Here is a 45,299-nt window from a genome sequence, read left to right as displayed (position 1 = left end):
TGCGGTGGTAACCAACGGCGTAGCCGCAGGCTTCCCGCAATCGGTGACCACACCGCTGGGCAGTACGCTGACCATCACTGGTTTCAACGCAACGACCGGTGTTGTGAGTTACAGCTACACGCTGGATCACAACGATGCGCACCCAACCGCCAGCGGCGCAAACAACCTGCCCGAGCAATTCGCCGTAACGGTAGTGGATGACAACGGCACCACCGCCAACGCCACCCTCGATGTGAACATCATCGACGACCTGCCAAAAGCCGCGAACGACAGCAACGCCAATACCGCGTCAGAGACCAATCTGACCCTCACCGGCAATGTCCTGACCAACGACGTACAAGGCGCCGACCGCGTACCCACCGGCCCAGTCACCGCCGGTACCTTCACCGGGACTTACGGCACTCTGGAACTGCACACCGACGGCACTTACACCTACACGCTCAACACCAACGACGCCGACTTCAAAAACCTCCACGGCAATGGCAACGGCACGGAAACCTTCACCTACACCATCACCGACTCGGACGGCGACGCCAGCACCGCCAACCTGGTGCTGAACATCCACAACAACGATGATCCGGTGATCCTCAACGGTCTCGACGTCAACGGGGGCGAGCTGACGGTCTACGAAAAAAATCTCAGCGACGGCAGCAGCCCCAACCCATCCGCGCTGACGCAGAGCGGCACGTTCACCGTGACCGCGCTCGACGGTCTGCAAACGCTCACTGTCGGCGGCATCGCCGTGGTCACCAATGGCGTGGCCGCAGGCTTCCCGCAGTCGGCGGTCACGCCGTTGGGCAGCACGCTGACCATCACCGGTTACAACCCGGCCACGGGCGTGGTGAGTTACAGCTACACCCTGGTCGACAACGAGGCGCACCCGACCGGTAACGGTGCCAACAGCCTTACCGAGAACTTCAACGTGGTCGCCACCGATGGCGATGGCAGCACCGCCTCCGGGCAGATCAACGTCAACATCATCGACGATTTGCCGACCGCCAAAGCCGATAGCGGCTCGGTGACGGAAGGCGGCACGGTCAATATCAGCGTGCTCGGAAACGATGTGACCGGTGCCGATGGCGCAGCCGCAGGCGGGGCGGTGGTCGGCGTGCGTGCCGGGGGCGATACCTCAAGCTCGGCGATCGGCGGCCTCAACAGCAACATCAATGGCACCTACGGCTACCTGACCCTGGATGCGGCGGGCAACGCCATCTATCACAGCAACCCGAACTCGGTGAGCCCGCCGGGCGCCACCGACACCTTCACCTACACCATCCGCGATGGCGACGGTGACGAAAGCACCACCACCATCACCGTCAACGTCGCCGACAGCAAACTGGTGGCCTCGGTCGATCAGGACGTGACGGTCTACGAAAAAGCCCTCGACCTGACCAAGGATGGCCAGGACCTGGCCCCCGGCACGGTCACCGGCAGCGATCCGACCAACCCCGGCGAAACCGCCACCGGTACGCTGGTCGGCGCGGTCTCCGGCGGCAGCGGGGCGCTCACTTACACCCTGGTTGGCAGCGCCACCGGCACTTACGGGCAGATCCAGCTCAACGCCGACGGCACCTACACCTACACCCTGACCTCGGCGCCAAAAACCACGCCGAACGCCAACGATGGCGCCAACACCCTGAGCGAAAGCTTCACCTATAAAGCCACCGATGCGCTGGGCAACAGCACCACCAGCACGATTGTGGTCAACATCGTCGACGACGTGCCCAAAGCCGTGGCTTCGGATCGCTCGGTGGCGGCGGTGGAAATCGACTCCAATCTGCTGATCGTCCTCGACATCTCCGGCAGCATGGTCGATCCGTCCGGTGTGCCGGGCCTGTCGCGGCTGGATCTGGCGAAACAGGCGATCAGTGCCTTGCTCGACAAATACGACGACCTCGGTGATGTGAAGGTGCAACTCGTCACCTTCAGCAGCAGCGCCACCGACAGGACCTCGGTGTGGGTTGACGTGGCGACCGCCAAATCGATTCTCGCCGGCCTCACGGCGGGCGGCGGCACCAACTACGATGCGGCTGTGGCGATGATGCAGAACGCGTTCAATACCTCGGGCAAACTTACCGGGGCGCAGAACGTCGGCTACTTCTTCTCCGACGGCAAACCGACCACCGGCCAGGAGATCGGTACCGCCGACGAAGCCGCGCTGAAAAACTTCCTCGATGCCAACAACATCAAGAACTACGCGATCGGTCTGGGCAGCGGCGTGAGCAACGCCAACCTCGATCCGCTGGCCTATGACGGCATCAGCCACACCAACACCAACGCGGTGGTGGTCACCGACCTCAATCAGCTCAATTCGGTGCTGTCGGGCACCGTCGAAGGCGCGCCGGTCACCGGTTCGCTGCTCGGTGAGGGCGGTACCTTCGGCGCCGATGGCGGCTTCATCAAATCCATCGTGGTCGACGGCACCACCTACACCTATGACCCGCGCGCCAACAGCGGTCAGGGTTCGTTGACCGCATCCGGCGGCACCAACCACGGTACGTTCAACACCGTGAACAACACGATCAGCATTGCCACCAACAACAGCGGCACGCTGGTGATCAACCTCGACACCGGTGACTACAGCTACACCTCGCAGAAAACCACGACCACGGTGATCACCGAGAACATCGGCTTCACCCTCAGCGACAACGATGGCGACCTCGCCAACTCGACGCTGACCGTGAAAGTCATCCCCAACTCGCCGCCGGTGGCGACGGACGACCACGTCATCACCAACGTGCTGTCGAGCAGTGTCACGGTGCCGGGCGAACTGTTGCTGGCCAACGACAGCGACCCGGACGGCGACCCGCTCAACGCCTCGCCGACCACCTTCAACACCGGCTGGGCGGCCAAGGGCGCGGACTTCACCGGTACCGGTGCGATCAACTTTGCCGGCACCGCCAACACCGCGGCCAACCAGAGCCTGGCCGACGTACGCGCTGCGTTCGCTGCCAACACCGCGGCGATGACTGCCGTGCTGGTGGTCAGCGGTTACCTCGGCGCAGTGACCACCGCCAATGCCAACGATGAAGACCTGATCACCGTCAAACTGAAACAGGGCGAAACGCTGAATCTGGATCACAACCTCGCGGCCGGCCACGTCACCCTGGAGTACTCGGTCAACGGTGGCGCATTCACCAGCATCGCCGACGGCGGCACCATCACCGCCAGCTCCGATGGAACCTACCAGATCCACGTGACCAACATCAGCAACACCAGCGGCAGCAATCCGACCGCAGCGGAAAACTACCAACTGACGATGACGGTCAACTACGCCGGCGCCCACGACGTGACGCCGGACTTCCACGGCACCTACACCGCCAACGACAACCATGGCGGCAGCGACACCGCCAACGTCAGCATCACCTATCAGGATGGCCACACCCTCACCGGCACGGCCGGGGATGACATTCTGGTGGCGGGCACTGGCAACAACATCCTCAATGGCGGCGACGGCAACGACGTACTGACCGCCGGCTCCGGCAACAACGAGATGCACGGCGGCGCGGGCAACGACTTGCTCTACAGCGGCCCGGGCAACGACATTCTTGACGGCGGCACCGGCATCGACACGGTCAGCTATGCCCACGCCACCGCCGGGGTCACGGTCAATCTGGGCCTGCTCGGTGCGCAGAACACCATCGGCGCCGGAACCGACACGCTCAGCAATATCGAAAATCTGGTCGGCTCGAACTTCAACGACACCCTGACCGGCGACAACAATAACAACGTGATCACCGGCGGCCTGGGCAACGACATCCTCAACGGGGGCGGGGGCGATGACTTGTTGATCGGTGGCATGGGCAACAATACCCTCACCGGCGGGCCGGGCGCGGACACCTTCCAGTACCTCAAGGGCAACAGTGGCCACGACACCATCACCGACTTCACCCCCGGCACCGACAAGCTCGACCTGTCGCAACTGCTGCAAGGTGAAAACGGCACCACGGCGTCGCTCGACGACTACCTGCACTTCACCGTCACCGGCAGCGGCGCCTCGGTCCTCACCAGCATCGACGTCAGCGCCCTGGCCGGCGCCACGCCGAACCAGACCATCGACCTGGCCGGCGTCAACCTCGCCAGCCACTACGGCGTAACCCCGGGGGCGGGCGGGGTGGTAGCTGGCGGGCACGACACGGCGACGATCATCAGCGGCATGCTCAATGATCATTCACTGAAGGTGGACACGGTGTGACCAAGGCCTGAAACAAAAAAACCGCCGCTCCGGTTGATCGGGGCGGCGGGTTTTGTCTATTTGGAGAACTGTGTTGCCAGTGCGTCAGCCTTCGCGAGCAGGCTCGCTCCCACATTGGATTTATGATGCTCAGCATTTTGTGAACAACAAAGCTCCCCTGTGGGAGCGAGCCTGCTCGCGAAAGCGGCCTACCAGCCGACCAACATCCCAACTGAATGCACACAGTCAAATTGTGGGAGCTGGCTTGCCAGCGATGGCGGCCTACCAGTCGACCAATCCCCAATTGAATGCACGCAATCCGACTGTGGGAGCGAGCCCGCTCGCGAAAGCGGCCTACCAGACAAAATCAAAACAACAGAGCAAACCCCGCACATCAACATAACCCCGCAACCACGTTTAAAGGACACGAACCGTTACGCCAAACCGGCTACAACGCCTTGCGCCGTTACCTACGCGTACGCCAGAATCCGCCGGCTTACACGGCTATGGGCCGGGCTATATCGTTTCCCTGTCACTGAAATCAGTGGTCGGGTTTGGTAGCCCGTTTCATTACAGTCGTGCGCCACATTACAGATCCGTTTCTGGGACTCTGCTTTATGGTGGCCATGCGTGGGGCTCCTTCGGGAGCGCCGGGTTTACTGTTTTGACCGGTCTACCAACCCACAAATGGCCGCCACCCATCGTTTGGTAGCGAGAGTGATGGCTCCTCATTTATTTAAAACAGTGAGTCACCTATGTTCAAAGCCACACCCAACCCCCCAGACGTCGACCCGATCCCATACGACCCGGCCCTCGACCCACAGAAGATAAAAGCGGCAACCGACCGCGCCATCAACTTCTACCTCAATTCCGGCGCACTGAATATCTCGATCCCTTCAACACCCTCACGCAAATCCAACAGAATCTTCCTCATCGACCCACCGTGGACGAAGAAACCTTGCTCGTCGAAGCGTGCGAGTCGTTAGCCGCCGCCAGCGACATGGCCCGCGATATCGGCGACGTCGTCGACCAGCCACAGCGCCGGGCCATGCTGATGCTGCATCAGGTGATCATGCTCAGTGAACTGATGGTCAACCGAGTACTGGACGGCCGCCGCATCCCGAACTAATTGCCCGGTCCCCTGTAGGAGCTGCCGAAGGCTGCGATCTTTTGATCTTGTTTTTCAAGATCAGGATCAAGATCAAAAGATCGCAGCCTGCGGCAGCTCCTACAGGTCGTCATTCTTTCAAAGTACCTCGATCGGAGTTCCAGCTGATGCCCGAAACCCCACACAATCCGCCGAACGCGCCCTCGACCATTACCTCGCGCCCGCGCACATCATGGCCACGCCTTACACGCTTGGCTGTGAATCAGGCGCTGGATAATGTTGTGCCCAAGGGATAGGCGCCGGCAGTGCTGGCCTCTTCGCGAGCAAGCCCGCTCCCACAGGGGATCGTCGTTCGGGTTCCATTGTGGGAGCGGGCTTGCTCGCGAAAGCGGTCTGCCAGGCACCCTCCATTTCAGGCAGGCAACAAAAAGCCCGGTAGCTTTCGCTTGCCGGGCCTTCAAAATCAAAAGCTCGCAGTCTGCGGCAGCTCCTACAAAGGTCAGTCTTCTAGCAATTCCACCAGCAGATCGTCCACCTGGTAATCGTTGCCGACTCCCGACTCGACGTGGCTGACGATGGCCAGAACCATATCGCTGGCGCTGGCGACGAAGCTGCCGGATAAACGGGTCCAGGCCTGGTCATTGAGAATCACCGGCCCGGTGATGGAAGCGCCCCCGGCACTCAGCGACAGCGACGGTGCGGCATAGTCGGCGCGGAAGCGGATGCAATTGATCGTGAACGCATACCGTCCGTTGGGCTTCAGATTGGCGAATTGTTTCTGCAGTACTACCCCTGCCGAGTTGTTGCTGTAGGTGTAGTTCTGCGCCTTGTAATTGCCTTGATCGAAAACGATGGTCCAGTCATTGGGCTGTGTCGCCGGGCCCCGGCGCCAGCCGTTCCAGTCAAATTGGTCGAAGTTCGTCAGGTCACGTTCCAGAGGAGGGGGTGCGGTCTCACCGATTTGCAGTTCAAGCAGCGCCGACTGCACCGACGCGCGATCGGTGTTGGTCACGTCGTAATGCACGATCAGCGGGTTGCCGGCAAAAGGCGCGATGTATTGGCTGGCCACATCGAAGGTCAGCGGCACGCTCGGATCAGTGATGGTGCGTCCGAAAATAAAGCGCACCACAACCCCGAGTTGATCGACGACCTGCCAGTACAGTTGCACTGACGCGCCGCGTTTCAAGGCCCAGTAATCGGGAATGAACACTTTGGCCACGCCGGTGTTGGCCGGCAGTTCATCTTCCACGACTTGTTCGACGATGGGCGGGCGCAACGTGAAGGCGCCGCCCTGGATGGTGATGTCGGCCGGTTTGGAGCGTTGCGGTGCCCCCGTGCCGGATTTGCTCAAGGTATAGGTCAGGCGCAGAGAACCACGGATCAAGGCTTGCACGCGCTCGTTTTCGACCGCAAAGAATACCGTTCTGCCTGTCGCGGTCAGTGTCTGGAGATAGCTCTGGCTAACCGTCTCGCCGGTTTGTGTCAGCCCTTGCAGCGTCAGCTCGATCTGATCGCCCCTGGCAAAAATGCCAACAACCAACACTGACATCGGATCTCCCGCCAGTTCTGCGTGGTCGACAATGTTGAACTGATCCGCTTGCTCGACGATCGGCGCCGCCAGCAAGGTGATCCCCGGTTTGCTTTGCAGGGTCAGGGCGTCTGACCAGCCGCTCTGGTTTTGCACTCTGTCCGTCAACTGGTAGCGCACCACCAGCGAATCGCTCGGTGGCAGGGTGGCGAGCTGTGACGGTGTCAGTTCAAAAATAATATCGGCTGTCGCACTGGTGACTTTGAATGTCAGCGTCAGTGTCCCGAAGGCGAGGGTGACCACATCCTCCAGAGCCTGATGCAGGTAGCTTTTGATCGTCACGGTCATGCCACTGTCGATCACGCTCTGGTCAATGATCGTTTCGGAGACGATGGGCAGCGGCAGGCCCTGATTGAATGGCTTGCCGCCGTCGGTGTCCGGATTGCCCGGCGCAAAACTCTTGTAGAACATCGGATAGGGCGTGGAGGGTTCGGTGTTGCCGCTGACACGGGTAACGGTGAAAGACAACGGCTGGTTTCCCGGCTGCGGATAGGCGGACTCCATGGCAGTGGCCGGGATATGGAAAGGCACGTTTCGGGGCTGGCCATCAGCGTCGAAATCCTTGTCCGTGAGGGCAAACGCAACCACGGGGACGACGTCATCGGCGAGGTAGACGTCGATATGGTCATCAACGCTCATGTTCAGATAACTGAGGATGTACACCAGCAAGCCCCGGAGATCGCTGTGCACCATGTTGTAATTGACCCCCAGCGCACCGTCTTTCAATTCTTTGTAACCGATGACATACGGCGGCGTGAGGGCCAGTGCGCCAATACCGCTAGACGATGGCGGAAAGACCACGGTTTGTTGCTGTGATGCGTTGACGTCGTTGACTGGCTGGCTGGTCATGAGCAGATACCTATCGTCGGAGGTGTCCGGATGCCCGCGGGGGCGGCACCTGGCACTGTCGATTAGAGCTGCATTGACCGGCGTCGCCTACTGTCAGAGTTGACAGGTCGGCGAAGGTTTAAGACGAGTGGTCGGTGACGGTGAGCGGTGGGGCAGCTCGGCAGGGGGGCGTGAATCACGGCTTGTGCAGGGTCTTCTGCCGCAGGATGTAGACCGTCACCAGCACCGCACTGGTCAACATGAACCCCCGCGCCCACGGCAGTGGCACCAGGTAGCACGAGAACAGAATGCTCGCCCACATCAGCCCGATCGCGTAGACCTTGCCCTTGAGCGGAATGCCGTTGCCGTCGAGGTAATCGCGGATCCATGGCCCGAGCTTTGGGTGCTCGACCAGCCATTGATAGAAACGCGGAGAGCTGCGCGCGAAGCAGGCGGCCGCCAGCAGAAGGAAAGGGGTGGTGGGCAGAACCGGCAGGAAAATCCCGATCACCCCCAATGCCACGCTGAGCCAGCCGATGGCCAGCAGGATGTAGCGCAACATCAGGGAGCGGGTGCCTATGGGGTTGTCCATAGGCCGGAACTTAGTGGTGACGTGGCTTGAGGATCGCCGGTTTTTCGTCCGGGGCCTGGCACAGCAGGTACAGGGCGGTCAGGGCTTCCGGGATCTGCACGATCATGTCGTCCATCAGGTTGGCGTCTTTGGCGATGTCTTCGAACTCTGGCTGTTCGTCGAACAGGCCCGAACCGACCATGATCGGCAGGAGCATTTCGCTGACTTCTTCTTCAGCGGTCTCAAACCAGGCCGCTTCACGGAGGAACACGCCTTCCATGAAACCGATGCACCAGCCGCGCAGTTCGGAGTCGTCCGGCTCGTCGCCGAGGTCCAGATCGCACGGCAGCTCGAATTCTTCGTCGGACGCCAGTTGACGGGCGATGTGTGCCTTGAGGCCGATCAGCGTGGCTTCGATCTCTTCCCGCTGGGCCTCGCTGCTGTAATGCGGCTCTTCGGCGAACAGGGCGTCGATCCACTCACGCTCCGGCACGTCTTCGGCGCAGATGGACAGGGCGGTCAGGTAACCGTGGGCGGCCACGTAATCCAGCGCCTCTTCGTGCAGCTCGTCGGCGTCGAGGAAGACTTGCAGGCGGGTCAGTTGCTCAGCGAAGGACATTACGGGGCTACCTTGGGGGAATAAACAATGCGGGAATTCTAGGCCTTCTTGCGCGCTCAAGCCAGCCGCAAGGCAGATTTGCCGCAATTACAGGCAACACGAATATCCCTGTGGGAGCGGGCTTGCTCGCGAATACGGCGTATCAGACACTTTTGCATCGACTGGCACGCCGCCTTCGCGAGCAAGCCCGCTCCCACAGGGTTTTCGTGTTGGCGGCTAGCGGAGTCTTCTCAGTGGCACCCCCTGCCGGGGAGGGCTCGGGTATACTGCCGCGTTTTGCGCTCCCTGCTCGTATTGCGGTGATCTGGCAATGCGCTCTTACGTTTTGTTTAAGCGGCGCTGGCTGTCCTGAACCAGCCTGTGCAGGGATGTTTCGGTAGATTTTTGGAGTTTTTATGCTCGAACAGGCTCAACGCGTCCTCAAGGACATCTTCGGCTACGACAGTTTCCGTGGCCGTCAGGGTGCAATCATTGAGCGCGTGGCCAGCGGCGGTGATGCGCTGGTGCTGATGCCTACCGGTGGCGGCAAGTCCCTGTGCTTCCAGGTGCCGGCGCTGTTGCGCGAAGGCCTGGCGGTGGTGGTCTCGCCGTTGATCGCCTTGATGGACGATCAGGTCGCCACCCTCGAAGAGCTGGGCGTGGCTGCCGCTGCGCTGAACTCCACGCTGAGCGCCGAGCAGCAGCGTGATCTGGCGGCGCGGATCAAGCGCGGCGAAGTAAAGATGCTCTATCTGGCCCCCGAGCGTCTGGTGCAGCCGCGCATGCTGGCCTTCCTGCAAAGCCTCGAGATCGCCTTGTTCGCCATCGACGAAGCGCACTGCGTGTCGCAATGGGGTCATGACTTCCGTCGCGAATACCTGCAACTGGGGCAGTTGGCGGAGTTATTCCCGAATGTCCCGCGCATCGCCCTGACGGCCACGGCTGACAAGCGCACCCGCGAAGAAATCGTCGAGCGCCTGCACCTGCAGAACGCCGAGCGCTTCCTGTCGAGCTTCGACCGGCCGAACATCTTCTACCGCATCGTGCCCAAGGAACAGCCGCGCAAGCAGTTGCTGGCGTTCCTCGCCGAGCGGCGCAGCGATGCCGGCATCGTCTATTGCCTGTCGCGCAAGAAGGTCGAAGAAGTTGCCGCATTCCTCAGCGAGCAGGGCTTCCCGGCGCTGCCGTATCACGCCGGGCTGCCCAACGATCTGCGCGCCTATCACCAGAAGCGCTTCCTCAACGAGGAAGGCCTGATCATGGTCGCCACCGTGGCGTTCGGCATGGGCATCGACAAACCCAACGTGCGTTTCGTCGCGCACCTCGATCTGCCGAAATCCCTTGAGGCCTACTATCAGGAAACCGGGCGTGGCGGGCGTGACGGCCTGCCGGCGGACGCGTGGATGGCCTACGGTCTGCAAGACGTGGTGATGCTCAAGCAGATGCTGCAGAACTCCGAGGGCGACGAGCGCCACAAGCGTCTGGAGCAGCACAAGCTCGACGCCATGCTCTCGCTCTGCGAGGAAACGCGCTGCCGCCGCCAGACCCTGCTGGCGTACTTCGACGAAGACATGCCCGAGCCGTGCGGTCACTGCGACAACTGCGTCGACGGCGTGCAAACCTGGGACGCCACCGAGCCGGCACGCCAGGCGCTGTCGGCGATCTATCGCACCGGCCAGCGCTATGGCGTCGGCCATCTGGTGGACGTGTTGCTGGGCAAGGACAACGAGAAGGTCCGCAGCTTCGGGCATCAGCACCTGTCGGTGTACGGCGTCGGCAAGGCGCTGAGCGAGAGCGAATGGCGCTCGCTGTTCCGGCAACTGGTGGCCCGTGGTCTGGCCGATGTCGATCACGAAGGCTACGGTGGCCTGCGCCTGAGCGACACCTGCCGGCCATTGCTCAAGGGCGAAGTGAGCCTGGAGCTGCGCCGCGACCTCAAGCCGCAGGTCACCGCCAAGACCGCGAGCAAGAGCCCGGCCAGCCAATTGGTGCGTGGCGAAGAGCGCGAACAGTGGGAAGCCCTGCGTGCGCTGCGGCGCAAACTAGCCGAAGAACACGGTGTGCCGCCGTACGTCATCTTCCCCGATTCGACCCTGCTGGAAATGCTCCGCAGCCAGCCGACCTCGCTGGCCGACATGGCACGGGTCAGCGGTGTCGGTGCACGCAAACTGGAACGCTACGGCGAAGCCTTCCTCGAAGTGCTCGGCGGCGAGGCAGAAGCGCCGAAAGTGGTGGCCGATGTGCGTCACGAACTGATCACCCTGGCCCGCGCCGGCATGACCCCGATGCAGATCGCCGGGCAATTGCAGTGCTCGGAAAAGAACGTCTACACCATGCTCGCCGAGGCCATCGGCAAACAGCAATTGTCGCTGGAGCAGGCGCTCGATTTGCCGGAAGAACTGATGGGCGAGGTACAGGACGCGTTCCTCGACGGCGAAGGTGAGTTACCGTCGGTCGCCGAAGTGGCCGAGCTGTTCGCCGGGCGTGTTCCGGAAGGCGTTCTTTACTGCGTAAGGGCTGCGTTGCAATCGGAATTCGAAATGTAAGACGGCGATTGCGCCAACCGTCAGGCAGTTGTAACGATTCAGTACAGGTCGGCTCTTGCCTATAGCCAAATGTCATGCTTAGCTGACTAATAATTAGTTTTTCTCTATTTGTCAGTCTACTCATGAGTGTTTTATGCCGTTAACCGATCAACACCGCTTTGGCATGCAATTGGCCCAGATGTCCCGTGGCTGGCGTGCCGAACTGGATCGCCGGCTGGCCGGTCTGGGGTTGTCCCAGGCGCGCTGGCTGGTGCTGCTGCATCTGGCGCGTTTCGAAGACGCGCCGACCCAACGCGAGCTGGCGCAAAGCGTCGGTGTCGAAGGGCCGACCCTCGCGCGCTTGCTCGACAGCCTGGAAAGCCAGGGCCTGGTGCAACGTCAGTCGGTGATGGAAGACCGCCGGGCGAAAAAAATCGTTCTCTGCGCTCCGGCGCTGCCGCTGATCGAACAAATCGAAACCATTGCCACGCAGCTGCGCCACGAATTGTTCGAAGGCGTCGACGAGGCGGATTTGAAGGTGTGCATGCGGGTTCACGGGCACATTCTGGGCAATCTGGAAAAATCTTGAGGCATAACTGCACAGAGGTTTTTTGAGGGATCGCGCTGAGCAGACTATAAGAACTACTGGGCAATATCGTGTTCGTACCGGATGTGCGAACGCATAGAAACCGGTTTTGCTTATTTAAGGGATGCTCATGCTCGCAAGTCGGCACGTAGTACTGCGCGGTGGCGCCAAATGGCTGCTGGTCGCTGGTGTATTCAGCTATTCGACTTGGTCGATGGCACTGGGGCTGGGTGACATCACCGTCCACTCGGCCCTCAATCAGCCGCTCAAGGCCGACATCGCGCTGGTGGATGCCGGGGGGCTGAGTGCCAGCGACCTCTCGGTGAGCCTGGCCACGGCGGATGAATTCGGCCGGGCCGGGGTCGAGCGGGTGTTCTTCCTCAATGACCTCAAGTTCACCCCGATCCTGCATGGCAATCGCCAGATGATCCGGGTGACCTCGCGCAAACCGGTCAACGAACCCTTTCTGAATTTTCTGGTGCAGCTCAATCAGCCCAATGGCCGCCTGCTGCGCGAGTACACGGTGCTGATCGATCCGCCCGGATCGCCGAGTATCGTGCCGGCCAACGACGAGCCCGATCCACGTCCGCAATCTTCTGAATTTCCCACCGTCGAACCTGCCACGACGGCGCCTCAGGCTGCTCAGGGCAAGCGCGACGCCGCCCCTTCAGCGCCAACCCCTGCCGCGGCGGCTGCGCCAGTCAACGAGGCCGTGGCCGAGCAATTGGCGGCCAGCGTGTTGCTAAATCAGCAACTGCAAAAGACCGTTGACGAACTCAACGCCAGACTGCAGGCGCAGGATGTCCAGTTGGCCGACGGCAAAAAGCAGATCAGTGATCTGCAGACGCGTTTGAGCGAACTGCAACAGCCACCGGCACCGGCTGTCACGCAGCCAACACTTGCGCCGGTCACCACCGCGCCTGAAGCTGCCGACGATGGCCTCAACTGGCCGCTGCTCGGTGGCTTGCTGATGCTGCTGGGGTTGTTGGGGGGAGGGCTGTTCATCCGTCGTCGGCGCCAACTGGCACAGGACTCGGCACCATTGGCGGCGCTGCCGGCCGTCCAGCCCATCGACGCTGAAGACCCGCCCACCGCGCAATCCGCCAGCCTCCGCACAGCCACCGAACACCGAGAGGAACCGGCGACCGGCGATGTCCTGGAAGCGGTGGGGATCTATCTGGCCTATGGGCGTCTGAGCGAGGCGGTCGGGCTGCTGCGCGATGCCATGGACAAGGAACCGGAGCGCACCGAGTTGGGAGTGCAATTGCTCGAAGTGTTGGGTCGGCAGGGCGACAGCGCGGCTTATGCACAGCAGGAAAGCCGCCTGCGTGATGCAGGGGTTGATCCTCAGCAACTGGCCGCGATCCGTGACCGCCATCCGAAATTGCACAGCGCTGCGCCGATCGCGCCGGTGTTGCCGATTGTCGCTGCTGCGGCCACGCCGGCGCCTGCGTCACCAGCGCCCGAGGATGATTTCGAATTGAACCTGGGTGAGCTGTCGATGGCCTCCAGTTGGGATCTGGAGGACAGTCGTGTGGCATCTGCTCAGCCCGCAGAGCGGTCTGCGGCTGACTCCGGCCTTGAAATCCTGCCGGCGGACTTCGAGTTGCCGCAAACAGTGGCCAGCGAAGAGACGGAGCTGGAATGGATTCCCGAACCGGACGCACAGCCGCTGGACGACGACTTTCTCAACGAGTTCGCTGATCCGGAGCAGTCGCTGACCCTGGAGCCGCTGAATCTTCAGACCGACGAGCCGGAACCCGCATTCGGGTCGGGGAAACTCGAACAGGCGCAGACCTGCATTGATGATGGCGACATCGACAGTGCGATTGCCTTGCTCAATGAATTGCTCAAGGAAGGGGATGAGCCCCTTAAGCAAACCGCGAGAACCCTGTTGGCGGGGATTCGCTGATCGGCGTGTCATTGGCTGAGGCGGTGCCTGTCCTGACGCCTTCGCGAGCAAGCCCGCTCCCACAGTTGGAATGCGTTCCATTGTGGGAGCGGGCTTGCTCGCGAAGGCGGACTGTCAGGCGCCATCGATCCAGGAAAATACTCAGAACGTCTGCCCCAGATTCAGATAAACCGCCTGCTCATTCGCATCATTCAGGCCATAGGTGAAGTTCAGCGGCCCCAGCGGCGTATCGAAGCCGATAAACACACTGGCGGCATTGATGTAACCACTGTCGAATTCATTGTCGTTGTTCCACGCCCGGCCACGTTCCAGCGACGCCCCGGCGTACAGCGGGAAATCCAGTGGCAGGTAGGCGCGCGGCGTCAGCCGGCGGTAATACACCGCGCGCATCAGGCTGACGTTTTGCCCGGAAATCGAATCCTCACGGAAACCCGACAACTGCCGTGCACCGCCGAGCAGGAAGCTCGACGTCACCACGTTGGCGTCGTCCAGCGTTCGGCCATAACGGCCGCCAAGAATCAGCGTGTCCGGGCCATGGCTCATGGCTTTGTCCAGCTTGAATTCCCATTGCCGGTAGCGCGTGTCCGAGCCCAGGCCCGGTTCGAATTGCATCAGCGTCAGGCTGACGTCCTTGCCCTCGTGGGGGAAGTAGACGTTGTCCAGTGAGTCGAACGAGTACTTCAGCGAATAGAAACCTTCGGTGAAGTTTTCGCTTGGCAGGTTCTGATCGCCAATGCGCACGTCGGCCTTGCCCCAAGCCTCGCCGACCCCGAAGCGGATTTCGCCGTTGTTGCCGATCTGCCGACCGAAGTTGAGGCCGAAACCATAGCGCTCGACGCGGTATTGGGCGATCGGATCGTTGTCGAGAATTGAATCGACGTTCTGCGCTTCAAACGCAGCATACGGGGCAACGAAGTAGCGCGAACCGACATCCAGCGGCTGATAGAACTCGGTATACAGCTCCTGTTTGTCGCCGATCTGCGCCCGGGTCAGCCATTCCGCGCCGAGGCGGTTGATGCCGTTGATGCGATAGCTGGCGCCGAGGTTGAAGGCGCTGTCGCCGCGCATGTCGTCTGACAGGTTCAGGCCGACCCGCAGGTAATCGGTGCCGCTGCGTTTGCCCCGAGCGCTGATCACCAGGGTGTGATCCTGGCCCTTGTGCACTACGCGATACTGCACCTGTTCGAAGTAATCGAGGCCGTACAGCGTGCCCATGTCCGAGTGCAGTCGGCCGAGGTCCAGTGGCTCGCCGATCGGCTGGCGGATGTAATAGCGGATCACGTCGTCGCCGACTTTCGAATCATTTTCTACCCTGATCGCGGTGATGATCGGCGTGCGCTGGCCCGGGGCGCGAGCGGCATTGAGTTCGGCGTCCTGGGATTCGTGAGGTTTGAGCTGAGCGAGGCGGGCGTCGAGAATCCGCGTGGCGCGGTAACCGGCGTCGATCATCTCCTGTGCCTTGCCGAAGTCGGTCACGCCGAATGCTGCCAGCGCCGGCTGAATCAGCACGTCGCTGGGCTTGAGGGCGGCCAGTTGTTCTTCGGAGTTGCGCCGGGTCATCAGGGTGATCGACTGATTGAGCACGTCGACCACGGTGGTCAGTTGCTTGCGGTTGCGCAGCGGAGTGCCGATGTCGACCACGATTGCCACGTCGACGCCCATTTCCCGCGCGACGTCGAGCGGGATGTTGTCGGTCATGCCGCCGTCCACCAGCAGGCGGCCGTCCAGTTCGACCGGGGCGAACACCGCCGGAATCGACATGCTGGCGCGGATCACTTGCGGCAGATGGCCTTTGCGGAACACCACTTTTTCGCCATTGGCGATGTCGGTGGCCACGGCGCGGAACGGGATCGGCAGCTTGTCGAAGTCGCGGGTGTCGCTGGTGTGCGCCAGCAGGCTTTCCAGCATCAGCGCCAGGTTCTGGCCCTGAATCACCCCGAGTGGCAGGCCGAGGCTGCCGTCATCGCGAAAACTCAGTTGCTGTTTCACCAGAAAGTCGCGGTCGTCCTGCTTGCGGCGAAACGGCACGTCTTCCCGTGGCGGCGCGTCGGACAGGGCCTGTTGCCAGTCGATGTTCAGCGCGAGTTTTTCCAGTTCGTCGATCTTGTAGCCCGAGGCGTACAGGCCGCCAACCACCGCGCCCATGCTGGTGCCGGCGATCGCGTCGATCTTGATCCCTTGTTCCTCGAGGGCCTTGAGCACGCCGATGTGCGCCAGGCCACGGGCGGCGCCACCGGACAGCACCAGGCCGACTTTCGGGCGGGGGGCTTCGGCGGCATCAACGCCGACATCAACAAAGAACGGCAGAAAGCCAAGCAGCAGGCAGAACAGCAAACGGCGCATGGTGAGTCTCGGGGCAAGCGATAAAGCCGGCTATTATAGCGGCGCCCTCTGTCTCAGGAGTTTCAGCGCACATGACTGTCGCCAAAGCGGAAATCGTCATCACTTATTGCACCCAATGCCAGTGGCTGCTGCGCGCCGCGTGGCTGGCGCAGGAACTGCTCAGCACCTTTGGCGATGACCTCGGCAAGGTTTCGCTGGTGCCCGGCACCGGCGGGGTGTTTCACATCAGCTGCGACGGCGTGCAGATCTGGGAGCGCAAGGCCGACGGCGGTTTCCCCGAGGCCAAGGTGCTCAAGCAGCGGGTGCGCGATCAGATCGACCCTGAGCGCGACCTCGGCCACAACGACCGCACTCAGTGAGATGCGGCTTCGGCAGCGACGGTTTTCTTGTCGGCGCTGCCTGACATCCGCGCCGAGACCACGATGGCAACGATGATCAGCGCGCCACCGATCAGCATGCGTACGGTCGGGTTTTCATCGAACAGCAGCCAGGCGATGGTGATGCCGTAAACCGGTTCCATGGCGAACACCACCGCAGCGGTGCGCGCCTTGATCACCGCAAGGCTGGCGACAAACAGGCTGTGGGCGACGCCGGTGCAAAACACCCCGAGCAGGCCGATCCACAGCCAGTCCAGCGCGCGCACTTCGCTCAGTTGCGGGCCAGCGACCGGCAGCAGACACAGCGCCACTACCACGTTCTGGCACAGCGCGGCCTGCACCGCCGGGATGCGTCCGGAGCTGGCGCGGTTGGTCAGCGACAGCAGGGCGAACAGCAAGCCTGACAGCACCGCCCAGAGCAGTCCGGTGGTGGCGCCGCTGGCCAGATCGAACGCCGGGGTCACCAGCACCAGACCGACGCTGACCAACACCACCAGCACGATTTCATTGGCGCGGATGCGTTCGCGGAAGATCAGCCCTTCGAGAATCACCGTGAACGCCGGAAAACTGGCAAAGCCCAGGGTGGCGATGGCCACGCCGGCGACTTTTACCGCGATGAAAAAACTCACCCAGTGCCCGGCCAGCAACACGCCACTGAGCGCCAGGCGTCGCCAGTCGACCGCCTGCAGTTTCTGCCAGCCGTTCTGACTGGCGAAACGCGCGAAAAAGGCCAGGGCGAGCACGGCAAACGCCGCACGCCCGAAGACGATCACCGCCGGCGAGGCGGCCGCGAGTTTGCCGAACACACCGGTCAGGCCGAACATCAGAGCGCCAATATGCAGGGCGCCGAGGGCGGTACGCGGAGTCATTGCAATCCTTAATCCGAACACAGATTCAATGTAGGAGCCGCCGCAGGCTGCGATCTTTTGATCTTGAAAAGCCAAAGTCAAAAGATCGTCCGAACGCGGCCCGAGCCTGCGGCAGCTCCTACACATGAATGCACATTGAAACGTGTTACGGCGCAGAAGTCTGTCGGCGAACTAGCGTTTTTTGTCGCAGGAATCGCGGCGCAACTGCCCCGGTGAAGCGCCGAACTCACGCAGCACCGCCGCGGCGAACGCGCTCTGCGAACTGTAGCCGACCCGACTGGCGATCTCGCCGATGGGCAGCGCCGTCTCGCGAAGAAGGCAGACCGCCTTGTGCAGCCGCCGGCTGCGAATGTAGTCCATCGGCGTCTGCCCGCATTCCGCCATGAAGCGCGCGTGCAGCCGGGCGCTGGACAACCCGGCGATCTGCGCCAGATCCGCCACTTGCAGCGGGTAGGCGGCGTGCTGCTCGATGTGCGCATCCAGTGCCGCGTAGGGCAGGCGCCGCGCCGAGAGTTCGGCGGGTCTGGCGTGATTCAGGCTGGCCAGCAGCAGCACCGCGCCTTGCTGGGCGATTAGCGGATCGCTGACCGGGCTGTGCGCCAGCCAGTTGACCAATTGGCTTTGCCCGGCATCAAGGGACAACCGCGCAGGCTGGTCGAGCAAGCGCTGACTGGCGTCGGCGTGCTCGCCCAGCGAATCGTTCAGCCATTGCCCGTCGGGTACGTCCAGCACCAGACAACGGCTGCCATCGGGACTGCCGCAGGCGTGATGCGCGCCGCCGGGGACGACCATGAAACTCTGCTGGCGCACCTGGCTGCCCTGACCCTCGACTTCGAAATCCAGCGCGCCGGACAGCCCGAACACCAGTTGCGCGTGGTCGTGGCTGTGGACGATCAGGTCGTGGGTGTATTGGCGCAGGGTGAGGATCGGGCGCATGGCAGAGGTCTCCGAAGTGAGCGCCAGTCTACACCGGGGCAAGGCGCTTGCGCGCTGTCACACGACTGACGCCTGCCTGTCATGGTCGATTCACCCGGCGCGTGCACAGTGGCGAAAACATCGCAGAGGGTTGCCCATGACCAGCGCCGAGCTCGCCAAACCCAGCCGCAAACAACGGGTGCGTACCTTGTGGATTTCCGACGTGCACCTCGGCACGCGGGATTGCCAGGCCGAGCACTTGTCGCAATTTCTCAAGGGCTACCACGCCGACAAGATCTACCTGGTCGGTGACATCATCGACGGCTGGAAACTGCGTGGCGGCATGTACTGGCCGCAGGCGCATACCAACGTGATCCGCCGCCTGCTGACGATGAGCAAGCGCGGCACCGAGGTGATCTACGTCACCGGCAACCACGACGAATTCCTGCGCCGTTATTCGAAGCTGATCCTCGGCAACATCCAGTTGGTCGATGAGGCGGTGCATGTCACGGCGGATGGCCGACACCTGCTGGTGATCCATGGCGACCAGTTCGACGTGATCACCCGCTACCACCGCTGGCTGGCCTTTCTCGGCGACTCGGCCTACGAATTCACCCTGACTCTCAATCGTTGGCTCAACCACTGGCGCGCCCGGTATGGCTACGGTTACTGGTCGTTGTCTGCGTACCTCAAGCACAAGGTCAAGACCGCGGTGAGTTTCATCAGCGACTTCGAAGAAGCCATCGCCCACGAATGCGTCAAACGCGAGCTGCACGGTGTGGTCTGCGGGCACATTCACCATGCCGAGATTCGTAAAGTCGGCGAGGTGGACTACCTCAATTGCGGCGATTGGGTGGAGTCGTGCACGGCGTTGATCGAGCACTGGGACGGCACGATCGAGTTGTATCGGCTGGCCGATGCGCAGGCGCGGGAGGCGCAGCTCAAGGCGGCCAAGGTCGCTGAGATCGCCTGAGTGTTGGGTTGTCAGGGAAGGCCTCATCGCGAGCAGGCTCACTCCTACAGTTGGAACGCGGTCAACTGTAGGAGTGAGCCTGCTCGCGATGAACCGCGCAGCGGTTCGCCTTACGCCGGGGAGTGCTCTTCCATCGCCGCCTTGTAGATCGAGTGCTTCGGCTGCGCAAACAGCCGCTCCATCATCGGCTCGAAGAAACTCAGTGGCAGGCTGTCATAGGCCGGGTCAAACGCCGCCGCATCGTATCTGGCGCAGAATTCCGCCGTCGCCTGATACTGCGGATGCGCGGCGAATTGCTCGCGCAGATGGCGATCCATGCCCAGATGATGGAAGAAGTAGTAGCCCTGAAAAATCCCGTGCTTCTCGACCATCCACAGATTCTCGGCGCTGACGAATGGCTTGAGAATCGCCGCCGCGATGTCCGGGTGGTTGTAGGAGCCGAGGGTGTCGCCGATGTCATGCAGCAGCGCGCAGACCACGTACTCCTCGTCACGCCCGTCGCGATAGGCGCGGGTCGCGGTTTGCAGCGAGTGGGTCAGGCGATCCACCGGAAAGCCGCCGAAATCACCTTCGAGCAACTTCAGGTGCGCGACGATCCGCGACGGCAATTGCCGGGCGTAGGCGCTGAAGTCTGCGGCGATGATTGCCCAGTCTTCCTGCGTGCCGTCCTGCATATGGGTGAAGCGGGCATTGGCGTTCATCGGCAAGCCTCCAGGTGTGTCGGGATTCAGAACGCCACGCGGCCGAGGATCATGTCGCGGTACATGACGAAGTCGCCGAGCAGGCTGTACAGCGGATGCTGAAAAGTCGCCGGACGGTTCTTTTCAAAGAAGAAATGCCCGATCCAGGCAAAGCTGTAACCGGCCAGCGGCAGGGCCAGCAACAGCAACCACGCGCCTTTGGCGATGGTCATGGCCAGGATGAAAATCACCAGCGTGGTGCCGATGAAATGCAATCGTCGGCAGGTGCTGTTGGCGTGTTCGCTGAGGTAATACGGATAGAACTCGGCGAACGTATTGAATTGCTTGATGTTTTCCACGACCGCGATCTCTGTGGTTATTGTTCTGATGGCAAGTTGTTCGGCGGGTAGCTTATTTGAGTCTAGAGTGAACACTGGTATCAGCCAGTGACAATGGGCGCCACTTTAGTATCCTTCGCAAATCGGGTCGTAAGATGCGATCCATCATGTAAAAGAATAACGCCATGAGCGAACGAACGACTTCTGCAAGCTGGGCGATGGGGATTGTCAAAGCATTGGAGATGGACGGCCTGGATTGCCGGGTTCTGTTCAAGCAACTGGGGCTCGATTACGCCGCCCTGGACGATCCGGATGCGCGCTTCCCGCAAGATTCCATGACCCGCCTCTGGCAACGGGCGGTCGAGCTGTCCGGCAACCCGGCGATCGGCCTGAACATGGGCAAGGTGGTGCGTCCGGCGTCGTTCCATGTCGCCGGCTATGCCTTGATGTCGAGCAACACCCTGGCCGAAGGCTTTCAACGCCTGGTGCGTTATCAGCGGATCATCGCCGAGAGCGCCGACCTGAGTTTTCGTCTGCTCGAAGAAGGCTACGCGCTGATTCTGACGGTGCATGGCGATCACCTGCCGCCGACCCGGCAGAGCGCCGAAGCCTCGCTGGCCTGTGCGCTGGGCCTGTGCGGCTGGTTGAGCGGGCGCACCCTGCACCCGGTCAAAGTGCTGTTTCAGGGTGACGAACCCGCCGATCTGCAACCTTACCGGCAAGCCTTCCATGCGCCGCTGATGTTCAACGCGCCGTACGATGCGCTGATTTTCGAACGGGCCGACATGGAAGCACCACTGCCCACCGCCAACGAAGCCATGGCGCTGCTGCACGACCGGTTTGCCGGGGAATACCTGGCGCGATTTTCTGAAAGCCGCGTGACCCACAAGGCGCGCCAGGTGTTGTGTCGTTTACTGCCGCAGGGCGAACCCAAGCGCGATACCGTGGCGCAGACCCTGCACCTGTCGCAGCGCACCTTGCAGCGCCGGTTGCAGGAGGAGGGCACGAGTTTTCAGCAGTTGCTCGACGACACTCGCCGCGAACTGGCCGAGCAGTATCTGGCGCAGCCGAGCATGACCTTGCTGGAGATTGCCTATCTGCTGGGGTTTGCCGACCCGAGCAACTTCTTCCGCGCGTTCCGCCGCTGGTTCGACACCACGCCCGGCGATTACCGGGCGCGGCTGTTGCAGGCGCCGGTCAGTGACGCCAAAAGGCCGGAATACACAGCACAAACACCGTAATGATCTCCAGTCGGCCGAGCAGCATGCCGAACGACAGGATCCACTTCGCGGCATCCGGCAAGGTGGCGAAGTTGCCCGCCGGGCCAATGGTCTCGCCCAGCCCCGGGCCGACGCCGGATACGGTGCTGGCAGCGCCGGTCAACGCGGTCATCCAGTCCACCCCGAGCAGCGACAGCAGCAGGGCGATCACGCAGATGGTGATGGCGAAGAAGAACGAAAAGGTCAGGATCGAACGGACGATTTCTTCGTCGAGACGGTGACCGTTGTACTTCTGTTTGATCACCGCGCGCGGGTGAATCAACTGGTTAAGGTTGGCCTTGAGCAGGATGTAGGCCACCTGAAAACGGAAGATCTTGATCCCGCCCGCCGTCGAGCCGGAGCAGCCGCCGACAAAGCCCAGATAGAAAAACAGCATCAGCGAGAAGTTGCCCCACAGGCTGTAGTCGCCGAGGGCGAAACCGGTGGTGGTGACCACCGACGTCACGTTCAGCGCCACATGCCGCAGGGCGTCCAGCCAGTGCAGATTGGTGGTCCACCAATACCAGGTGCCGAGCACCAGCCAGGTCACCAGCAACATACCGAGCAAACCCTGCACCTGTTGGTCCTTGATCAACGCTTTGCGGTTGCCACGCATGGTCGCGACGTACAGGGTGAACGGCAGGCTGCCGAGGATCATGATCACCACCGCGACCCAGTGCACCGCCGGTTGTGTCCATTTCGCCAGCGACTGGTCGGAGGTCGAGAAACCGCCGGTGGAAATCGCCGACATCGCGTGGTTGATCGCATCGAACGGGCTCATCCCGGCCCACCAGAACGCCAGGCTGCCGAGGATGGTGATGCCGACGTACGCCGCCACGATCAGGCGCGCCACCATGTGCGAGCGCGGCATGACCTTTTCCGAACGGTCGGACGATTCGGTCTGGAACAGGCGCATGCCACCGATGCGCAACAGCGGCAGGATCGCCACCGCCATACCGATAAAGCCGATGCCGCCGATCCAGTGCAGCAATGAGCGCCACATCAGAATCCCGGGGGACATGTCATCGAGATGATTGAGCACGGTCGAACCGGTGGCGGTGATCCCGGACATGCTTTCGAAGAACGAGTCGGTGTAGCTGATGTGCTGGGTCAGCAAAAACGGCAGCGCGGCGAAAATGCACACCACCAGCCAGCTGCTGACGGTCAGCAGGTACATGTCACGGGGGCGCAGGTGGATGTGTTCGGGGCGGCCGGGGATTACCAGTGCGAGGCCGGCGACGAAGGTGATCATGCTCGCCCAGAGGAACGACGGCAGATCGCCGGTGCGCTCGAAAATCACCAGGGTGGCCATGGGCACGACCATGGCGATGGCCAGGGTGATCAGGAAGATGCCGATGATGAAACCAATGATCCGTAAGGTCGGCAACGCCATGAAGTCCGCTCGGGCTGATGTAGGAAGGGCGCCATTCTACCCGTGGGGCAGGGCATGTAAACCGGCACCCTGTTGCCGGATACCGCTAGAATAGCCGCACATTTTTCTCAGGAGGTGGCCGATGCAGGCTCTCGACGCTTTGCTCAACCGTGTTTCCGTTCCACGCCTGGTCGAACCGGCCCCTACCGCCGAGCAGCGCGAAGCGCTGTTTGGCGCAGCCCTGCGCGCACCAGATCACGGCCACTTGCAGCCGTATCGTTTCCTTACCGTCGAAGGCGCGGCACGCGAGCGGATGGGCGAGTTACTGGCTGAAGCGGCGCAAATGCAGGACGGCGAAGTCACTGAAGCGATGATCGACAAGGCGCGCAACGGCCCGCTGCGGGCGCCGCTGGTGGTCGTGGTGATCGCAAAACTGCAGGATCACGTCAAGTATCCGAAGTCCGAGCAGTTGCTGGCGGCGGGGTGTGCGGCGCACGGGATTTTGCTGGCGGCGTATGCGCAGGGGATTGGTGCCGTGTGGCGTACCGGTGATCTGGCGTATTCGAAGCATGTGGCCAGAGGTTTGGGTCTGGCGGAAGGCGAAGAGGTGATTGCCTTCCTGTACCTCGGCACGCCGCAGAAAGAACCGCGTGTGGCGGAGAAGGTTGATCTGGCCGAGTTCGTCAGCGCCTGGCCAGGCAAGGCCTGACACCACCGATCAAATGTAGGAGTGAGCCTGCTCGCGATAGCAGTGGATCAGTCAATAGATTTTTCTCTGATCCACCGCTATCGCGAGCAGGCTCACTCCTAGAGTTTGATCAGGGCTGGACCACTGCTCCCGGCACCAAAGGCAATTCCAGACTGGCGACAAACCCGCCCTCAGGATGATTGGCCAGCAGCAGACTTCCGCCATGCCGCTCCGCCGCACGCTTGGCAATCGCCAGGCCCAGACCATGCCCGGCCGCGGTCTGCCCTGGCGCTCGGTAGAACGGCTCGCCCAACTGGCTCAAATGCTCGGCCTGCACACCCGGTCCGTGGTCGCGCACGCTCACCACAATCCGCTCGCCCTGACGCGTGGCTTGCATCTCGATTGCCTGACCCACCGGGTTGAAGCGTTGGGCGTTGCGCAGCAGGTTGTCGACGGCGCGCTCGATCATGGTCGGCCAGCCGGTCAGCGTCAGGTGTGGTTCGGCGTCCAGGCGTACGGTCTGCTCGGGTGAGCCGAGCCGGGCATCTTTGTGCAAGGTGCCGAGCAGGGCGTTGAGGTCCACCGCTTCGGCACTGGCGTTATCGGCATCGACTCGCGCCAGCACCAGAATTTCACTGATCAGCGCTTCCAGCCGATCACATTCGCGGGTCAGGCGTGGCCAGAGCTTTTCCCGTTCTTCCGGGTTGGCGCGTTCCGCCAGTGCCAGCGCAATGCGCAGTCGCGCCAAAGGTGAGCGCAGTTCGTGGGACACATCGCGCAGCAACTGGCGCTGACTGCCGATCAGGCTTTGCAGGCGCGCGCCCATGCGGTTGAAGTCGTTGGCCAGCACACCGAATTCATCGCGCCGGTTGGCCAGTTTCGCCAGACTGTTCTGCTGATAGGTGGTCTGGCCCAGATCATGCACTGCACCGCGCAAACGACTGAGCGGGCGGGTGATGGAGAAGGTCACCAGCAGGCTGAACAGGGTCAGCACCACCAGCGCGATACCCAGCGCGCTCAATGGCCAGAGCAGGCTTTCGCGGTGCCAGGCGTCGAGTTCCGGGTGCGGGATGCGGAAGATGAACAGGTAGGTGTCACCGGTTTTGTCGCTGGTGAATTCGTCGGTCAGGCGCCGCCAGGGCAGGCGTCGGTCATCGTTGTTCTGCCGTGCTTCGAAGGCGGCGGCGCGACGCGGGAAGGTTCCACGCACCACCGGGTCGCCGCTTTCGTTCAGCACCTGAACGTCGATGTGATATTGGCGTTTGCGTTGTTCGAGGATGTCCTGCGCGGCGTCTTCGCCCTGGGCTTCGTAGGTTTGCGTCCATTCGGCGGCCAGAGTGTTGAGGCCCGGATGGCGGCTGAGGATCCACGCGTCCTGATTGAGCATGTGCCCGAGCAGGATCGACAGCCCGGCCACCAGAGCGATGGCCAGCCAGAAGCTCGCGAGAATACGCCAGAACAATGAACGCACAGAAAATCCTCAATCAAACAAAAACTCAACAATGTGGGAGCGGGCTTGCTCGCGAATGCGGTGCGTCAGTCAACATTGCCTTGTCTGATACACCGCATTCGCGAGCAAGCCCGCTCCCACATTTGGATTGAGTCGCAACAGACCCGACGGCGGTTAGCCGTCGGGTCCGGGTTATCGCATTATTGCGCCTTTTGCGGCTGTTGCGCTTTCCATGCCTTGAACTCGGCCCATTCAGCGCGGCGTTCAGCCTGTTTCTTCTGGATCTCGTCGAATTTCTTCTGTTGATCCGGTTTCAGCAGGTTGCGTACGTCGGCTTCGGCTTTCTTGTGGTTGGCCGCCATTTCGTCTTTCATGGCTTTCTGGTCGGCCGGCGAGAGTTTTTCCAGGTACTTCTCTACCACTTGGCGACGTTCGTGCATCTGCTCGCCCATGATCTTGCGGATCTGATCGCGCTGTTCGCGGGACAGGTCGAGTTGGCTGTACGGGCCTTTGCCGTGCATGCCGTGCATCTGACCGCCGTGGCGTGGGCCGTCGAGCGGGCCACCCATCGGGCCGCCATCCTGTGGCACAGCCATGGCGACGGTTGGCAGAGCGGCAGCGAACATCAGAGCGATAAGAGTCTTGCGCATGGTGTATCTCCTTGTCTCGTTCCCGGTACGTTCCGGATGAGTACAGATTACGGAGATCAAGGTCAGCGGCGGTCAGGGCTGCGTAAAGCTTGGGTAAAGACGCGTTGTCTCCAGCCTTACACATATCCCCCCTGTAGGAGCTGCCGAAGGCTGCGATCTTTGTTTTTGAAGATCAAAAGATCGCAGCGTGCCGCAGCTCTTACAGGGGGGCGTCGTTGTTTCGGATGTGGCTCAGAGGCTGTAGTAGTAACCACGGCTGCGCAGGGCGACGATCCGCGGGCGGCCGTCGGGGTGCGGGCCGATCTTCTTGCGCAGGTTGCTGACGTGCATGTCGAGACTGCGGTCGTACAGGGTCAGCTTGCGGCCGAGGGCCAGTTGCGCCAGTTCCTGTTTGTCCAGTGGCTCGCCGGGCTGCTTGAGCAGGGCTTCGAGCAGACGGCTTTCGGAAACGGTGAGGGTCAGTTCTTTCTCGTCGATGCTGACCACGCCGCGCACCGGGCTGAAGCTCAGGTCGCCAAGCTCGAGTTGGGTCGACACGGCGGCCGGGTGACTGCGGCGCAGCACGGCGCGCAGACGCGCGGTCAGTTCACGCGGATCGCAGGGTTTGGCCAGGTAATCGTCGGCGCCCAGCTCCAGACCGAGGATGCGATCCAGCGGTTCGCCCCGGGCCGAGAGCATCAGCACCGGCAGGTCGGCGTGTTCGCTGCGCAGTTGCTTGAGCAGTTCCAGACCGCTGCCATCGGGCAGCATCACGTCCAGCACCACAGCGGCAGGCGCCGATTCGGCCAGCGCCTTGCGCGCACTCTGCCCATCGTGGCAGGCGCGCACCAGAAAGCCTTCCTGGCTCAGCCAGCTACTCAGGAGTTCGCACAACTCCTGGTCATCATCAATCAGTAACAGCTCGCTCATGACTCACTCAATTTAGCCATTGCCGACGTTTTCGGCTTGCTCCACTGGCAAAGATACCGCAGAGCAGCGCCAATAGCGCTACTCCGGCGCCCGTGACGAACCATTGCTGCTGTTCGGTCAACAGACGCGGCAACGGGCTGGCCTGCGCTTCCTTGAGTTGCAGCTTCAGGCGCTGGTTCTCCTGGCGCAATCGGGCAAGCTGGGCGCTTTCGCGGGTGTTGTCGGCATTTTGCAGTTGTTTGTTCAGTTCTTCCCGCTGCTGCTCGCTGGCCTTGAGGCGTTGCTGCAACTCGGTGATCTGGCTGCCGGCACTCAATGACAGAGGCGTGGAGCTGCCGCTTTCGGTGGATTCCTCACCATGGGCGGGCGCCATGATCGACAACGTGACCCACATCAGACACAACGGACCCTTGCGCATCGCGATTCCTGCTTGCAAATGGATATTGGGCAGGTTGTCGGCAGGCAAACGAGAATAATGAGCGATTGAGAGCGGTGAGAATCAGGAAGGTTCAGTGCGGGTGGAGGAGATATTGCGGTTGATGATTTTTGTGGTGAGGGGATTCATCGAAACGTCGCACCGCCCCGATGGGCTGCGAAGCAGACCTGAAATGGAAGCATGCGGTGTGTCAGGCACACCGCATTGAATGGCTTTGGGGTTGCTGCGCAACCCAACGGGGATAAATCCCCTCGCCACAGGGTTGCCTCTTTTTACGGCAGGACTTGCTTGAACGGCTTGACGATCACATTGGCGTACACGCCAGCGGCGATGTACGGATCGGCGTCAGCCCAGGCTTGCGCCGCGCTCAGGGAGTCGAACTCGGCGACGATCAGGCTGCCGGTGAAACCCGCAGCGCCCGGATCATTGCTGTCGACCGCCGGGTGCGGGCCGGCCAGCACGATGCGGCCTTCGCCCTTGAGCACTTGCAGGCGTTCGAGGTGGGCCGGGCGTGCGGCGAGGCGCGCTTCGAGCGAGTTGGCGACGTCGGTGGCAATGATGGCGTAGAGCATGTCAGTCCTCGGTTTTTGGCGTTGTGGTATCGGCGTCATGCAGATGGCGGGACAGGTAGATGCCCTGACCGACCAGGAACAGCACGGTCATCCCCAGGCTGCCGAACACCTTGAAGTCGACCCAGATGCTCTGGAAGGTGAACGCCACAAACAGGTTGGCAGCCCCGCAGAACAGGAAAAAGGCGATCCAGGCGATGTTCAGGCGGGTCCAGACCGGATCCGGCAGGGTCAGCGCGTGGCCCATGATGCGTTTGATCAGCAGACGGTCACCGATGAAGTGACTGCCGATGAAGGCCAGGGCGAACAGCCAGTTGACCACCGGGGCTTTCCATTTGAGGAAGGTCTCGCTGTGGAAGGCCAGGGTCAGGCTGCCGAATACCAGACAGGCGATCAGGGTCAGCCATTGGCTCTTTTCCAGCTTGCGCTGTTTGATGAACAACGCGCCGTAGACCACCAGGGAGCTGATGATCAGCATCGCGGTGGCGCTGTAGATACCGCCTACAGTCACTTCATGGCCGGCAACGTCGACCACCCGTGGATCAAGTTTGTAAACGATGAAAAACAGCAGAAGCGGGATGAAATCGATGAATTGTTTCACAGTGAGAGCCAGAAGCTGGATGTGGCGGCATAATAACAAACATATGGGCGCGCGATAGCGCCAGCTGATTTGAGGTTACAACTCCCCGTGAATGTTGATTTGCACTGCCACAGCACGGCCTCCGATGGCGCCCTGGCGCCTGCGGTTCTGGTTGCGCGTGCGTTCGAAAACGGCGTGCGAGTCCTGGCGTTGACCGATCACGACACCCTCGAAGGCCTCGCCGAAGCGCGCAGCGCCGCTGAAGAACTGGGCATGCAACTGGTCAATGGCGTCGAGCTGTCCTGCACCTGGGGCGGCGCGACCATCCACGTGCTGGGCTATGGTTTCGACGTCAATGCCGCGCCACTGGTCGAGGCCATCGCCCGATTGCACGATGGTCGCTGGCTGCGGTCCGAAGAAATAAGCCGCAAGCTCGGCCTCAAGGGCATGCCCGGTGCCCTCGAAGGCGCCCGGCAGATCCAGCAAGAGCTGGGCGACAGCGGCAATGCCCCGGCCCGTCCGCATTTCGCCGACTGGATGGTGCGTGAAGGTTTTGTAAAGGATCGCGCCGAAGCGTTCCGCAAGTGGCTCGGCGCCGGCAAGCTGGGTGACGTCAAGCAGCACTGGCCGAGCCTGGAAGACACCGTCGGCACCCTGCGCGCTGCCGGGGCGTGGGTCAGCCTGGCGCATCCATGGCACTACGATTTCACCCGCAGCAAGCGCCGAAAGCTGATTGCCGACTATATTCAAGCAGGCGGGCATGCGATCGAGGTGGTCAATGGCCATCAGCCTGCGGAACAGGTCGGCAGCCTGGCAATCCTTGCCCGTGAGTTCGGTCTGCTGGTCAGCGCCGGCAGTGATTTCCATGGCCCTGGAGGCTGGTCCGAAATTGGCCAGTACCGGCCGGTTCCCGAGGACCTTCCACCCCTGTGGTGTCGGTTCAAACATGACACAGATATTGCCGCCGTCTGAACAGGTAGAAAACGTGAGTCAATTTTTCCAGATCCATCCGGAAAACCCGCAAGCGCGCCTGATCAAACAGGCAGTCGAGATCATCCGCAAGGGCGGGGTGGTGATTTATCCCACGGACTCTTCCTACGCCATCGGTTGCCAGATCGGCGACAAGAACGCGATTGAGCGCGTGCGTCGTCTGCGTCAGCTCGATGAGAAGCACAACTTCGCGCTGATCTGCAGCGACCTGTCGCAACTGGGTAACTACGCCAAGATCGACACCGGCACCTTCCGCATTCTCAAGGCGCACCTGCCGGGGCCTTACACCTTTATTCTCAACGCCACCCGCGAAGTGCCACGGCTGTTGCTGCACCCGAAAAAACGCACCATCGGCCTGCGGGTGCCGAGCCATCCGATTGCCCTGGCGTTGCTGGCCGAACTCGGCGAGCCGCTGATGAGCGTGACCCTGATCATGCCCGGTGACGAAGACCCGCTGAGCGATCCGTACGAAATGCGCCAAATGCTCGAACATCAGGTCGACCTGATCATTGACGGCGGTTTCGGCGGGATCAAGGCGTCCACCGTGATTGACCTGACCGGCGACGACCCGGAAGTGATCCGCGTCGGTTGCGGCGACCCCGCGCCGTTCATGGTCGAGGCCTGAATGTCCGCAGTGGAAACCGTTGTCGATCCCCAGGCCGGCGCCCAGCAGGAACTGCCGTTTGCCATGGTCTATGGCCAGGCGGTCACGGAAATGCCGCTGGACCTGTACATCCCGCCGGATGCGCTGGAAGTATTCCTCGAAGCCTTTGAAGGCCCGCTCGACCTGCTGCTGTACCTGATCCGCAAGCAGAACATCAACATCCTCGACATCCCGGTGGCGGAAATCACCCGTCAGTACATGGGCTATGTCGAGTTGATGCAGTCGGTGCGTCTGGAACTGGCCGCCGAATACCTGGTAATGGCCGCGATGCTGGCCGAGATCAAGTCGCGGATGCTCCTGCCGCGCGCCGAAACCGTCGAAGAAGAAGAGGACGACCCGCGCGCCGAACTGATCCGCCGCTTGCAGGAATACGAGCGCTTCAAGGCTGCCGCTGAAGGTATCGACGGCCTCAGTCGTGTCGGTCGCGACGTGGTCGTGCCCAAGCTCGACGCCCCGGAAGCCCGGGCGCGCAAGCTGTTGCCGGACGTCGCGCTGGAAGAGATTTTGATGTCCATGGCCGAGGTGCTGCGTCGCGGCGATATGTTCGAGAGCCACCAGGTCAGCCGCGAGGCACTGTCGACCCGCGAGCGCATGAGCGATGTGCTGGAACGGCTCAAGGGCGGCGGGTTTGTACCGTTCGTCGAGCTGTTCACTGCCGAGGAAGGTCGTCTCGGTGTGGTGGTGACCTTTATGGCGATCCTTGAACTGGTCAAGGAATCCTTGGTCGAGCTGGTGCAGAATGAGCCGTTCGCCGCGATCCACGTGCGAGCCCGAGCCGAATAACGAGTCGAAACATGAACCTGACTGAACCCCGCGAGCTGGCGCCCCTGCTTGAAGCCTTTCTGTTGGCCTCGGGAAAACCGCAATCGCTTGAACGCCTTTACGAACTGTTCGAAGAAGGCGAACGGCCCGAACCGCCGGTCTTCAAGAAAGCCCTGAGCCTGCTGGCCAAGTCCTGCGAGGGCCGCGCGTTCGAGCTCAAGGAAGTCGCCTCCGGTTACCGCTTGCAGATCCGCGAGAAGTTTTCGCCGTGGGTCGGCCGTCTGTGGGAAGAACGCCCGCAGCGCTATTCCCGTGCGCTGCTGGAAACCATGGCGCTGATCGCCTATCGGCAGCCGATCACTCGCGGCGAGATCGAAGACGTGCGCGGCGTGGCGGTCAACACCAACATCGTCAAGACCCTGATCGAGCGCGAGTGGATCCGCATCGTCGGGTACCGCGACGTACCGGGCAAACCGGCGATGTTTGCCACTACCAAGGCGTTTCTCGATCACTTCAACCTGAAGAACCTCGAAGACCTGCCACCGCTGGCCGAGTTGCGCGAGATGGAAACCGAACCGGTCCTCGATTTCGACGATGCCCCGGTGCCGCAGGGCCTGCAGGAACAGGTCGACGCCAGCGCCGAGCCGGAAGAGCCGAAGGAAGAAACCAGTTTCCACACGCTGCTGCTGGAACTGGACAGCATGGAGGAGGGGATCAAGACCGACTTCGATGATCTGTTACGGGATGCGGCGGACGGCGAAGCGTCGACGCCCGAACCTGACACGCTGGTGGTCGAGCCGACAATTGAAGTTGAACCTGAGACCGAGTCTGAAGCCGAACCGGAAGAAGACCTTCTTGGCGTCGCCGAAGCCCGGGCAAAACTCCTGGCCGCTGTCGCCGCCCTCGAACAACCGGAGCCTGAACCCGAGCTGAGCGAAGAAGAAGCCGAAGCCCGCGCGCTGGCGGAAGCCATCGAGGCCGAACGCCGCGAGTTCGAAGACTGAGGCGCGCCGAAAAGATCGCAGCCTGCGGCAGCTCCTACAGGGACCGCATTCCAATGTAGGAGCTGCCGAAGGCTGCGATCTTTTGATCCTCAAGGGAGACCCCATGAGCTCGACAAAAGACCCTTGCATCAGCCTCTGCAAATTCACCGACGACATCTGCCTCGGCTGTGGCCGCAGCAAGCGCGAGATCCGTGCCTGGAAGAAACTCGACAAGGACGACAAGCGCACGGTACTGGCTGAAGCCGCGCTGCGCCTGATCAAACTCGGTGGCGCCGGTCGGCGGAAAAAGAAATAACTGTCGAGCGATCAGCTAGTCTCTGATGCGCGATGGCGTACATCCGCGTATGATTCGCGACCCTTCGGCGATCCCTTCGCCCGAAAACCAGATTTCAATGCTTCAGGCGCCGCCTGAACAGACCACACCGGGAGGTGCCCAGATGAGTGACATCAATCAGAAAGACGACCAGGAAATCGGCCCAGCAGGCGAAAAACTGCAGAAAGTCCTCGCCCGTATCGGCGTTGGCTCGCGCCGTGACGTCGAAGCCTGGATCAGCCAGGGCCGGATCAAGGTCAATGGCAAAGACGCCACCCTCGGCCTGCGCGTCGACATGCACGACGCCATCACCATTGATGGCAAAGTGATCAAGCGCGAAGAGGCTGCCGAGTCGGTGCGCCGCGTGATCATGTACAACAAGCCCGATGGCGAAATCTGCACCCGTGACGACCCGGAAGGCCGTCCGACCGTGTTCGACAAGCTGCCGCGTCCGAAAGAAGGCCGCTGGATCAACATTGGTCGTCTCGACATCAACACCACCGGTCTGCTGATGTTCACCACCGACGGTGAACTGGCCAACCGTCTGATGCACCCGTCCTACGAGATGGACCGTGAGTACGCCGTGCGTGTACGCGGTGAAGTCGACGACGAAATGATCGAGCGCCTGAAGGCCGGCGTGGTCCTGGAAGATGGCCCGGCGCGTTTCACCGACATTCAACAGGCACCGGGCGGCGAAGGCTTCAACCACTGGTATCACTGCGTGGTGATGGAAGGTCGTAACCGTGAGGTTCGTCGTCTGTGGGAATCCCAGGGCCTGGTGGTCAGCCGTCTGAAACGCGTGCGTTTCGGTCCGGTGTTCCTCAACTCCGACCTGCCGATGGGCCGCTGGCGCGAAATGAGCCAGTACGAAGTCGATGTACTGAGTGCTGAAGTCGGTCTGACCCCGGTGGCGATGCCGCAACTCAACGCCAAGAGCAAGGACAAGCTGGAGCGTATGCAGCGCAAATCGTCGCGGCCAATGGCCAAGACCGAGCGCGTGCGTACCCTGCGCCCAGCCGCTGGCGCGCCAACCGGTCCGCGTCCGAGCCGTGAGCCGCAGATCGAAGGCGAGCGTCCGGGTCGCAAGCCAGTGGCCCGTGATGGCGAGCGCGCACCGCGTCCGGCCAACGGTCGCACCGAGCGCGGCGAAGGTCGTGCGCCGGCCGGCCGTGGTACGCCAGTGGCGGATCGTCCTGCCGACACCACCAACAAGCGTCCGGCCAAGCCTGCACCGAAGCGTCCGGGGATCAAGCTGGTCGACGGCGACAAGCCATCGGGCAAGCGCCGCGGCGCACCGGCTGGCTCCGGTCAGCGTCCGGGTTTCGGTCGCAAGAAGCCGGAATGAGGCAGCTGTGAGCTTTGAGTTGCAGGCTTCAAGCTAAAGCAGAAACGCCAACCGCAGGGTTGGCGTTTTTTTTCGTCTGGCGAAAGGTATGTAGCGTCTGAGCGTGCCTCTTCGCGAGCAAGCCCGCTCCCACAGTGGATCTGCGTCGTACACAAATCCTATTGTGGGAGCGGGCTTGCTCGCGAAGGCGTCAGTCGCCTAAAACACAAAGCGTTCGTCTGGATTATTGGTTGGGTTGCGCGCTGTTCCTGTAGGAGCTGCGGCACGCTGCGATCTTTTGCTCTTGATCTGCAACAGCAAGATCAAAGGATCGCAGCCTCGTTTCACTCGACAGCTCCTACAGGGAGCGGTGGCTTCAAAACAGAAATTAGTGCTTAAAAGACGAAGCGCCCATCAAACACCGGCTTGTCATCCAGCGCCAACACTCCGCCGGAGAAGATCAGGTCGAGGTGATGACTGCCCTTGGCCCCACCGCCGAGGCCAAGATGCAGGCCGCAATGGCGCTCCTCGAACCCGGCATTGCGCGCATACAGGTCTTTCACCCCTTCGTTGGTGCCGATGCCCAACTCCTCGATGCGCCGATTCGACGGGTTGGCATCCAGGTACTTGTTGAAATCATGCTCCAGCCCCGGCACATCGGTGGCGATGCGGCGGATGGTCGAGTTCTCGATCCACAATTCCAGCGGCGATTCGAGCACCCCGTACTTGCGGGCAAACGGGATGGTGCTGAGGAACGTGCCCTTGAATTTCACATGGCCGTTGATCGCTTCGCTGTGAGTGGCGATTTCGCCGGGGGCCAAGTCGAAGTTGCCGACGCCGTTGATGTCGGTCCACTTCTTGATGCTGCTCAACGGCGTTTCGAATCGCGAGCCATGCTCATCGGTGAAGCTCAGCGTGGTGGCCTGGGACATGCGCTGGATCAAGTGGCTGTTGAGCCCGGCGATACGCTGCGGGGTAACGCTGAAGGTGTCGTAGAAATAGTCACCGTAATCCTTGAACAGCAGCGATTTCTTCCAGTTTTCCGCCATCACGCCTTGCAGGGCGCGCACGAACTCCGGGCCGTCGGGGCGCGGGTTGGGCAGGGTGGAAGAGTCGTAGAAGAAAATGTACAGATCGCTGTCGGCAATGGCCGCGGTCAGCGTGGCGGTGCTTTCCAGGTCCAGGCGCCGGGCACTGAAGGTGAAGCGGGGATGATCGCCGGCCTGTTCGGCGATGGCATCGGTCAGGGCTTGGTAATCGGCGGTGTGGCCGAGAAGGACCTTCGCCGAGTCGAGACCGGCAAGGGCTGGGTGATGTTCGAGGTAGTAAAGGAAATGCGAGATCGCGCGGGGCTTATCCATGAGTCCTCCCTGACCGACCGTGAAAAAGCGGCAGGCACGACCGGCCGGATCGTGCCTGCCCGGGGATGTCTTACAAAGGCCACATCGCCGTGCCGAACGGAACCACCGCGTCGGCTTGCATCATTTCCACGGCGGCGTCATGGGTCGGTGCCTCAAACCATTCGTCCAGTTGCAGTTCGGTATCCAAGTCTTTTTCCAATGCTTGCATGGTCGATCTCCTAGATGAATTTCACGGTTGTGACTGGCCGGTCAAGGTGGCCGGCAAGACGTGAAGAACCTAGTTCAGGGGTTTTGCTAATGCAAAAAATTATTTATTTAAAATTTAAATAAACTTTTTATTCTGTTTTTTAGTGGCGGTTTTCTTATTTGAAAACAAAAAACTAAGCGGGCACTTTCATTAGCAAGCTTGCTACCGTCAATTTGCAGACGTCCTACAGAATTTTCCGAATTGGAAAATCTTCGTTACGCATCGTAAAGAAAAGTTTACGAAAACCCCGGTAAAGCCCAGTGGATTTACCCCCTTGCCGACGCTGTAAGGAAAACCTGCCGAAGCCCGGCCACAAAGGCACCACGCAAGGCTCTGGCGCGCTTGTTTCAGCGCCGTTTGCAGGGTGAGATGCGCCTCATGCCTGTCGTGCAGGTGCATAACAAGAAGGAGGCGCAATGAACGCCGAGATTGATCTTCACTTCTCTCCGTGGGGCGGTTTTTCGCTCGTCCCCGTCGATGGCCTGCAAAGGCCTGACTCAATTTTTGCAGCCGCCCGGACTTCTCGAGGCGGACCCACGCAATCCCGGCAAGCGCCACGCTGATCCAGCGGGGTCTGGCAGCAGGGGGTTAGCGGTGTACAATGCGCCGCGTTTTAACTGTGACCCTCTGCGTAATCGCGCAAACCTCAAGGCCATCCGCCTTGTTCACTCCGCCGCGTCACAAGCGTGTCGGGTTCGATTTCGTCACAGATAAAAACAAACAGGTGACGCATGACCGTTGTAAAAAAGCTGAATTCCTGGTGCCTGCGCTGGGGTTTGATCGGGGTTGTCTGAAATCGCAACCTTGCAGCAACGTCTACTGAACATCATCAAACCTTGCGTGAGACCTTTTTCATGAGTGGACAACCCTCGCAATCAGGCGAGCTGAAACGCGGCCTGAAAAATCGCCACATTCAACTGATCGCCCTCGGTGGCGCGATCGGTACCGGATTGTTCCTCGGCTCGGCCGGGGTCCTGAAATCCGCCGGCCCGTCGATGATCCTCGGCTACGCCCTCTGCGGCTTCATCGCCTTCATGATCATGCGCCAGCTCGGCGAGATGATCGTCGAAGAGCCGGTGGCCGGTTCCTTCAGCCATTTCGCGCACAAGTACTGGGGCGGCTTTGCCGGTTTCCTGTCGGGCTGGAACTGCTGGATTCTGTACATTCTGGTGGGCATGTCGGAGCTGACCGCGGTCGGCAAGTACATTCACTACTGGGCGCCGGACGTCCCGACTTGGGTCACCGCCGCTGCATTCTTCGTGCTGATCAACGCGATCAACCTGGCCAACGTCAAAGTCTTCGGTGAAGCCGAATTCTGGTTCGCGATCATCAAGGTCGTGGCGATCGTCGGCATGATCGCGCTGGGCAGCTACCTGCTGGTCAGCGGCCATGGCGGCCCGCAGGCCTCGGTCAGCAACCTGTGGTCGCACGGCGGCTTCTTCCCCAACGGCGTCAGCGGTCTGGTGATGGCGATGGCGATCATCATGTTCTCCTTCGGCGGTCTGGAAATGCTCGGTTTCACCGCCGCAGAAGCCGACAAGCCGAAAACCGTGATCCCGAAAGCGATCAACCAGGTGATCTACCGCATCCTGATTTTCTACATCGGTGCACTGGTGATTCTGCTGTCGCTGACCCCATGGGACAGCCTGCTGGCGACTCTCAACGCGTCCGGTGATTCGTACAGCGGCAGCCCGTTCGTGCAGGTGTTCTCGATGCTCGGCAGCAACACCGCCGCGCACATCCTCAACTTCGTGGTCCTGACCGCGGCGCTGTCGGTGTACAACAGCGGCACCTACTGCAACAGCCGCATGCTGCTGGGCATGGCCGAGCAGGGCGATGCGCCGAAAGGCCTGGCGAAAATCGACAAGCGCGGCGTGCCGGTGCGTTCGATTCTGGCTTCGGCTGCGGTAACGCTGGTGGCGGTGTTGCTCAACTACCTGATGCCGCAACAGGCGCTGGAACTGTTGATGTCATTGGTGGTGGCGACCCTGGTGATCAACTGGGCGATGATCAGCTTCTCGCACTTCAAGTTCCGCCAGCACATGAACAAGACGCAGCAGACGCCACTGTTCAAGGCGCTGTGGTACCCGTACGGCAACTATGTCTGCCTGGCGTTCGTGGTGTTCATCCTTGGCGTGATGCTGCTGATTCCGGGCATCCAGATCTCGGTGTACGCGATTCCGGTGTGGGTCGTGTTCATGTGGGTCTGCTACGTGATCAAGAACAAGCGTGGGGCGCAGCAGGCGCTGCACGCGGCGAGTGCTTCCAAGTAAGCGCTGAGGCAACAAACGACAAACCCGGCCACTGTGCCGGGTTTTTTATTGCCCCTGTAGGAGCTGCCGAAGGCTGCGATCTTTTGATCTGTTTTAAAGGTCAAGATCAAAAGATCGCAGCCTTCGGCAGCTCCTACAGGGTTGATGGCGTATCCTGCAGCTTCTGAATACGGACGCTTTTCCATGCTGGTGATTTCCAACAATGTGCATCTGCCGGATGCCGAGATCGAATTGACTGCCATCCGCGCCCAAGGCGCCGGTGGGCAGAACGTCAACAAGGTCTCCAGTGCCGTGCACCTGCGCTTCGACATTCCGGCCTCGTCCTTGCCCGAGTTCTACAAGGAGCGGCTGCTGGCCCTGCGTGACAGTCGCATCACCAGCGAGGGCGTGCTGATCATCAAGGCCCAGCAATACCGCACGCAGGAAGCCAACCGTGCCGATGCGCTGGAGCGTCTGGTCGAGCTGATCCTCAGCGCCACCAAGGTTGAAAAGAAGCGCCGCCCGACCAAGCCGACCCTGGGCTCGAAGAAGCGCCGGCTCGAATCCAAGACCAAGCGCGGCAGCATCAAGGCCGGGCGCGGCAAGGTGGATTTCTAGTCTTCGCGGTACTTCGCCGTGTGCTTGTACAGGTACACGCTCAGCGCCAGACCACTGAGCGAGGCAATGGCGGCAAACAGAAAGATCGACGCAAAACCGAAGCCCGCCGCAATCGCCCCGGCCAACGGCCCGGTGATCCCCAGCGACAAGTCGATGAACAGCGAATAAGCGCCGACCGCCGCGCCACGGCTGGAGGCTGGCACCAGATTCACCGCTTCCACACCCAGCGCCGGGAACACCAGCGAGAAGCCGAAACCGCTCAACGCCGCACCGGCCAGCGCCCAATGTGCGTCCGGCGCCAGCCATAGCAGCAACAGACCGAGGGTTTCCACCGACAGGCAGGCAATCGCCACACGGAAGCCGCCGAGACGGTTGATCAGGTTGCCGAACAGCAGCCGCGCGCCGATGAAGCTGGCGCCGAACAGGCTCAGGCACAACACCGCGTTGTCCCAGTGCCGGGTGGCGTAATACAGGGTGATGAAGGTGGCGATGGTGCCGAAGCCGATCGAGCCCAGCGCCAGACCGCAACCGTGCGGGAACACCCGGCCGAGCACATGCATGAACGGCAGACGCTCACCGGCGACAATCGGCGCGGCAGTTTTCGGCCATGCCAGCAGCAGGCCCAGCGCTGCCAGCAGGATGATGCTGACCCCCATGCTCCACAGGCCCAACTGGCCGACCAGCCACACGCCGAATGGCGCACCGACTGCCAGCGCGCCGTAACTGGCGATGCCGTTCCACGAAATCACTTTGGCGGTGTTCGCCGCGCCAACGCGGCCGATGCCCCAGCCGATCGAACCGGAGCCGACCAGGCTTTCCGCGCTGCCCAGCACCAGCCGGCCGATCAACAGGCTGGTCAGGCTGAGCATCGGCAGGTTCGGTGTCCAGGCCGAAATCAGCATGAACACACCGCTCAAGCCACACCCGGCCAGACCGATCATCACCGCGCGTTTGCTGCCCTGGTTGTCGATGATCTTGCCGGCGTACGGACGGCTGAGCAGGGTGGCGAGGTATTGCACACTGATCACCAGCCCGGCGATCACCGCGCCGAAACCGAGGTCGCTGTGGACATAGCCCGGCAACACCGCGAGCGGAATGCCGATGTTCAGATAGCCGATAAAGGTGAAGAGGACGATGGAAACGACTTGCAGCGTGACCGCCAGGGGACGCTGGGGTTCTGACATAGAGGACGACATGAGTAACGATCCACGGCAAAGCAGGATTAGATAGGCTGCTTATGATACCGGCGCGAACGAGTCAGGGGCTGGGAAAAGTAAAACTATTTGCCGGGAGGGTGGCTTCAGGGTTTGGCCGGGGCGACCAGTTGTGTAGTGACCAGTGCAGCGAGGGCGTTTTCTTCGCTGCCGAAACGGGCGAGCAGGGCGGCCTGTTTTTCCGGGGAGAGACGGTTCCAGATCTCGATCATTTTCTCGGTGGCGCCGATCAGCACGGCAGCTTGGCTTTCGGAGAATTCGTCGGTCATGGCGGGCTCGGTTTCAGGCAGTGTGGAAAGCGCATCTTAGCGCTTTCCACACGGTCTGTACGGCGGGGTTTTACTCTTCGCTGTCAGCCTGGCGGCTCTCAACGGCTTCTTTCGGCTCGGGCTGTTGGGCGCCGGCTTGTTGCGTGGTCGTCTGCTCAGGTACGTGCAGGCTTGGGAAGGGGAGATTAGGAATCTCGTGCATGGTTGCGCTCCTCGCTAAGTCTGTTGATAGATCTGGTAGATCCGCGCTTCTTGAAAGCCTGCGCAGGATACAGCAGGAAAAATGACAATTAAGCTTTTAATTGAAAATAATGCGACAGATGGCCGCAGGGGGGGATCACCGCGAAACAAATGTAGGAGCTGCCGCAGGCTGCGATCTTTTGACTTTGATTTTAAAAACCAAGATCAAAAGATCGCAGCCTTCGGCAGCTCCTACAGGGGGATTGCGGTGTTACTTGCTGACGTCGGCGATGGCCTGTGCCAGCAGCGCCAGACGCGTTGCATCAATCCCGGCGACGTTGGCCCGGCCCGAGCTGACCATGTACACGCTGTGATGCTCACGCAGTTGTTTCACCTGCTCCGGCGACAGCCCGGTGTAGGAGAACATGCCGCGTTGCACGCCAATGTGCGCAAAGCGCTCGCGCAAACCGTGCGGTTCCAGTGCTTCGACCAGACCACTGCGCAACTGGGCGATGCGCAGGCGCATGGCTTCCACTTCGTCGGCCCAGCGGGCTTTCAGCTCCGGGTCGGCGAGGATGGTCGCGACTACGGCCGCACCGTGATCCGGTGGCGTCGACCACAGGTTGCGGGCGATGTTGGCCAGTTGGCTGCGGATGTCGATCAGCTTGTCGGCGGTTTTCGCGCAGACGATCAGCGCACCGGTGCGGTCGCGGTACAGGCCGAAGTTCTTCGAGCAGGAACTGGTGATCAGCAGCTCAGGCACCTCGGCGGCGAACAATCGGGTCGACCATGCGTCCTGCTCCAGCCCGTCGCCAAAGCCCTGATAGGCAAAGTCGATCAGCGGCAGCAGGTCACGGCGGCGCACGACGTCGAGTACGCTCTGCCAGTCGTCGTGACTCAGGTCAAAACCGGTCGGGTTGTGGCAGCACGCATGCAGCAGCACCACGTCGCCTTGCGGCACTTCGTTGAGCACGGCGAGCATCGCATCGACGTCGAGGCGGTTATCGCTGCCCACGTACGGGTAGTGACTGACCTTGACCCCGGCCGCGGCGAAAATCGTTTCGTGGATCGGCCAGGTCGGGTTGCTCAGCCATACGCCCTTGCCCGGCAGGCACTGGGCGATGAAGTCGGCCGCCAGGCGCAGGGCACCGGTGCCGCCCGGGGTCTGGGTGGCACCGGCGCGCTGTTCGGCGATCAACCTGGAGTCGGCGCCAAGCACCAGCTCATTGATGACTTTGCCGAACAGCGGGTTGCCGTGGCCGCCGATGTAGGTCTTGGTGTCCTGGCTTTCGACCAGTCGCGCCTCAGCGATTTTCACCGCTTCGGGGATCGGCGTCAGGCCCTGGGCATCCTTGTAGACGCCAACGCCGAGGTCGAACTTGCGCGGGTTGCTGTCCTGCGCATAGGCCTCCATCAAACCGAGGATCGGGTCGCCGGGTACCCGGCCGATGGCGTCAAAGTGCATTACTTGCGTCCTTCTGCGGTCTTGGCCACTTCGTCAGTGCGCGCGGCCATGATGAAGTCGTTGCGGTGCAAGCCCTTGATCGAATGGCTCCACCAGGTCACGGTGACTTTGCCCCATTCGGTCAGCAGGCCCGGGTGGTGACCTTCGGCCTCGGAGATCTCGCCGACGGCGTTGGTGAAGGCCAGCGCGTGCTTGAAGTTCTTGAACAGGAAGACCTTCTCCAGCTGCATGATGCTGTCGCGCACTTCGATGTTCCAGTCCGGGATCTGCTTGATCAGGATCGGCAGTTCTTCGTCGCTGACTTGTGGTGCATCGGCACGGCAGGCTTCGCAGTGGGCTTGGTTCAAAGTGGACATGGTGTGATTCCTGAAATCGAGTGTGTTTTTTTTATAGAAGCTATCGGCCCGTCAATGCCGTCACGCTAAACCAAAGTGGCGGCGACTGACAGACTCAATTGTCAGCAAAAGTCGCGGTTCACGCGGCTTTTGGTTTTGGCGGAAACTTCGGCGAGTGCAACCCCAGCTGCATGCCTTGGCGAACCATGGCCATGATGTCTTCATGGGCGACGTCGAACAGGCGCTTGAGGTTCGGCAGGACAAAGTACAGCGGCTGCAGAATGTCGATGCGATACGGCGTGCGCATGGCTTCCAGCGGATCGAAGGCCTGATGCTCGGGTTCGTCCGACAGCGAGTAAACAGTCTCTTTCGGCGAGGACAGGATGCCGCCGCCGTAGATGCGTTTGCCTTGCGGGGTGTCGACCAGACCGAACTCGATGGTCATCCAGTACAGGCGCGCCAGATACACGCGCTCTTCCTTGGTCGCCTGCAGGCCGAGCTTGCCGTAGGTGTGGGTGAATTCGGCGAACCACGGGTTGGTCAGCAGCGGGCAGTGACCGAAGATCTCGTGGAAAATGTCCGGCTCTTGCAGGTAGTCCAGTTCTTCACGGGTACGAATGAACGTGGCCACCGGAAACTGTTTGCTGGCGAGCAATTCGAAGAAGGTCTGGAAGGGGATCAGTGCCGGGACGCGGGCAACCTGCCAACCGGTGGTCTCACCGAGCACCTTGTTGATCTCGCCGAGCTGCGGAATGCGGTCGTGGGGCAGACCGAGTTTTTCGATACCGTCCAGGTATTCCTGGCACGCGCGACCTTCGATCACTTTCAGCTGGCGGGTGATCAGCGTGTTCCACACCGCATGTTCTTCGGCGGGGTAGTCGATAAAACCTTGCGCATCGGGCTCGCGGGCCACGTATTGCGTCTGCTTCATACTGCTCTCCTGCTAGGGGAATTCGTTCTTGTTATGTCCAGCGATGGGCTCAGGATTACCCGAGAGTGCGGTGGGATGCAGCAGGTTGAGCGCATTCTTTGTAGGAACAATCGCTGTATTTCGTAAATAAATCGTTACGCTTTGGCCGGTATCTCGCATTTGCGGTGATTTGCGGGTTTGAAATGGGCTGTGGCTGTCACATAATCTTGACAACTATCTGCGCGCCTCGACAGAAAAGTGAGACCAAAGCGCGCCACGAAATCCTGTGGGAGCGGGCTTGCTCGCGAAAGCGGTGTGTCAGCTGAATGAATGGCGACTGACACACCGTCTTCGCGAGCAAGCCCGCTCCCACAGGGATTGTGTTTAACCCCCATCCTCGTCGGGCCTCTACATATGCGTATCAAAGTCCACTGCCAGAACCGCATCGGCATCCTGCGCGACATCCTCAACTTGTTGGTGGAGTACGGGATCAACGTCGCGCGCGGCGAGGTCGGCGGTGAGCACGGCAACGCGATCTATCTGCATTGTCCGAACCTGATCAACATCCAGTTCCAGGCGCTGCGGCCGAAGTTCGAGGCGATTGCCGGGGTGTTTGGGGTCAAGCGCGTCGGGCTGATGCCCAGCGAGCGTCGGCACATGGAGTTGAACGCGTTGCTCGGCGCGCTGGAATTCCCGGTGCTGTCGATCGACATGGGCGGCTCGATCGTCGCCGCCAACCGCGCGGCGGCGCAGTTGCTCGGGGTGCGCGTGGATGAGGTGCCGGGGATTCCGTTGTCGCGCTATGCCGAGGATTTCGACCTGCCGGAACTGGTGCGTGCTAACAAGTCGCGAATCAACGGGATGCGGGTCAAGGTCAAGGGCGACATCTTTCTCGCCGACATCGCGCCGCTGCAATCGGAGCACGACGACAGCGAAGCCATGGCCGGTGCGGTGCTGACCCTGCACCGCGCCGACCGCGTTGGTGAGCGCATCTATAACGTGCGCAAACAGGAGCTGCGTGGCTTCGACAGTATCTTCCAGAGTTCGAAAGTCATGGCGGCGGTGGTGCGTGAGGCCCGGCGCATGGCGCCGCTGGATGCGCCGCTTTTGATCGAAGGCGAAACCGGCACCGGCAAAGAACTGCTCGCTCGTGCCTGTCACCTCGCCAGTCCGCGCGGGCAGTCGCCGCTGATGGCGCTCAATTGCGCGGGGCTGCCGGAGTCCATGGCCGAGACCGAGCTGTTCGGCTATGGCCCCGGCGCGTTCGAAGGTGCGCGCGCCGAAGGCAAGCTCGGCCTGTTGGAGCTGACGGCGGGTGGCACGTTGTTCCTCGATGGTGTCGGTGAGATGAGCCCGCGCTTGCAGGTGAAGTTGCTGCGCTTTCTGCAGGATGGCTGCTTCCGCCGGGTCGGCAGTGATGAAGAGGTGTATCTGGACGTGCGAGTGATCTGCGCGACCCAGGTCGACTTGTCCGAATTGTGCGCGCGCGGCGAGTTTCGTCAGGATCTGTATCACCGCTTGAACGTGCTGTCGCTGCACATCCCGCCGCTGCGCGAATGCCTCGACGGTTTGACCCCGCTGGTCGAACATTTCCTCGATCAGGCCAGCCGCCAGATCGGTTGCTCGCTGCCGAAACTGGCGCCGGCAGCGATGGATCGGCTCAGCCATTACCATTGGCCGGGCAACGTGCGTCAGCTGGAAAACGTGCTGTTTCAGGCGGTTTCACTGTGCGAGGGCGGCACGGTCAAGGTCGAACACATCCGCTTGCCGGATTACGGCGTGCGTCAGCCGCTTGGCGATTTCTCGCTGGAGGGTGGGCTGGACGAGATCGTCGGGCGCTTCGAGAAAGCGGTGCTGGAGCGCCTGTATTCCGAGCACCCGAGCAGTCGGCAACTGGGCAAGCGGCTGGGGGTGTCGCATACCACCATCGCTAATAAGCTGCGTGAGTATGAGGTCGGTAAAGATTCTGAAGCTTAAGATCAAAAGATCGCAGCGTGCCGCAGCTCCTACAGGGGGGGCATTTCAATGTAGGAGCTGCCGAAGGCTGCGATCTTTTGATCCTTTGCCGCCAAGCGGCATAACACCGCCGGTTTTTCGACTTCGATACATTTCCAGTTCTCCCGCAAAACCCCTCAAGTCCTTTGTTTACCGGGCCGCAAGCCGCCAGAAAAAAGTTGGTCTGCAAATTGCTTATGGCTCAGCAGTACAGCGGTGGGCGGCAAACGTCCGGCATGCAGAGGAAAGAGTGTGGACAAGTACCTTTATGTGGCAATGACCGGCGCCAGTCAGAACGCACTGGCGCAAAAGGCCCATGCCAACAACCTGGCGAACATCTCCACCAATGGTTTTCAGCGCGACCTGGAGCAGGCGCGTTCGATGCCGGTGTTCGGTGACAGCTTTCCGGCGCGTGCGTTTGCCATGAGCGAGCGGCCCGCCACTGATTTCACCGCCGGTTCGCTGGTGCAGACCGGGCGTGACCTCGACGTGGCCGTAACCGGCAACGGTTTTATCGCCGTGCAGAACCCCAACGGCGGCGAAAGTTACGTGCGCACCGGCAGCCTCAACATCGACGCCCTCGGCGTATTGCGCGCCGGCAACGGCATGCCGGTATTGGGCAATGGCGGGCCGATCGCCGTGCCGCCGGAGCAGCAGGTCGAAGTCGGCGAAGACGGCACCATCAGTATTCGTGCGATGGGCGAAGGCCCGCGCGTCATGGCGGAAGTCGACCGGATCAAACTGGTCAACCCGGACATCAAGAACCTCAACAAAGGCCTCGATGGCTCGATCTACACCAAGGACGGCCAGCCTGCGCCGGCCGATGCCAACGTCAAACTGGTGTCGGGTTTCCTTGAGTCGAGCAACGTCAATGCCGTGGAAGAAATGACCTCGGTGCTGGCCCTGGCCAAGCAGTTCGAGTTGCACGTCAAGATGATGAACACCGCCAAAGACGACGACCAGGCCATGGCTCGGGTCTTGCAGATCAGCAAATTATCAGAACGTCTCGCCGTAAAACAGGCGCACGAGGAGAATCGAATGCTACCTGCTCTATGGGTTGCCAAAACCGGACTGACCGCCCAGGACACCAACCTGACC

The 45,299-nt window shown here is 61.4% G+C and carries 40 protein-coding genes and 2 pseudogenes; 19 read left to right on the top strand and 23 right to left on the bottom strand.

The genetic code is table 11. The features are described from left to right. Both ACIOUG_RS04615 and ACIOUG_RS04610 read left to right on the top strand, forming a co-directional pair. Positions 1-4,195 (top strand): beta strand repeat-containing protein (locus ACIOUG_RS04615; protein ID WP_401062882.1); only part of this gene is annotated, 4,195 nt, incomplete at its 5' end. A gap of 734 nt (positions 4,196-4,929) precedes the next feature. Next, positions 4,930-5,303, top strand: a pseudogene (locus ACIOUG_RS04610) (DUF6124 family protein). Positions 5,304-5,781: 478 nt separating this feature from the next. Here ACIOUG_RS04610 and ACIOUG_RS04605 read toward each other — a convergent pair. The 3 genes from ACIOUG_RS04605 to ACIOUG_RS04595 form a co-directional block, all read right to left on the bottom strand. After that, positions 5,782-7,719: a hypothetical protein gene (locus ACIOUG_RS04605; protein WP_401062880.1), complete on the bottom strand. Its 1,938-nt coding sequence runs from the start codon at positions 7,717-7,719 to the stop codon at positions 5,782-5,784. 175 nt (positions 7,720-7,894) lie between these two features. Further along, positions 7,895-8,290 (bottom strand): YbaN family protein, encoded by a 396-nt coding sequence (locus tag ACIOUG_RS04600; protein WP_401062878.1) that lies wholly within the window; start codon positions 8,288-8,290, stop codon positions 7,895-7,897. A 10-nt stretch (positions 8,291-8,300) separates the two neighbouring features. Beyond that, entirely contained in the window at positions 8,301-8,888 is a 588-nt protein-coding gene (locus ACIOUG_RS04595) for a YecA family protein (RefSeq protein ID WP_007962155.1), read from the bottom strand. Between the two features lie 395 nt (positions 8,889-9,283). On the opposite strand from ACIOUG_RS04595, the gene recQ reads away from it, so the two are divergent. From recQ to ACIOUG_RS04580, 3 genes are all read left to right on the top strand, one after another. Further along, complete coding sequence (gene recQ, locus ACIOUG_RS04590) at positions 9,284-11,413, top strand: DNA helicase RecQ (RefSeq protein ID WP_247840236.1); 2,130 nt, start codon at positions 9,284-9,286, stop codon at positions 11,411-11,413. A gap of 133 nt (positions 11,414-11,546) precedes the next feature. Beyond that, entirely contained in the window at positions 11,547-11,981 is a 435-nt protein-coding gene (locus tag ACIOUG_RS04585) for a MarR family transcriptional regulator (protein ID WP_027613988.1), read from the top strand. Between the two features lie 127 nt (positions 11,982-12,108). Next, complete coding sequence (locus ACIOUG_RS04580) at positions 12,109-13,890, top strand: FimV/HubP family polar landmark protein (RefSeq protein ID WP_401062876.1); 1,782 nt, start codon at positions 12,109-12,111, stop codon at positions 13,888-13,890. A 141-nt stretch (positions 13,891-14,031) separates the two neighbouring features. On the opposite strand, the gene ACIOUG_RS04575 is transcribed toward ACIOUG_RS04580, so the two are convergent. Continuing rightward, positions 14,032-16,233: a patatin-like phospholipase family protein gene (locus ACIOUG_RS04575; protein WP_401062874.1), complete on the bottom strand. Its 2,202-nt coding sequence runs from the start codon at positions 16,231-16,233 to the stop codon at positions 14,032-14,034. A gap of 71 nt (positions 16,234-16,304) precedes the next feature. On the opposite strand from ACIOUG_RS04575, the gene ACIOUG_RS04570 reads away from it, so the two are divergent. Beyond that, positions 16,305-16,592, top strand: a complete 288-nt coding sequence (locus tag ACIOUG_RS04570; protein WP_401062872.1) for a SelT/SelW/SelH family protein — start codon at positions 16,305-16,307, stop codon at positions 16,590-16,592. Here ACIOUG_RS04570 and ACIOUG_RS04565 read toward each other — a convergent pair. Both ACIOUG_RS04565 and ACIOUG_RS04560 read right to left on the bottom strand, forming a co-directional pair. Continuing rightward, complete coding sequence (locus ACIOUG_RS04565) at positions 16,586-17,479, bottom strand: DMT family transporter (RefSeq protein ID WP_401062871.1); 894 nt, start codon at positions 17,477-17,479, stop codon at positions 16,586-16,588. The two genes, ACIOUG_RS04570 and ACIOUG_RS04565, sit on opposite strands and share 7 nt — an antisense overlap. A gap of 171 nt (positions 17,480-17,650) precedes the next feature. Then, positions 17,651-18,415 (bottom strand): AraC family transcriptional regulator, encoded by a 765-nt coding sequence (locus tag ACIOUG_RS04560; protein ID WP_401062869.1) that lies wholly within the window; start codon positions 18,413-18,415, stop codon positions 17,651-17,653. Positions 18,416-18,551: 136 nt separating this feature from the next. On the opposite strand from ACIOUG_RS04560, the gene ACIOUG_RS04555 reads away from it, so the two are divergent. Beyond that, on the top strand, positions 18,552-19,367 hold the full coding sequence (locus ACIOUG_RS04555; protein ID WP_007966031.1) for a UDP-2,3-diacylglucosamine diphosphatase: 816 nt from the start codon (positions 18,552-18,554) through the stop codon (positions 19,365-19,367). A 110-nt stretch (positions 19,368-19,477) separates the two neighbouring features. On the opposite strand, the gene ACIOUG_RS04550 is transcribed toward ACIOUG_RS04555, so the two are convergent. Both ACIOUG_RS04550 and ACIOUG_RS04545 read right to left on the bottom strand, forming a co-directional pair. After that, complete coding sequence (locus ACIOUG_RS04550; RefSeq protein WP_401062867.1) at positions 19,478-20,068, bottom strand: HD domain-containing protein; 591 nt, start codon at positions 20,066-20,068, stop codon at positions 19,478-19,480. Positions 20,069-20,094: 26 nt separating this feature from the next. After that, complete coding sequence (locus ACIOUG_RS04545) at positions 20,095-20,406, bottom strand: DUF962 domain-containing protein (protein ID WP_095139324.1); 312 nt, start codon at positions 20,404-20,406, stop codon at positions 20,095-20,097. A gap of 164 nt (positions 20,407-20,570) precedes the next feature. Between ACIOUG_RS04545 and ACIOUG_RS04540 the strand changes: the two genes are divergently transcribed. Next, positions 20,571-21,626, top strand: coding sequence for an AraC family transcriptional regulator (locus tag ACIOUG_RS04540; protein ID WP_401062865.1), 1,056 nt, complete (start codon positions 20,571-20,573; stop codon positions 21,624-21,626). Here the strand turns inward: ACIOUG_RS04540 and ACIOUG_RS04535 are convergent. Next, on the bottom strand, positions 21,583-23,037 hold the full coding sequence (locus ACIOUG_RS04535; protein WP_401062864.1) for a TrkH family potassium uptake protein: 1,455 nt from the start codon (positions 23,035-23,037) through the stop codon (positions 21,583-21,585). The genes ACIOUG_RS04540 and ACIOUG_RS04535 overlap by 44 nt on opposite strands. 121 nt (positions 23,038-23,158) lie before the next feature. Between ACIOUG_RS04535 and ACIOUG_RS04530 the strand changes: the two genes are divergently transcribed. After that, positions 23,159-23,725, top strand: a complete 567-nt coding sequence (locus ACIOUG_RS04530) for a nitroreductase family protein (RefSeq protein WP_401062862.1) — start codon at positions 23,159-23,161, stop codon at positions 23,723-23,725. Positions 23,726-23,834: 109 nt separating this feature from the next. Here the strand turns inward: ACIOUG_RS04530 and ACIOUG_RS04525 are convergent, their stop codons facing one another. The 6 genes from ACIOUG_RS04525 to ACIOUG_RS04500 form a co-directional block, all read right to left on the bottom strand. Further along, a complete protein-coding gene (locus tag ACIOUG_RS04525) occupies positions 23,835-25,175 on the bottom strand; it encodes a sensor histidine kinase (protein ID WP_401062861.1) in 1,341 nt (446 codons plus the stop codon). 179 nt (positions 25,176-25,354) lie between these two features. Continuing rightward, positions 25,355-25,804 carry a Spy/CpxP family protein refolding chaperone gene (locus ACIOUG_RS04520; protein WP_108591186.1) on the bottom strand — a complete coding sequence of 150 codons (450 nt, stop codon included), beginning with the start codon at positions 25,802-25,804 and terminating at the stop codon, positions 25,355-25,357. A gap of 231 nt (positions 25,805-26,035) precedes the next feature. After that, the gene (locus ACIOUG_RS04515; protein ID WP_401062859.1) at positions 26,036-26,713 is read right to left on the bottom strand and encodes a response regulator transcription factor; all 678 of its coding nucleotides are present in this window, start codon (positions 26,711-26,713) and stop codon (positions 26,036-26,038) included. A gap of 7 nt (positions 26,714-26,720) precedes the next feature. Then, entirely contained in the window at positions 26,721-27,131 is a 411-nt protein-coding gene (locus tag ACIOUG_RS04510; protein ID WP_401062857.1) for a translation initiation factor 2, read from the bottom strand. A 290-nt stretch (positions 27,132-27,421) separates the two neighbouring features. Beyond that, positions 27,422-27,721, bottom strand: a complete 300-nt coding sequence (locus tag ACIOUG_RS04505; protein ID WP_007966019.1) for a YciI family protein — start codon at positions 27,719-27,721, stop codon at positions 27,422-27,424. A 1-nt stretch (position 27,722) separates the two neighbouring features. Next, positions 27,723-28,319, bottom strand: a complete 597-nt coding sequence (locus tag ACIOUG_RS04500; RefSeq protein WP_258678933.1) for a septation protein A — start codon at positions 28,317-28,319, stop codon at positions 27,723-27,725. Between the two features lie 87 nt (positions 28,320-28,406). Between ACIOUG_RS04500 and ACIOUG_RS04495 the strand changes: the two genes are divergently transcribed. The 6 genes from ACIOUG_RS04495 to rluB all read left to right on the top strand — a co-directional run bounded on the left by ACIOUG_RS04495 (position 28,407) and on the right by rluB (position 33,376). Next, on the top strand, positions 28,407-29,270 hold the full coding sequence (locus ACIOUG_RS04495) for a PHP domain-containing protein (protein ID WP_401062854.1): 864 nt from the start codon (positions 28,407-28,409) through the stop codon (positions 29,268-29,270). Between the two features lie 13 nt (positions 29,271-29,283). Beyond that, positions 29,284-29,913, top strand: coding sequence for an L-threonylcarbamoyladenylate synthase (locus ACIOUG_RS04490; RefSeq protein ID WP_401062853.1), 630 nt, complete (start codon positions 29,284-29,286; stop codon positions 29,911-29,913). 123 nt (positions 29,914-30,036) lie between these two features. Next, positions 30,037-30,735: a ScpA family protein gene (locus tag ACIOUG_RS04485; RefSeq protein ID WP_169841264.1), complete on the top strand. Its 699-nt coding sequence runs from the start codon at positions 30,037-30,039 to the stop codon at positions 30,733-30,735. A gap of 11 nt (positions 30,736-30,746) precedes the next feature. Further along, complete coding sequence (gene scpB / locus ACIOUG_RS04480; protein ID WP_401062851.1) at positions 30,747-31,718, top strand: SMC-Scp complex subunit ScpB; 972 nt, start codon at positions 30,747-30,749, stop codon at positions 31,716-31,718. A 103-nt stretch (positions 31,719-31,821) separates the two neighbouring features. Continuing rightward, positions 31,822-32,013, top strand: coding sequence for a DUF1289 domain-containing protein (locus tag ACIOUG_RS04475; RefSeq protein WP_003222773.1), 192 nt, complete (start codon positions 31,822-31,824; stop codon positions 32,011-32,013). Positions 32,014-32,155: 142 nt separating this feature from the next. Further along, complete coding sequence (rluB, locus tag ACIOUG_RS04470) at positions 32,156-33,376, top strand: 23S rRNA pseudouridine(2605) synthase RluB (protein WP_003222775.1); 1,221 nt, start codon at positions 32,156-32,158, stop codon at positions 33,374-33,376. A gap of 374 nt (positions 33,377-33,750) precedes the next feature. Here the strand turns inward: rluB and ACIOUG_RS04465 are convergent, their stop codons facing one another. Further along, the gene (locus ACIOUG_RS04465; RefSeq protein WP_401062849.1) at positions 33,751-34,716 is read right to left on the bottom strand and encodes a leucyl aminopeptidase; all 966 of its coding nucleotides are present in this window, start codon (positions 34,714-34,716) and stop codon (positions 33,751-33,753) included. 70 nt (positions 34,717-34,786) lie between these two features. Continuing rightward, positions 34,787-34,924, bottom strand: a complete 138-nt coding sequence (locus tag ACIOUG_RS04460; RefSeq protein ID WP_163005193.1) for a hypothetical protein — start codon at positions 34,922-34,924, stop codon at positions 34,787-34,789. Positions 34,925-35,817: 893 nt separating this feature from the next. On the opposite strand from ACIOUG_RS04460, the gene ACIOUG_RS04455 reads away from it, so the two are divergent. Then, positions 35,818-37,236 carry an amino acid permease gene (locus ACIOUG_RS04455; RefSeq protein ID WP_401062848.1) on the top strand — a complete coding sequence of 473 codons (1,419 nt, stop codon included), beginning with the start codon at positions 35,818-35,820 and terminating at the stop codon, positions 37,234-37,236. 183 nt (positions 37,237-37,419) lie between these two features. Further along, on the top strand, positions 37,420-37,833 hold the full coding sequence (arfB, locus tag ACIOUG_RS04450; protein WP_401062846.1) for an alternative ribosome rescue aminoacyl-tRNA hydrolase ArfB: 414 nt from the start codon (positions 37,420-37,422) through the stop codon (positions 37,831-37,833). Here the strand turns inward: arfB and ACIOUG_RS04445 are convergent. The 6 genes from ACIOUG_RS04445 to phhA form a co-directional block, all read right to left on the bottom strand. Beyond that, complete coding sequence (locus ACIOUG_RS04445) at positions 37,830-39,017, bottom strand: MFS transporter (RefSeq protein WP_401062845.1); 1,188 nt, start codon at positions 39,015-39,017, stop codon at positions 37,830-37,832. The two genes, arfB and ACIOUG_RS04445, sit on opposite strands and share 4 nt — an antisense overlap. Positions 39,018-39,133: 116 nt before the next feature. Further along, on the bottom strand, positions 39,134-39,316 hold the full coding sequence (locus tag ACIOUG_RS04440; protein ID WP_003222790.1) for a hypothetical protein: 183 nt from the start codon (positions 39,314-39,316) through the stop codon (positions 39,134-39,136). Positions 39,317-39,386: 70 nt separating this feature from the next. After that, a complete protein-coding gene (locus tag ACIOUG_RS04435) occupies positions 39,387-39,518 on the bottom strand; it encodes a hypothetical protein (protein WP_256214475.1) in 132 nt (43 codons plus the stop codon). A 249-nt stretch (positions 39,519-39,767) separates the two neighbouring features. Next, positions 39,768-40,961 (bottom strand): amino acid aminotransferase, encoded by a 1,194-nt coding sequence (locus ACIOUG_RS04430; RefSeq protein ID WP_401062843.1) that lies wholly within the window; start codon positions 40,959-40,961, stop codon positions 39,768-39,770. Next, positions 40,961-41,317, bottom strand: coding sequence for a 4a-hydroxytetrahydrobiopterin dehydratase (locus ACIOUG_RS04425; RefSeq protein ID WP_003222798.1), 357 nt, complete (start codon positions 41,315-41,317; stop codon positions 40,961-40,963). The genes ACIOUG_RS04430 and ACIOUG_RS04425 overlap by 1 nt, the downstream gene beginning before the upstream one ends. A 118-nt stretch (positions 41,318-41,435) precedes the next feature. Continuing rightward, positions 41,436-42,227, bottom strand: a complete 792-nt coding sequence (phhA, locus tag ACIOUG_RS04420; protein WP_401062841.1) for a phenylalanine 4-monooxygenase — start codon at positions 42,225-42,227, stop codon at positions 41,436-41,438. A gap of 393 nt (positions 42,228-42,620) precedes the next feature. On the opposite strand from phhA, the gene ACIOUG_RS04415 reads away from it, so the two are divergent. After that, positions 42,621-44,183, top strand: coding sequence for a sigma-54-dependent transcriptional regulator (locus ACIOUG_RS04415; protein ID WP_401062839.1), 1,563 nt, complete (start codon positions 42,621-42,623; stop codon positions 44,181-44,183). A gap of 270 nt (positions 44,184-44,453) precedes the next feature. Then, positions 44,454-45,191, top strand: a pseudogene (locus ACIOUG_RS04410) (flagellar basal body rod protein FlgF); the annotation flags it as partial. Between the last annotated feature and the right edge of the window lie 108 nt (positions 45,192-45,299).

The sequence above is a fragment of the Pseudomonas sp. NPDC087803 genome (assembly GCF_044742995.1).
GTDB lineage: Bacteria > Pseudomonadota > Gammaproteobacteria > Pseudomonadales > Pseudomonadaceae > Aquipseudomonas.
Note: the sequence above shows the minus strand (reverse complement) of the source record. Positions and strands in the feature narration are given on the sequence as shown.

Bases quoted from the DNA above. Each gene is read 5' to 3' on its own strand.
- ACIOUG_RS04605 (WP_401062880.1), bottom strand. From the start codon at position 7,719: ATGACCAGCCAGCCAGTCAACGACGTCAACGCATCACAGCAACAAACC.
- ACIOUG_RS04600 (WP_401062878.1), bottom strand. From the start codon at position 8,290: ATGGACAACCCCATAGGCACCCGCTCCCTGATGTTGCGCTACATCCTG.
- ACIOUG_RS04595 (WP_007962155.1), bottom strand. From the start codon at position 8,888: ATGTCCTTCGCTGAGCAACTGACCCGCCTGCAAGTCTTCCTCGACGCC.
- recQ (WP_247840236.1), top strand. From the start codon at position 9,284: ATGCTCGAACAGGCTCAACGCGTCCTCAAGGACATCTTCGGCTACGAC.
- ACIOUG_RS04585 (WP_027613988.1), top strand. From the start codon at position 11,547: ATGCCGTTAACCGATCAACACCGCTTTGGCATGCAATTGGCCCAGATG.
- ACIOUG_RS04580 (WP_401062876.1), top strand. From the start codon at position 12,109: ATGCTCGCAAGTCGGCACGTAGTACTGCGCGGTGGCGCCAAATGGCTG.
- ACIOUG_RS04575 (WP_401062874.1), bottom strand. From the start codon at position 16,233: ATGCGCCGTTTGCTGTTCTGCCTGCTGCTTGGCTTTCTGCCGTTCTTT.
- ACIOUG_RS04570 (WP_401062872.1), top strand. From the start codon at position 16,305: ATGACTGTCGCCAAAGCGGAAATCGTCATCACTTATTGCACCCAATGC.
- ACIOUG_RS04565 (WP_401062871.1), bottom strand. From the start codon at position 17,479: ATGACTCCGCGTACCGCCCTCGGCGCCCTGCATATTGGCGCTCTGATG.
- ACIOUG_RS04560 (WP_401062869.1), bottom strand. From the start codon at position 18,415: ATGCGCCCGATCCTCACCCTGCGCCAATACACCCACGACCTGATCGTC.
- ACIOUG_RS04555 (WP_007966031.1), top strand. From the start codon at position 18,552: ATGACCAGCGCCGAGCTCGCCAAACCCAGCCGCAAACAACGGGTGCGT.
- ACIOUG_RS04550 (WP_401062867.1), bottom strand. From the start codon at position 20,068: ATGAACGCCAATGCCCGCTTCACCCATATGCAGGACGGCACGCAGGAA.
- ACIOUG_RS04540 (WP_401062865.1), top strand. From the start codon at position 20,571: ATGAGCGAACGAACGACTTCTGCAAGCTGGGCGATGGGGATTGTCAAA.
- ACIOUG_RS04535 (WP_401062864.1), bottom strand. From the start codon at position 23,037: ATGGCGTTGCCGACCTTACGGATCATTGGTTTCATCATCGGCATCTTC.
- ACIOUG_RS04530 (WP_401062862.1), top strand. From the start codon at position 23,159: ATGCAGGCTCTCGACGCTTTGCTCAACCGTGTTTCCGTTCCACGCCTG.
- ACIOUG_RS04520 (WP_108591186.1), bottom strand. From the start codon at position 25,804: ATGCGCAAGACTCTTATCGCTCTGATGTTCGCTGCCGCTCTGCCAACC.
- ACIOUG_RS04515 (WP_401062859.1), bottom strand. From the start codon at position 26,713: ATGAGCGAGCTGTTACTGATTGATGATGACCAGGAGTTGTGCGAACTC.
- ACIOUG_RS04510 (WP_401062857.1), bottom strand. From the start codon at position 27,131: ATGCGCAAGGGTCCGTTGTGTCTGATGTGGGTCACGTTGTCGATCATG.
- ACIOUG_RS04505 (WP_007966019.1), bottom strand. From the start codon at position 27,721: ATGCTCTACGCCATCATTGCCACCGACGTCGCCAACTCGCTCGAAGCG.
- scpB (WP_401062851.1), top strand. From the start codon at position 30,747: ATGAACCTGACTGAACCCCGCGAGCTGGCGCCCCTGCTTGAAGCCTTT.
- ACIOUG_RS04475 (WP_003222773.1), top strand. From the start codon at position 31,822: ATGAGCTCGACAAAAGACCCTTGCATCAGCCTCTGCAAATTCACCGAC.
- rluB (WP_003222775.1), top strand. From the start codon at position 32,156: ATGAGTGACATCAATCAGAAAGACGACCAGGAAATCGGCCCAGCAGGC.
- ACIOUG_RS04465 (WP_401062849.1), bottom strand. From the start codon at position 34,716: ATGGATAAGCCCCGCGCGATCTCGCATTTCCTTTACTACCTCGAACAT.
- ACIOUG_RS04460 (WP_163005193.1), bottom strand. From the start codon at position 34,924: ATGCAAGCATTGGAAAAAGACTTGGATACCGAACTGCAACTGGACGAA.
- ACIOUG_RS04455 (WP_401062848.1), top strand. From the start codon at position 35,818: ATGAGTGGACAACCCTCGCAATCAGGCGAGCTGAAACGCGGCCTGAAA.
- arfB (WP_401062846.1), top strand. From the start codon at position 37,420: ATGCTGGTGATTTCCAACAATGTGCATCTGCCGGATGCCGAGATCGAA.
- ACIOUG_RS04445 (WP_401062845.1), bottom strand. From the start codon at position 39,017: ATGTCAGAACCCCAGCGTCCCCTGGCGGTCACGCTGCAAGTCGTTTCC.
- ACIOUG_RS04440 (WP_003222790.1), bottom strand. From the start codon at position 39,316: ATGACCGACGAATTCTCCGAAAGCCAAGCTGCCGTGCTGATCGGCGCC.
- ACIOUG_RS04435 (WP_256214475.1), bottom strand. From the start codon at position 39,518: ATGCACGAGATTCCTAATCTCCCCTTCCCAAGCCTGCACGTACCTGAG.
- ACIOUG_RS04430 (WP_401062843.1), bottom strand. From the start codon at position 40,961: ATGCACTTTGACGCCATCGGCCGGGTACCCGGCGACCCGATCCTCGGT.
- ACIOUG_RS04425 (WP_003222798.1), bottom strand. From the start codon at position 41,317: ATGTCCACTTTGAACCAAGCCCACTGCGAAGCCTGCCGTGCCGATGCA.
- phhA (WP_401062841.1), bottom strand. From the start codon at position 42,227: ATGAAGCAGACGCAATACGTGGCCCGCGAGCCCGATGCGCAAGGTTTT.
- ACIOUG_RS04415 (WP_401062839.1), top strand. From the start codon at position 42,621: ATGCGTATCAAAGTCCACTGCCAGAACCGCATCGGCATCCTGCGCGAC.